This is a genomic window from Pseudomonas sp. NY15364, from assembly GCF_048068235.1.
Lineage (GTDB): Bacteria > Pseudomonadota > Gammaproteobacteria > Pseudomonadales > Pseudomonadaceae > Aquipseudomonas > Aquipseudomonas mendocina_D.
On sequence record NZ_JBLUPX010000009.1, the window covers coordinates 1 to 55,871 of the forward strand.

Below are 55,871 nucleotides of genomic sequence, written 5' to 3' on the forward strand. Positions count from 1 at the left end.
CTGCACTTTGGCGTCGGGACGCATCATGACGGAACTCCACGGGAAAATAGGGAGCCCAGCATCCGGGATACGGAGAGGTCAGTTGAAGATGGGGTCTATGGAGCGCATACGAAGCTATCGCGGCTGAAGCCGCTCCTACGGAATAGGGGGTAGGAGCGGCTTCAGCCGCGATGCTTTTGGCCGCGCTCAATCGCCCCGGATTGCGTCCGGGCTACAGCGCCAACCATCCCTGATTTCTTTCTGTCTGCCGCTCTGCGGCCCAGCCTTTCGCTAGGCCCAACCGCCTATCGCCAGAATTCGAAAATCTCGAAATCTCCTCAATGTCAAGGCAGGCCGCGCTGTCAGCTGGCGGCATCTTTCGTGTCAATGATTCCTGTCAATTTGCTGACAAACAGCTCTAAAACGGGCCTGTGATCATTTGTCGCACCCCTGCAATTCTTTGCCGGCTTCTTGCTGCAAAGTGTTTCAAATCTTTGCGTAAATGTTTCTAAACATGTCGAAAGGGTGCTGTAAGTTCGCTCATAAGTAGGCCGCTAATGAATTGTATGAGGCCGTCATAGCCTGCAACATCCGCGCTTCCCACGGTTTACCGCTTCGCTTGCACGGATGCTCAAGCTCTGAGTTCTCGCTGCCGGCCTTTTACTCGATGGGCCGCACGGCAACTGAAGCCGATTGTGGGGCTCACTCAGTTGAAGGTCGTGACATGAAAGAAGAGAAATACCATCGTTGTGTGCGCTGGCTGGTGATGGCGATTGCCTTCTCGGCGCTCGGTGGATGTGACTGGGCACTGTTCAACTCGAAAGGGCAGATCGGTGTCGAGCAGGGCAACCTCATCCTGATCTCCATCGGACTCATGCTGATCGTGGTGGTACCCGTGATCATCATGACCTTCCTGTTTGGCTGGCGTTATCGCGAGTCGAACGAGAAGGCCACCTACATGCCCGACTGGGCACATTCGTACAAGATCGAACTGGTCGTCTGGGGCGTTCCCCTGATCATCGTCGCCGTTCTGGCGGTCATCATCTGGCAAACCTCGCATTCGCTCGACCCCTATCGCCCGATCGAATCGGACAAGCCGGCGCTGAACATCGAAGTCGTCTCGCTCGACTGGAAATGGCTGTTCATCTACCCGGATCAAGGCGTGGCCGTGGTCAATGAGCTGGTGATTCCGGAGAAGACCCCGGTGACCTTCCACATCACCTCCGACACGGTGATGAACGCGCTGTCGATCCCGCAGCTCGGCGGGATGATCTACGCCATGGGCGGCCAGCGCACCCAGCTCAATCTGATTGCCAACGAACAGGGCGAGTTCTTCGGCCAGTCCGGCAACTTCAGCGGCGAAGGCTTCTCGGCCATGCGCTTCACCACTCATTCGGTCAGCGATGAAGGCTTCGCGCAGTGGGTCGACAAGGTCAAGCAGTCGCCCGAGGTCATGGACTTCGCCGCCTTCAAGCAGGTGGGCGAGCCTGGCGAGATGGTCCATCACCGTTACCCGATCTACCCGATCCGTTACTTCGGCCAGGTCGAGGCGAACCTGTTCAACAAGGTGATCGGGCAGTACGTGACCCTGAAAGATTCCCACAGCACGGCCATGCACGAAGCAGCGGAGGTGCAGGAGTGAATATGTTTGGAAAACTGACTCTGGACGCGATTCCGTACCACGAGCCAATCATCATGATTACCCTGGCCATTGTGGCACTGGGTGGTCTGGGGCTGTTCGCGGCGGTGACCTACTTCAAGAAGTGGGGCTACCTGTGGCGCGAGTGGCTCACCTCGGTGGACCACAAGAAAATCGGCGTGATGTACATCCTCGTTGCACTGGTCATGCTGGTGCGTGGCTTCGCTGACGCCATCATGATGCGCACCCACCTGGCGATGGCCCACGGTGACGGCCAGGGCTACCTGCCGCCAGAGCACTACGACCAGATCTTCACCGCACACGGCATCATCATGCTGATCTTCGTGGCCATGCCCTTGGTCACCGGCCTGATGAACATCGTCGTGCCGCTGCAGATCGGCGCGCGTGACGTGGCCTTCCCCTACCTGAACTCGCTGAGCTTCTGGCTGTTCGTCGGCGGCGCGCTGCTGATCAACCTGTCGCTGGGCCTGGGTGAGTTCGCCAAGACCGGCTGGGTGGCTTATCCGCCACTGTCAGGGATTCAGTACAGTCCCGGCGTGGGGATGGATTACTACATCTGGAGCATGCAGCTATCAGGCTTGGGGACGACGCTGACGGGGGTCAACTTCATCGCCACCATTCTCAAGATGCGTGCACCGGGCATGAGCCTGATGAAGATGCCGATCTTCACCTGGACCATCCTCATCACCTGTGCCCTGATCTGTGGCGCCTTCCCTCCGCTGACTGCTGCTTTGGCGATGCTGTCGCTCGACCGTTATCTGGATTTCCACTTCTTCACCAGTGAGCTGGGTGGCAACCCGATGATGTACGTCAACCTGTTCTGGATCTGGGGTCACCCGGAGGTGTACATCCTGATCCTGCCGGCGTTCGGCGTGTTCTCCGAAGTGGTGGCGACCTTCTCGCGCAAGACCCTGTTCGGCTATGCCTCGATGGTGTGGGCGACTGCGGCCATCGGCGTGCTGTCGTTCGTGGTGTGGTTGCACCACTTCTTCACCATGGGTTCCGGTGCCAACGTCAACGCCTTCTTCGGCATCATGACGTCGATCATCGCCATCCCCACCGGGGTGAAGATCTTCACCTGGCTGTTCACCATCTTCCGTGGTCGTCTGCAACTCAACGCCATGACCTGGATGACTCTGGGCTTTTTGGTGACCTTCTCCATCGGCGGCATGACCGGTGTACTGCTGGCGGTGCCGGCGGCTGACTTCGTGCTGCACAACAGCCTGTTCCTGATCGCTCACTTCCATAACGTGATCATCGGCGGTGCGGTGTTCGGCTACCTGGCCGGCATCATCTACTGGTTCCCGAAAGCCTTCGGCTTCAAGCTGCTCGACCGCTTCGGCCGTTACTCCTTCTGGTGCTGGCTGATCGGTTTCTACTTCGCCTTCATGCCGCTGTACGTGCTGGGCTTCATGGGCATGACCCGTCGCCTCAACCACTTCGACAACCCGGCCTGGGTGCCGTGGGTGCAGGTGGCCGTGGTCGGTGCGGTGCTGATCGGTATCGGCATCGTGTTCACCGTGGTGCAGTTCGTCACCAGCTACATCAAGCGCAAGGAAAACCTCGACGTGAGCGGCGATCCGTGGGATGGCCGCACTCTGGAATGGGCGACGTCCTCGCCGCCACCGTTCTACAACTTCGCGGTCATCCCGACGGCGGACAAGATCGACGCTTTCTATGAGGCGAAGAAGAACAGTGTCGAGCTGATGCCTGCGCCGGAGCACTACGAGCCGATCCACATGCCGAAGAACACCGGCAATGGTCTGGTGGTGGCAGGTTTCATCATCGCCTTCGGTTTCGCCATGATCTGGCACATCTGGTGGCTTGCCATCGTTGGCCTGGTCGGGGCTGTCGCCAGCTTCATCGTGCGTTCCTACGACGAAGACATCGACTACTACGTGCAGCCTGAAGAGATCGCTCGGATCGAGCAGGCGCACCATCAAACCAAAGCCAATGCAGTGGTACAGGCCTAACCATGACCGCTTACGAACCCCACTTCTCACATGACGCTCATGGCCACGATGGCCATGAGCACCACCACGACACCAGTGGCATCAAGCTGTTCGGCTTCTGGGTCTACCTGATGACCGACCTGCTGATCTTCGCCACGGTGTTCGCCACCTTCGCGGTACTCAGCAACTCCTTCGCCGGTGGTCCCACCGCGAAGGAAATGCTGCGTCCGGGTTTGCATCTGGTGCTGGTGGAAACCTTCGCTCTGCTGTTTTCCAGTATCACCTATGGCATGGCCATGCTGGCCACCTACCGTGGCGACAAGGGCGCGGTGCTGCGCTGGCTGGGCATCACCTTCCTGTTCGGCGTGGCCTTCATCAGCATCGAGCTGTACGAGTTCCGCCACCTGATCCATGAAGGTGCCGGGCCGCAGGTCAGCGCCTACTGGTCGGCGTTCTTCACCCTGGTTGGCACCCATGGTCTGCACGTCAGTGCCGGTCTGCTGTGGATGTTGGTGTTGATGGCGCAGATCAGCAGCCGTGGCCTGACTGACACCAACAAGACCCGCGTCGGGCTGCTCAGCCTGTTCTGGCACTTCCTCGACGTGGTGTGGATCTGCGTGTTTACCGTCGTCTATCTGCTGGGGGTGCTGTAAATGGCTCACCAAGACAATCACGCCGCCCACGCCGTGGGCTTCAGGGATTACCTGATCGGATTCATCCTGTCAGTGATCCTCACCGTGATCCCTTTCATGCTGGTCATGCATCCTGACGTGCTGGGCCTGAGCCGTGGCGCGACCCTGATCACTGTGGTGCTCTTCGGCCTGGCGCAGGTGCTCGTCCACCTCGTGTACTTCCTGCACATGAAGACTGACGCGGAAGGCCGCTGGAACGTGATTTCGATGATCTTCACTGTGATGGTCATCGTGTTCGTGGTCGGCCTGTCGGTCTGGATCATGTGGAGCATGCACTATCACATGATGATCAACTGATGCTGGCGCTCCTGAAGCAGTACCTCAACCTCGCCAAGCCGGGCATCGTCTTCGGGAATCTGATTTCCGTGACGGGCGGTTTCTTCCTGGCTTCGCGCGGCGATGCGAACCTGGCGCTGTACTTCGCGACAGCGCTGGGGGTTTCGCTGGTGATCGCCTCAGGCTGCGTGTTCAACAACTACATCGATCGGGACATCGACCAGAAGATGGAGCGCACGCGTAATCGCGTTCTGGCGCAGGGGCTTGTTTCACCTGCGCACGCCATCGTCTATGCCTGCGTGCTCGGGGTAGCGGGGGTGGCTGTGCTGTACGCCGCCACCAACACCCTGGCGGTGATGCTGGTGCTGATGGGCTTCGTGGTCTACGTCGGCCTCTACAGCCTGTGGCTCAAGCGTGGCTCGGTGTACGGCACCCTGGTCGGCAGCCTGTCCGGGGCGGCTCCGCCCGTGGTCGGCTACTGCGCGGTGAGCAACGAGTTCGATGCCGGCGCGGCCATCCTGTTGTTGATCTTCAGCCTGTGGCAGATGCCGCATTCCTATGCCATCGCCATCTTCCGTTTCAATGACTACCAGGCCGCGAACATCCCGGTGCTGCCCGTCATCAAGGGGATTTCGGCTGCCAAGCGGCAGATCGTGCTGTACATCGCCGCCTTTGTGGTCGCGACCCTGATGCTGACGCTCAGCGGCTACGCTGGCTACAGCTACTTCGTGGTCGCCGCGCTGAGCGGTGCCTACTGGTTGTGGATGGGCGTGTCGGGCTACAAGGCCGTCGATGATCGGGTGTGGGCGCGCAAGCTGTTCACCTTCTCCATCATCAGCATCACCATGCTCAGTGTGATGATGTCGGTGGATTTCATCTCCTCGCCCGAACAGGTATTGGTGACCTCCATCAATCACCTGTGCAGCCAGTTCGCCGGTAGTGCGCAGGGCATCTGCGCGGTGGTGGCGGGTATCTGACCTTGGCTCCGTGGGAGGGGCTTTAGCCGCGATTGTCGCCGCTAAAGCGCCTCCCTCGGTGTTTCTGTCGTAGGGTTGATGTCGCTCTTTACATCCACCAGCCGGTGGATCGGTAAGGCGTGATCCACCCTACTGCAGCATCTTCAGCTTGGGCCAAGTCGCCAGCCAATTCTTGCTGCGCAATCGTTCCTGGTAGATCGGCTGTTTCTCGTCCTTGAACCTTCCGACCGGGCGCACGATCAGGCCGAACAGGTCTTCCAGGCCGAGCGGTGCGGCAACTTCAACCTCACCTTGCACATCCAGCCGCACGGCTACTGCCGTCGCAGTCTCCGGCCAATACCGCATCGCTTCGGTGGCCGAGGTGTAATGCGCATCGCCATTGCGTAGATGCATGCGTGCCTGATTCTTCACCGACCACTGCAGCGATTCGTCCCGGTGGCGCAGGATCGTCTCCAGCTCAGCATCGCGAGCAGAGGAGGGCTGACAACGGTCGAACCAGATTACGTCGATATCTTCTGGTAGCGGCGAATCGCAGCGTTGGTGCAAGTGATCCCAGACTGCGCTGCGCACGAAACCGGCGGCCACCCAGCAATCGGGCAAGTCGAGTCCGCGCACCTGCTGCAGGATGCGCAAGCGCCGAGCGTCGTTGGTGATGAGGGCCTGCAGGCGAGCAACGAGGTTCATGCGCACAGCCTATCAGTGGTGCCTGTTGCCGCTCCACAACGTAGGAGCGGCTTCAGCCGCGATTGTCGCCGTACTGAAGCGCTTCAGATACTGCGCTGATTGACCCGCTGTGACAGCGCCTCGGCTGACTCCTTGCGCTCGGAGTAGCGGTCCACCAATTCGGGGTGATCGCGCAGCAGCCAGGTGAAACGCACCAGCTCTTCCATCACGTCCACCAGGCGGTCGTAGTACGGCGACGGCTGCATGCGGTCGTCATCGCCGAATTCGAGAAAGGCCTTGGGTACCGATGACTGGTTGGGGATGGTGAACATGCGCATCCAGCGGCCGAGTACACGCAATTGATTGACCACGTTGAACGACTGCGAGCCACCACAGACCTGCATCACCGCCAGGGTCTTGCCCTGGGTCGGACGCACCGCGCCCACGGCCAGCGGCACCCAGTCGATCTGCGCCTTGAATACTGCCGACATGGCGCCGTGGCGTTCTGGCGAGCACCACACCTGGCCTTCAGACCACTGCATCAGGTCGCGCAGTTCCTGCACCTTGGGATGCTCGACCGGGGCGTCGTCCGGCAGTGGCAGGCCGGACGGATCGAAGATGCGCGTCTCGCAGCCCAGGTGCCGCAGCAGGCGCGCCGCTTCCTGCACCAGCAGGCGGCTGAACGAGCGCGGCCGGGTGGAACCGTACAGCAGCAGAATGTGCGGTGCCGGGGCCGAGTCGCTGCCTTGTGCCGGCAGCAGGCCTAGGTCGAGATTGGGTAGTTCGTCGTTCATGCGCGCGTCCTCACTCCTGGCCGATACGGTTGAGCACCTGCTGCAGCTCGTCGCGGCTCATGTCTGCCAGGGGCAGGGCGAGGAAGGCGCGGCAGCGTCGTTCGATATGCGCCAGGGTGGCGTGAAAGGCGGCGTCGATGCTGGCCTCGTCGCCTTCCACGTGGGACGGATCTTCCAGGCCCCAGTGGGCTTTCAGCGCCGGGCCGAAGTATACCGGGCAGGCTTCGCCGGCCGCCTTGTCGCAGACGGTGATGACGATATCCGGCGGGCAACCTTCGAAGGCGTCGTTGCCTTTGCTGCTCAGGCCCTCGGTGTCGATGCCGGCGTCGCGCAGCGTTAGCAGCGTACGTGGCAGCACCTCGCCGCGCGGGAAGCTGCCGGAGCTCACCGCCTGATGCTCGCTCGGCGCCAGGTGGTTGAACATGGCTTCGGAGAGGATGCTGCGGCAGCTGTTGGCCGTGCACATGAACAGGACTTTCATCGGAAGGCTCCGGGTCAGAGGCTCAGGCGCAGGGCCAGGGCCGAAAGGGTGAGCAGCAGCACCGGCAGGGTGAGCAAGATGCCGACCTTGAAGTAGTAACCCCAGGTCACGCGGATTCCCTTGCGTGCCAGTACGTGCAGCCAGAGCAGGGTGGCCAGGCTGCCGATGGGGGTGATCTTCGGCCCCAGGTCGCAGCCGATCACGTTGGCGTAGATCATCGCCTCACGCACTGCGCCGCTGGCCTGGCTGGCGTCGATGGCCAGCGCGCCGATCAGCACGCTGGGCATGTTGTTCATCAGCGACGACAGCAGCGCGCTGAGCAGGCCGGTGCCCAGCGCCGCGCCCCAGATGCCGTAGCCGGCGAAGGCGTCGAGCAGGCGCGTCAGCTCGGCGGTCAGGCCGGCATTGCTCAGGCCGTACACCACCAGGTACATGCCGAGGGAGAAAATCACCACCTGCCAGGGCGCCTCGCGCAGCACCTTGCCGGTGGCGATGCGCTTGCCACGCGCGGCGACCGCGAACAGCAGTGCGGCGCAGGCTGCCGCCACGGCGCTGATGGGGATGCCCATGGGCTCCAGGGCAAACAGCCCGACCAGCAGTGCCAGCAACACCGCCCAGCCGATCTTGAAGGTGCTGAGGTCACGGATCGCCTGGATCGGCGCCTGCAGCGCCGCCACTTCGTAGCGCGCCGGAATGTCGCGGCGGAAGAACAGCCACAGCACCAGCAGAGTGGCGGCGACGCTGACCAGGTTCACCGGCACCATCACTGCGGCGTAGGCGCCGAAGCCGATGCCGAAGTAGTCGGCCGAGACGATGTTGACCAGGTTCGACACCACCAGCGGCAGGCTCGCGGTGTCGGCGATAAAGCCGGCAGCCATGACGAAGGCCAGGGTCGAAGCCGGCGAGAAACGCAGCGCCAGCAACATGGAGATCACGATGGGGGTGAGGATCAGCGCCGCACCGTCGTTGGCGAACAACGCCGACACCGCCGCGCCAAGCAGGATGCTGAAGGCGAACAGGCGCGCGCCGCTGCCATTCGCCCAGCGCGCCACGTGCAGCGCCGCCCACTCGAAGAAGCCGGCTTCATCGAGCAACAGGCTGATGATGATCACCGCGATAAAGGTTGCCGTGGCGTTCCACACGATATTCCACACGGTAGGGATGTCGGCCAGGCTGACCACGCCGGCTGCCAGGGCCAGCACTGCGCCGAGCGACGCGCTCCAGCCCACGCCGAGGCCTCTGGGTTGCCAGATGACCAGAATCAGGGTGAACAGGAAGATGGCGACGGCGATCAGCATGCGGTGTTCTCAGCAGCAGGTGGCGAGGCGGGCAGGGCGGTCGCCCATGTTGGCGAGACGGCTGGCGTCCTGCTGCAACCACATGCGGTTGGCGGCCAGGGTGGCGGCCAGTACGTCGCGCACCCACTGCGGCAGGTCCGGCGCCAGGCGGTAGTAGACCCATTGGCCCTGGCGGCGGTCTTGCAACAGGCCGCTACTGCGCAGTTGAGCAAGATGGCGGGAGATCTTCGGCTGGCTGTCGCTCAGCGCGCAGACCAGCTCGCACACGCACAGCTCTCCCTGATCGGCGATCAGCAGCACGGCGCGCGCGCGGGTTTCGTCGGCCAGGGATTTGAACAGAGCGGGCGGGAAGAGGTGATCGGGCATTGGGCAGGTCTTTATATGCGGGTTGGCGAATATATGGAAATCCATATGTTCTAGGCAAGTTGGTGGTGATTGAGGGCAGCTTTGCACTACAGTCCCCAGGCCGGTCGCCGGGACGGATTTTCCCGGCCAGAGATCTTGTGGGAGGCGCTTGATGCGTTTACCGCGCATGCGCAACGTGATGGCCTGGACGCTGGTAGTGCTGTTGTTGATCGTGGTGGCCTTGCTCGGCATACGCATCGCCGGGCTGTCGGCGTTGCCCGAACTGGAACCCTGGCACCGCCTGGTGCCGCAGGAGCTTGAGGTCAGCGAGCTGGACGACGGCGACTGGCAGATCTACGTATCTGCCGAGGCGGCCCTGTTCGAGCGTCTGCAGCGTGAGCTGATCGAGCCGGTCACGGCCTCCGGCACGGCGCGCTACAGCCGCTACGCCAGCAACAGCCCGGTATACCCCGGCAATCTTCCGCGTGACTGGAACCGTTCTTTTATCCTGCAGCCGCCAGGTCCGGCACGGGGTGTGGTGGTGTTGCTGCACGGCCTGACCGACTCACCCTACAGCCTGCGCCACATCGCCCAGCATCTGAGCGAGCAAGGTCTGCTCGCCGTGGTGCCGCGCATGCCCGGCCATGGCACGGTTCCGGCGGCGCTTACCGCTGCGCATTGGGAGCAATGGCTGGCTACCACGCGTCTGGCTGTACGCGAAGCGCGGCGCCAGGTGCCGGACGGGCCGCTGTATATGGTTGGCTATTCCAATGGCGGGGCGTTGGCGCTGCGCTACAGCCTGGCGGCGTTGGAAGATGAGCGCCTAGCCATGCCGCAACGCCTGGTGCTGATTTCGCCGATGATCGGCGTCACCAGCTACGCCCGTTACGCCGGGCTGGCGGCCCTACCCGCGGTGCTGCCGGCGTTCGCCAAGTCGGCCTGGATGAACGTGCTGCCGGAGTTCAACCCGTTCAAGTACAACTCCTTCCCAGTGCACGCGGCGCGGCAGACCTACGAGCTGACCCGCGAGGTGCAGAATGCCTTCGACGCCGCCGAGGCCGACGGTCGTTTGTCACGACTGCCACCGGTACTGGCCTTCCAATCCCTGGCCGACAGTACGGTGAGTACACCGGCCGTGGTGCACCAACTGTTCGAGCGTCTGCCCGCTAACGGCAGCGAACTGGTCATCTTCGACATCAATCGCTCGCGGGCGGCTGGCTCGCTGTTGCGAAACGATATGAGCGGGTTGCTGGAGCAACTGCTCCCACCGGTCGAGCGTGATTTTGACCTGACCGTGGTTGGTGTGGCCGCCGTGCAGGGGAGGGAGGTCGAGACCAGGCGCATCGCCGCAGGCAGTCAGCAGATGCAGCGTCAGTCGCTGGGCGTGGATTATCCGAGCCAGCTGTTCTCGCTGTCGCATGTGGCCTTGCCGTTCCCGCCCAGCGACCCGCTGTATGGCAGTGATCCCACTCCGGACGAGAACTACGGCGTAGCCCTCGGCACCTTGGCGCCGCGCGGTGAGCATGGTGTGCTGGTGGTGGGGTTGGACAGCCTGCAGCGGGCGACCTCCAACCCCTTCTACGATTACCTGCTGCAGCGCATCGATGAGGATCTGCGCTGAGCCTTACAGGCGGAAGCGGCCCACCAGCCCATCCAGTTGGCTCGACAGCGCCTGCAGGTCGCTGCTGGCCTGGTTGAGCTGATCAGCGATATGGGTGGTGCCGACGGTCAGCTCGTTGATGTCGACGATATTGCGGTTGATGTCTTCGACCACGCTGGACTGCTCCTCGGTGGCGGTAGCGACCTGGATGTTCTGATCGCTGATCTGGCCGATATGGCTGTTGATCTGCTCCAGCGCTGCCGACGCCTTGCTCGCGTACTCCACCACCAGCGCGCTCTGCCGTTGCCCCTTGGCCATGGCCTCGACGGCCGAGCGTGATTCGTTCTGCAGGCGGTCGATGACCTGCTGGATCTCCTCGGTGGATGCGCCGGAACGGCTGGCCAGGGTGCGCACCTCGTCGGCCACCACGGCGAAGCCACGGCCTTGCTCGCCAGCACGCGCTGCTTCGATGGCAGCGTTGAGGGCGAGCAGGTTGGTCTGTTCGGAAATGCTGCGGATGGTGTTGAGCGTGGTGCTGATGGCGTCGGTCTGGGCTGCCAGGGCCTCGATTACTTTGGCGGCCTGTTCCAGTTCGCCGTTGAGGGCATCGACCTGGCGATGCGCCTGGCTGACCACGGCGCTGCCGTCGCTGGCGTGCTGGGTTGCTTCGCGGGCGACTTCTGCGGCGTTCTCGGCGTTACGGGCAATCTCGTTGACGGTCGAGCCCAGCTCGTTGATGGCGGTGGCCACCTGTACCGTGCGGTCGCTCTGCGCGGTGCAGTTGCTCTGGGTCAGGCGCGCGCGTTCGGCCACGTCACGGGCCATGCCCGAGAGCTGACGCGAGTTGTCGGCGAGTTGGCGCATGGCGCCGTGCACCTTGTCGATGAACTGGTTGAAGCTACGGGCGATCTCGCTCAGCTCGTCCTGGCCGGGCAGGTCGATGCGGGTGTCCAGGGCCAGGTTGTCGGCTGCCTGGCCCAGGCTGTTCTGCAGCACACTGACGCGGCGGCGCAGCTGGATGACGATCAGCCAGGACATGATGATCGACACCAGCAGGCCGATGGCGATGATGGCGATCTGGCGGATCAGTCCATCGTCGTAGCTCTGTGCGCTGTGCAGGTTCTGTTGTTCGGCCTGTTTGAGCAGGGCATCGAGCAGGTCGTTGGCGCCCTGGCGCATCACGCCGTAGGTCTTGGCGTACTGGTCGCGGTAGATCTGTTGCGCCTTGGCCATGTCACCCGCATCGAAGGCGGCGAGCATCGGGTTCAGTTCGTTGCTGACCATGGCTTCGAACTGATCGAGCAGTTGTTGCGCCTGCGCCTTGCGCTCCGGGTTGACCTGCGCTGCCACGGCCTGGCGCATTGCCTCGCGCATGCCCGGCACATCTTCGTTGCGAGCATCCTGCACGCGGGATTTCACACCGCGTTCGTCGCGCAGCGGAGTTTCCTGCAGGAGCATCATGTCGAGCCCGACGCGCATGCGCGGAATGCGTGAGGCCACCTCGGCCATGGCGCGCATCGGTGCGGCAGTATTGATATAGAGAACCTCCGTGTCCCGATGCATGCTGGACATGCTGCTCAGGCTGGTCAGCGCCACCAGTAGCAGGGCGATGCAGGGAATCGCCACCGCGATGATCAGGCGGGATTTCAAAGAGAGGGCGTCGAGACGCATGGGAAAACTCCATTTCGAGATAGGGCGCAGGGCAATGTTCAGCCTATTCGGCTGATGTTGCCGCTCCTGTATCGGCCGCGATGGCCCGCAACATGAGAGCGAAGGCGACCATTTTGGCGAAAAGGAGTAGGCCGGCCATCAGGCCGGCCTTCAACACTCAGGCCTGCAGTAACGCATCCAGCTGGCCGTCACGTTCCAGTGCGGCGAGGTCATCGAAGCCGCCGACGTGGCGTTCGCCGATGAAGATCTGCGGCACGCTACGGCGGTTGCTGCGCTGTAGCATTTTTGCCAGACGTTGCGGCGAACTGCCCACGTCGATCTCCTCGTAGGCCACGCCCTTGCGCGTCAGCAGGCTCTTGGCATTGACGCAGTAGGGGCAATGGTCGGTGGTGTAAAGAGTGACGGCTTGCATGGCGCACCTCCTGTCTTGTCAGATGGCTACGGGTGGAAAGTCGACGGCGGTTTCGGACAGGTTGTTAAGGTAGTTGGTCTGCGCCACCTTGGCCTTCGATGGCGGCATCGACAATCCGCTGTCGCGGGCATTGCCCGGCGCCATCGTCAAACCGCTGCGCGAGCTACCGAGCCTGAGCGGCTGCCTGGACTGGCTGTCCGCCGAGGCGGCAGGAGACGATTGCGGGCGCGAGCTGGTGCTCAACCGCCTGTTCGAGTTGATGGTGATCCAGCTGCTGCGTCATCTGATGAACAGCCGCGAGCTGGCCTCGGGGATGATGGCGGGCCTGGCCGAACCACGCCTGGCCCGTGCGCTCAATCAGCTGCACGAGAAACCGCAGCATGGCTGGTCGGTGGCCGAGCTGGCGGCACTGGCCGGTATTTCGTGCGCCAGTTTCGCCGCGCACTTTCACGATGTGGTCGGTGCTACACCGGCCGATTACCTGGTGGGCTGGCGCGTCAGCCTGGCGCAGAAGCGTCTGCGCGAGGGCCGGCCCATGGCATTGATTGCCGACGAGGTCGGCTATGAAAGCCCCTCGGCCCTGGCCCGCGCATTTCGCCGCAAGGTGGGGGCGAGCCCCAGTGAATGGTTGAAGCAGGGTGCTTGAGGGTTGAATCCTGTCGCAATTGTGGTCGTCGCCGGGCTCGACCGACGTGGCGTGATGGTGCATGGTGGCGCCCCACGTCGTCAGCTCCGAGAGTGCGCTTCATGTTCGAAATTCAAGCCATCGATCCAGCCCATTACCGCCAGCAGACCCGTCGCTGCACTGCGGTTATCGCGGTCATCTTCGTGGCGCTGGCCATGCTTTGCGCCACGCTGAGTACGCAGGTGTTCGGCACGCCCGGTGGTGACAACTTCAAGTGGAATCTGTTGGGTGTGGTGTTGGGGCTCGGCCTGACCATCGTCCTGGTGCGCCAGCAACTCTGGTCACGACCGTTCATGGCGCCTGCCGTCTACGGCTGGCGCCTCAAGCGCAGCCTGATGCGCGTCACCAACGTCATGCATCACGTCAAGGCGGGCGTGGCGCAGGGCGATGACAGCGCGATGAAACTGCTGCGCTTTTACCACCTGGGGGTGACCCAGATGCATCAGCTCGATGGCAATTCCAGCGAGCTGAGCCAGATGGTGCGCGAGATCGACAGCCATCGTGAGGCGATGGAGCAGCAGGGACTGGATATCGAGCAGACGCGGCTCGACCTGGCCTGGCTGGAGCGAGTGAAGGCGTTCAAAGCGGCCTGATCAGTCGTCCAGCGACAACTCCTGCGTCTGACCTTGCCAGATGCCCTGGCGACGGCGCCCGATCACCAGGCAGTCACCCGTGCCGACCGCGCTTACCACCTGCCGCCCACCGGGCGCCCAGAACGCGCTGCCCCCGGCGCAGAGCCAGCCGCCGGACGGCCCCCCGTGGTTGGTCATCAACACCCCGAGGGACAGTTCACGGGCATAGCCTTCGAGCAATTCGCTGTCATGCGGGTAACCGTTTTCGCTGATCAGCACACTGGTCGCATAGACCCCTGCGCCGCGTTCGGCGGTAGTCATGGCAGCGCTGTCGCCCCTACTCCGAGACATATTCCCTGACATTTGCCATCGCGCATGTTCGCCGCTTAAAGGTTTTTGAAAGGTTCGCCTCTTAGCCTCCGCACGCGCCTTTTGCGTGCTTTACAAGAAAAAGAGGAGAAAGCGGTTTGTTGACCTTGATTGGCCTGTTGACCATCTGCAGCCTGGTTGTGCTGCTGCTTATCGGGCGCATGTCGCCTGTTCTGCCATTGATCGTGGTGCCGCTTTTGGGCGCTCTGGCCGCGGGCTTTGGCCCAGAGGCAATTTCCGGTTTCTTCACTGATGGCATCGGCCGCGTGACGGCGATTGCCACCATGTTCGTGTTTGCCATCACCTTTTTTGGCGTGCTGCAGGACACCGGGCTGTTCCGCCCGCTGATCAATGGCATGGTGCGCCTGACCCGCGGCAACGTGATCGCCGTCACCGTGGCCACTGCTGTGATCGGCATGCTGGCGCATCTTGATGGCGCCGGCGCCACCACCTTCCTGCTCACCGTTCCCGCCTTGCTGCCGCTGTACAAGCAGTTGCGCATGAGCCCGTACCTGATGCTGCTGTTGCTGGCGATCGGCGCCGGCATTTTCAACATGCTGCCCTGGGCCGGACCGCTGGGCCGTGCCTCGGCCGTGACCGGCATCGAGGTAACCGAGCTGTGGCGTCCGCTGATCGCCGTGCAGGGTATCGGTGTGGTGCTATTGGTGGCCCTGGCGGCGTTGCTGGGCTGGCGTGAACAGCGCCGTATCGCCGCGGGCAAGAGCGGGGACGAGGGTGTACTGGTGGAAACCAGCACTGACTTGCATGAGCCAAGCGCCGAGGAGCTCGCTCTGGAGCGCCCGCGTCTGCTCTGGGCCAACTCCGCGCTGTTCCTGGCGGTGCTGGTATCGCTGTTCTCTGGCGTGCTGCCGGCCGGCTATATCTTCATGATCGGCCTGTGCCTGGCGCTGTTGATCAACTACCCGGGCGGCAAGGCGCAGATGCAGCGTATCTCGGCGCATGCCCCGGCTGCCCTGAGCATGGGCATGATCATACTGGCGGCTGGCTCGATGCTCGGCATCTTCACCGGCACCGGCATGCTCACCTCCATCGCCCAGGATCTGGCGCGTGTGCTACCGGCACCGCTGGTAGGGCAGATGCACATCGTGCTGGGCCTGTTCGGCCTTCCGATGGAGCTGATGCTGAGCACCGACGCTTACTACTTCGGTCTGCTGCCGGTAACGTTGGAGGTGGTCGGTGCCCAGGGCGTCGAGCCGGCCAGCGTGGTATATGCACTGACCATCGGCAACATCATCGGTACCTTCATCAGTCCGTTCTCGCCGGCGCTGTGGCTGGCACTGGGCCTGGCCGGGCTGGATCTGGGCCGGCACATCCGCTACTCGCTGTGGTGGATGTGGGGCTTCTCGCTGGTGCTGTTCGGCGCGGCCTGGGCACTCGGGTTGTTCTGACGAACCCAGCTTGTATCGCATCTCACGCCCGGGCTTGCCCGGGCGTGTTGCATCTGGGTGCGGGTGTTTAGCTGATTTCCACCTGATAACGGAAGTTCTCCGCCGCCGCGCGTGACAGGCGATATTCCAGCGGCGTGCGGTCGTAGCCCAAGGCGGTGCGTTCGATCACCACGCACGGGCTGGCTTCAGCCACATCGAGCATGGCCGCAAGCTCGGCGTCGACGGCGGAAACCGTCAGGGTTTCCTTCGCTGACGCGATGCGCTGACCACAGTGTTGCTCGTAGAAGGGGTAGAGCAACTGTGGAAAATCGTCCGGCGCGAGCTCCTGCAGGGCGCCGAAGCGTGAGGCGGGCAGCCAGATGCGCTCGTGAAACAACGGACGGCCGTCGACCAGGCGCAGGCGCTGGAGGAACACGCAGCGCTCGCCCTCAGCCAGCTGCAGTGCCTGGCTTGCTGCAGCATCAGCCGGTTCGAGACGGCATTCGAGGATACGGCTTTGCGGCACCTGCGACTGGCCGCTGGCGCTGACCTGGCGGAAGAAGCGAAACAGCGAGCCATCGAAGTTCGGCCGCCGCACGAAGGTGCCACGGCCCTGAGCACGCAGCAGCAGGCCTTCTGCGACCAAGGTTTCCACCGCTTTACGCACCGTGCCGACGGCCACGCCGTACTGGCGGGTCAACTCCGCTTCGGTGGGGATGGCCTCCCCCGGCAACCATTCGCCTGCGGCAATTTTTCCCAGCATTTCGTCCCGTAACCGCTGGTACAGCGGCAGGCGCTCGTCCTGTCCCAGAGCCGTGGTGCTCATAAACCTCAAATCCAAAAGTCGACCGGCCGTCACTTTACCACTGGCCTGCAGATTGACAGCACTCGATCTCTGTAGATACAGTCATCTAGTCATATATATGAATATATGACCTACAAGATGGAGTCGCTCGTACCGGCGGCTCGTACAAGAATCGACAGAGGTATCGCTTCGTGACGCCCATGCCTTATGCCGCTATCACCGGCATCGACACCCACGCGCACATCTTTCGTCAGGACCTGCCCATGGTTCCCGGCCGCCGCTACAGCCCCAGCTATGACGCCACCGTGGAGCAGTACCTGGCCCACCTGGACGCCTGTGGCCTGTCCCAGGGGGTGCTGATCCAGCCCAGCTTTCTCGGCACCGACAACCACTACATGGTCGAGGCGTTGCAACGCTTCCCTGAGCGCCTGCGTGGCGTGGCGGTGGTGGATGCGCAGGTCAGCGATGCCGAGCTGGACGAGTTGGCCGCTGCCGGCGTGGTGGGCGTGCGCCTGAACCTGATCGGCAAGGCGCTGGAGGATTACACCGGCCCGGCCTGGAGTGGTCTGTTCCGCCGTCTGGCGCGCCGAGGCTGGCAGGTGGAGATCCAGCGCGGCTTCGACGACCTGGCGCTGATCGTGCCGGCGATTCTCGAATCCGGCGTCACCGTGGTGATCGATCACTTCGGCCTGCCTGCGCCGAGCGTGCAACTGGATGCTGCGCAGCATGCCGTGTTCTTTGACCTGCTGGGCCAGGCGCCGGTATGGATCAAGCTGTCGGCGGCCTACCGCAGCCAGTCTGACCTGAGCCGTGCCCAGGCCATCGAAGCGCGTCTGCGTGAGGCCTGTGGCGGCGTCGGTCGCTTCCTCTGGGGCAGCGATTGGCCCAACACCCAGTTCGAGTCGCAGACCCGCTACGATCAGCAGTTCGCGCTGCTCGAGGCCCTGCTGCCCAACCCCGAGGAGCGCCGTCGCGTTCTGGTGGACAACCCCGCAACCCTGTTCGGTTTCGCCTCAGCGTAATCACTGCTCACATCAGAACAACAAAAGGAGTCAAACCATCATGATGAGCTTGCTCGTCGTCGCCGCGATCGTCCTCGCCGTCGCGCTGGGGTATACCACCAAGATCAACATCGGCCTGTTCGCCATTGCCTTCGCCTATCTGCTGGGCTGCTTCGGCATGGGCATGAGCCCGGGCGACATCATCAATATGTGGCCGCTGAAGATCTTCTTCGTGATCTTCTCGGTCTGCCTGTTCTACAGCTTCGCCACCGTCAACGGCACCCTGGAAAAACTCGCCGGGCATCTGCTGTATCGCTGCCGTGGCGTGCCGCACATGCTGCCCTATGCCATTTTGCTGACCTCGGGGTTGATCGCTGCCATGGGCGCCGGTTACTACACCGTGCTGGCCTTCATGGCGCCGCTGACCCTGCTGCTGTGCCAGCGCACTGGCATGAGCCTGATTCTCGGCGGCATGGCGGTGAACTACGGCGCGCTGGCCGGGGCGAACTTCGTTTCTAGCCAGAGCGGCATCATCTTCCGTGGCCTGATGACCGGTGCCGGTATGCCCGAGAGCGAGGCCTTCGTGAATGCCCTGGCGATCTTCGCCAGCACGGCGATCATCCCGGTGCTGGTGATTTCCGCCTTCGTCTTCCTCGGTGGTCATGGCCGCAACCTGAAGAATGCCGTGCTCGCCGCCGATCTGCCGGAGGCCTTCAACCGCGAGCAGAAGCTGACCCTGCTGCTGACCGTGCTGATGATGGTGCTGGTGCTCGCTGCACCGCTGGCGCTGCTGGCTTTCCCGGACAATGCCACGATCAAGTTCATCAACAGCAAGGTGGATATCGGCCTGATCGCCAGCGTGTTCTCGGTGATCGCCCTGTTGCTCAAGCTCGGTGACGAGCGCAAGGCTATCGCCTCGGTGCCCTGGGCCACGCTGATCATGATCTGCGGCGTCGGTATGCTGATTACCGTCGCGATCAAGGCCGGCACCATCGATGCCCTGGCGTCCTGGATCGGCGGCAATATCCCGCCGTTGATGATTCCGGTGGCCTTCGGCGTGGTGGCTGCGCTGATGTCGATCTTCGCCAGTACGCTCGGCGTCGTGACGCCTGCACTGTTCCCCATGGTCTTGCCGCTGTCGGCGTCGATGTCGATCGATCCGATGATCCTCTTCATCGCCATCGTCGTAGGTGCCCAGGCTACCTCGATCTCGCCGTTCTCCTCCGGTGGCAGCCTGCTGTTGGGCTCCTGCACGGACGACAAGGTTCGCTCGACCCTGTTCTCGCAACTGCTGCTGCGCGCCGCGCCTATTGGCTTCGTTGCAGCGATGCTGTTCAACCTGGCGCTGACGTTCCTGTTCTGATGAGAAGAGGTTCTTTGCCTAGTTTGGGGAAAGTGCGAGTTGATACTGGACTGGTAATTAAGTGTTAGCTGTCGATGACTTGGCACTATCCATTAGCACGCCGTCTGGTCTGATGGGTTTCGCCCCTTACGGGCGAGTCACTTTCTCTTGCTTGCCCAAGAGAAAGTAACCAAAGAGAAGGGCACCCCACCATCCGGCCCCGGCTGCGCCGGGGTTCCCTCGCTCCATCACCGCTCCAGGGGTACGCCACGAAGGGCCATCCCTGGCCCATCGTGGCTCTCGCGACATCCATGTCGCTCAACCCCTTACGCGGCGATTCCACTCGGCCTCCTGACGGGGCATGGGCGTCGTCTGTACCATCGCAGTTGAAGAGCAAAGGCAAAGCACAGACGCCGTTAATTTCAATTTTGCGAAGACTACGCAAGCTCGCGACCCGGTCCCCTTCAGGAGGCCGAGCAGAGGTGTTGCGTAGGGGAGTGAGCCGCATGGATGCGGCGAAATACCGATGGCGGCCCCGCTTAATGGGCCATGGATGGCCCTTGTAAGCCGGCCCCCGGAGCGGCACCGGAGATAGGAAACGCAGCGAAGCGGAGTAACAGCCGCAGGCTGGCCCGAAGGGTGAGCGTAGCGAATCAAGGTGTGGCGCCCGTAAGGGGCGCAACCCAAACGCTCAGCGCACGCAATAACGGATCGTGCTAAGCCAGTAAGAGATACGCACACAAACTTGCCAGTCCGGTATCAAGCGTATCCTCCCCGCGAGATTGCTAAGAACCTGAAAAAACCGGCATCAAGTGATGCAGGGGCTTTATCCCCGCAAGTCCGTATCGCTATTTCAGCCGATAGCGTCGCAAATCATCCTGGCTCAGCAGGCGCAAGCGACCTGGTGGGGCCTGGTAGATCGCTTCGGTCAGGCTTACGTCGACGCCCATGTCACGAAAGTACTTGGCCGGACTGAACGCCTGGCTGCCATGGGCGGCCTGCGCCAATGCCGAGTCACCGGCGGGGAAGGGTGGGCGGCGCAGGGCAACGTGGCCGTTGACCGTGCGTTTGCTGCCAGCCGCCAGCAAATAGATGCAACTGCCCTGGCACATGCCGCCTGAAGGCACCAGCGCCTCGAAGCCGGTTTCCCGCAGAAGGCGACCCATGCGGATGGCCTCCGGGGCGCTACCGCCGATGCTGTCGAGCAGCACGATCTTGCGTTTGTGCTGGCCTGGGTTGGCGCGCAAGCCCTGCAGCAGTTTCTCGTAGTCGCCGGGAACGATCTCTTCGGAAATTTTCGCTGCCAGCAGGCCGGCATTGGCCTCGACTTCCACCTGCGCCTGAACGTTCAGGGCGGTGCATAAGGTGGTGGCGATCAGGGCGACACGTAAACGCTGAACAATCATCGGGCGGGTTCGTTGGTGGCTCGGGAGGTAGAAGATACCTTGCCCGAGTCACCTCACGCACCTGTTCAGATCGCTGCGTTCTTCTGCTGCACCTGCCACGCCCAGACAAACAAAAGCAGGCCGCCGATGGCCGTGGCAGCGCCGATGTAGCCGGTCACCGTCCAGCCCATGCCGGCGCTGATAGCCAGGCCGCCGAGCCAGGGGCCGAGCGCGTTGGCGACGTTGAAGGCGGCGTGGTTGGACGCGGCAGCGAGTGTCTGCGCGCCCGTGGCAACGTCCATCAAATGGGTCTGCAGCGCCGGGCCGAGGGCGATCATGGTGCCGAGGGCAAAGATCGCCGGCAGGATCGTCCACAGGCTGTGAGCGGCGAAGGGGAAGACCAGCAGCACCAGTGTGCTCCAGGCCAGAATCCAGGCCACGGCGCGCAGGCGCAGGCGGTCGAACAGCCAGCCGCCGGCACTGTTGCCGACGATGCAGCCGGCGCCGAACACGCCCATGGCCAGCGGAATCCAGCCGGGGCCGACCTGGGTGACATGAAGCAGGGTTGGCGCCATGTAGCTGAACACGCAGAACATCCCGGCGAAACCGATCGAGCCGATGCCCAGGGCCAGCCAGATCGGCGCGCGGTTGAAGGCGCGCAGCTCGCCCAAGGGGCTGCTGCGCTGCTCGTTGGGGTCAGCCGGGAGGAAGATCGCGACCATGGCGATGGTGGTGATGGCGATGATGCCGACCAGGGCAAAGGCGTAGCGCCAGCTCATGAACTGGCCGAGCCAGGTGGCCAGCGGGTTGCCGATCAGGATCGCCACAGTCAGGCCGGCCAGCACCCGACTCACCGCCTTGGCGCGCTTGTGCGGCGGAGCCATCGACGCCGCCACCAACATGGCGATACCGAAGTAGGCGCCATGCGGCAGGCCGGCGATAAAGCGGAAAATCAGCAGCGGCTCATAACTGGGTGCCAGGGCGCTGGCGAAGTTGCCGAGGGCGAAGCAGCCCATCAGCAGCAGAAGCAGGATGCGCCGTGGCAGGCGCGCGCCGAGCAGGGCCAGCACCGGTGCGCCGACCACCACGCCGAGGGCGTAGGCGCTGATAACGTGGCCGACTTGCGGCTCGCTGACGCCAAGGTCGGCGGCAACGTTGGGCATCAGACCCATGATGGCGAACTCGCCGGTGCCGATGGCGAAGCCGCCAAGGGCCAGGGCGAGTTGAATGAGAAGGATCGCGCCCGGCGACAGAGTGGTCGCGGCGCCTGATGCAGAGCTGTTCATGAGTGACCTGGAGGAGGGGGAAGCAAGCGCGCAATTATAATCTCCCAGCGCCTTGCTTGGGTATTGGCGGCCGCTCTATATCGGGCTTTGAGACGAATGGTCGGAGGTGTTCAAGGCCTTCACGTAGTCGACGAAGGCACGCAGCGGCGCCGGCACCTGGCGCCTGCTGTGGTAGTACAGGTACGGGCCGTTGAAGTGCTGCCACCAGTCCTGCATGAAGGGTTGCAACTGGCCGCTGGCCAGGGGCGCCGCGATGTATTCCTCGAATGTGTAGAGAATGCCGTGGCCGGCGCAGGCTGCAGCGATCAGCAGGTCCTGCGACGAGCTGACCAGGCGACCCTCGGGGCTGATGCGCAGGGTGCGTCCATCCTGCTCGAACTCCCATACGCCGAGCTTGCCGCTGGCGAAGCGGTAGCCGAGCAGGCGATGCTCGCTCAGTTCACTGGGGTGTTGTGGCGTGCCATGGCGCTGCAGGTAGCTGGGCGCCGCCACTGCCATGAAACACTGCCGGCGTGGCCCGATGGGGATAGCGATCATGTCCTTGGCCAGGCTTTCCTCGTAGCGAATGCCAGCGTCATAACCGGCGCCGATCACGTCGATGAAGGTGTTGTCCATGTTCACTTCCAGCGCGATGCCGGGGTAGCGAGCGAGAAAGCCATCCAGCAGTTGCGGCAGGATGTGCCGCGCGATCACGCCGGGCACATGCAGGCGCAGTGAACCGACGGGGTTCTGCGGATCTTCCTGCAGGTCGTTGAGCGCCGTGTTGATCTCGTCCAGCGCGGGGCGTAGACGTTCAAGTAGACGCGCGCCGATTTCCGTCGGCGTCAGGCCACGCGTGGTGCGGTTGAGCAGGCGCACGTCCAGCTCCTTTTCCAGGCGGCGTACGCAATCGCTCAGCGACGAAGCCGACATGCCGCGGCGTTGCGCGGCGACGCGAAAGCCGCCGGCCTCGACCACGGCAGCGAACAGGGCAACATCGGATAGATTCGGTTGGCGCATGGGCGGCGGCTGGATTATTACGAAGGGTCCGATAATGCGGCGCAGCGGCCACTTTGCCAATCCTGAGTGGAGACTGGGGAGCGCGTGGGAGGGGTTTCAGCCGCGATCTTCGCCGTGGCAGCACTCATTCTCGGATTACGCTTCGCGTCCGCGAAACACCTGGTAACTGTCCGCCTGACCGTATGCGTTGTTCGGTTTTGGCCGGCTTATCGTACGTGCCATCTGCCTGCACCCTATGTCTGTACGTGCGCCGGGTCTGGCGCATTGAGTCAACGGACACGAGGAATCAGCCGATGGACAAGAAGAATGCTGTGGGGCGAGGCCATTCGCGTCGTGATGCCCTGAAACTGTTCGGCATGGTGGGCGGCAGCCTGGCCTTGCATGGGGTGTTGGGCGGTGTACCGACATTCGCCTGGGCCAGTACCTCACCGGGGTGGCAGGCGAGCGACATGCCATCGCAGACCGGCAAGCGCATGCTGGTCACTGGCGGCAGCAGCGGCATGGGCTTCGAGGATGCCCTGGCCCTGAGCCGCGCGGGTGCTCAGGTGATTATCGCTGCGCGCAGTTCGCAACGCGGTGCAGAGAGCATCGAGCGTATTCGTGCGCAGGTGCCGGATGCGCGTCTGCGTTTCGAACAGCTGGATCTGGCCGACCTGGCCTCGGTGCGCAGCCTGGCTCAACGCCTGAATGCCGAGGGTGAGGTGCTGGACGTACTTATCAACAACGCGGCGATCATGGCGCCACCGCAGCGCGGCGTGTCTCGCGATGGTTTCGAGATGCAGTTGGCGACCAATTTCCTCGGCCATTTCGCCCTGACCGGTTTGCTCCTGCCGTCGCTGCAAAAGTCGGCCGACCCGCGCGTGGTCACCCTGGCGAGCATCGCCGTGAACCGTGGCAGCATCAATTTCGATGATCTGCAGTCGCAGAACAACTACAACCCCTATGTCGCCTACGCCCAGTCGAAGCTGGCCTGTCTGATGATGGCCTTCGAGTTGCAACGGCGCAGTTTGGCCAATGACTGGGGCATCCGCAGCGTGGCCGCGCATCCTGGCGTGGCTGTCACCGAACTGGTCGAGCGCGGGCCTGGACTGGAAAGCGAGTTCGCCCGCGAGTGGGCGAAGGACCGCGACGTGTATCACTCGGCGGCGCAAGGTGCGCTGTCATCGCTGTTCGCGGCCACAGCGGCCGAAGCCGAGGGCGGTCGCTATTACGGACCGACCGGCGAAGAGGAAAAACGCGGCCCGCTAGGCCTGGCCAAGGTGCCGGATGCGGCAGCCGATGCGGATGCTGCGGCGCGCCTGTGGTCGGTAGCCGAGCGTCTGACTGGCGTCAGATACGGCTGAGTGATGCCGGCGCGCCGCGCTGGCGCGCCCGTTCGAGGAATTTCCCATGTCATCGTCAACGATGGCGCAGCGCGTGGCTCTGGCCATCAACGCGCAGCGCAACGAATTGTGGCCGGCGCTGGCCGGTTTTGCCCTGTTCTTTTGCCTGTTCTCGGGCTACTTCATGCTGCGACCGATCCGCGAGGCGATGGGCATCGTCTCCGGCGTGGAGAACCTGCAATGGTTGTTCACCGCCACCTTCGTGGTGATGCTGATCGCGGTGCCCTTGTTCGCCTGGCTCAGTTCGCGGGTGCCGCGGATTCATTTCATCGACTGGGTGTACGGTTTCTTCACCCTGAACCTCGCGCTGTTCGCCCTGTTGTTTTTCAGCGCTGATGAAAGTGTATGGCTGGCGCGTAGCTTTTATGTGTGGATCTCGGTCTACAACCTGTTCGTCGTGTCGGTGGCCTGGAGCCTGATGGCGGATGTATTCGACAGCGAACAGGCCAAGCGGTTGTTCGCTTTCATCGCCGCGGGAGCCAGTGTCGGCGGATTGGCTGGGCCCGCGCTCAGTACGCTGTTGATCGGCGCTCTTGGTCAGGCTGGGTTGATTCTGCTGGCCGCTGTATTGCTGGCTGTTGCGCTGACGCTCAAGCAGGTGCTGATGCGCTGGCGAGAGCAGGGTGGCGCGGGACGTGCCGGTGCGGTTCAGGCCGAGAGCCCACGCCGGCCCGTGCCGGGCAATCCGTTCAGCGGGTTGACCCGGGTACTGGCTTCGCCCTATCTGCTGGGCATCGCCGGCTTCGTGATTCTTCTGGCCACGGCCAGCACCTTTCTCTACTTCGAGCAGGCACGTCTGGTGGCCGAGCTGTTCCCGGATCGCGCGGCGCAGGTGCGGGTGTTCGGCGTGATCGACTTCGTGGTGCAGGCTGGCGCATTGATTGCCCAGCTGTTCATCACCGGGCGTATCGCGCGGCGTATGGGCGTGCGAGTGTTGTTGGCCTGTGTGCCGCTAATGGTGTGTGTCGGTTTCATCGGCCTGGCGTTGATGCCGAGCTTCGCCATGCTGGCGGCGCTGATGATCGTCCGGCGTGAATATGCCTTCGTGCGGCCTGGGCGGGAGATGCTCTTCGCGCCGCTGGATGCCGAGAGCAAGTACAAGGCGAAGAACTTCATCGACACCGTGATCTATCGCGCGGGCGACGCCATGAGTGGTTGGCTCAAGAGCCTGCTGGACATGTTGGCCCAGGGCGCCTGGCTGGTGGCGTTGGTGGGGGCTGCCAGTGCGGCGCTGTGGGGACTGCTGAGTTGGTACCTGGGCGGGCAGGCCGATCAGCGCAGTGCCGAGAAAAAGGTGGCTGCAACTACCTAAGGCAAGTGCGAGAGAAACGATGTGGGAGTCGGCGGCCGACTCCCACAACTGCATCAGCCTCGTGCGGGGATGTTCAGGCCGCGCTGCACCGCCGGGCGGGCGAGGAAGGCATCGAGCACGCGGCGCACGTTGGTGAAGCGCTCGAGTTGCACCAGATCACCGGCCTGGTAGAAATCCGCCAGGGTGCGAATCCAGGGGAATACGGCGATGTCGGCGATGCTGTATTCGCCAGCGATCCAGTCACGGCCTTGCAGGTGTTGGTCGAGTACGCCCAGCAGGCGTGCCGATTCAGCGGCGTAACGGTCACGTGGACGCTTGTCTTCAAACTGGCTGCCGGCGAATTTGACGAAGAAACCGAGCTGGCCAAACATCGGCCCCAGGCCGCCCATCTGCCACATCAGCCATTGAATCGTCTCGTAACGTGCAGCGGCATCCTGCGGTAGCAGCTTGCCGGTCTTTTCCGCCAGGTAGATCAGAATCGCGCCGGACTCGAACAGCGGCAGCGGATGGCCATTGGGGCCATCGGGATCGAGGATGGCGGGAATCTTGTTGTTCGGCGCCAGCGAGAGAAACTCGGGGCTGAATTGGTCATCGCTGCCGAAGTCGACCAGGTGCGCCTCATAGGGCAGGCCGATTTCTTCCAGCATGATCGAGACCTTGACACCATTGGGTGTAGGCAGCGAATACAGCTGCAGGTGCTCGGGATGCTGGGCAGGCCATTTGCGGGTGATGTGGAATAGGCTGAGGTCGGTCATGTTGAGTTCCATGTCGAATGGGGCGAAGAAGGAGCGATCAGAACACGAGTAGCCTGAGCGCAGGAAATCGATCCAGCTGCTAGTAGTCATCGACTCGAGCAATCCTGCCCGGTTCCCTGTACGTGAACGAGGCGGTATGGTGCGGTTTTTATCCACCCGGCCTGGAGCCCATCGGCATGAGCCTGCACGGTACTTACGATTCCCAGAACATCTTCGCCCAGATCATTCGTGGCGACCTGCCTTGCTACAAACTCTACGAGGACGATGATGTACTGGCGTTCCTCGATCTGTTCCCGCAATCCAAGGGCCACAGTCTGGTTATTCCCAAACGCGCGGCCGCGCGCAATATCCTGGAAATCGACGACGCCAGCCTGGCCAAGGTCATGGCCGTGGTGAAGAAGGTCACCCAGGCCGTTGTCGATGAGTTGCAGCCGGCTGGTGTGCAAGTCGCGCAGTTCAACGGCGCGCCTGCCGGGCAGACGGTGTTCCATATCCACATGCACGTGATTCCGCGCTTCGAGGGCGAGGGGCTGGGTATTCACGCGGCCAACAAGGCCGATCCGGCCGAGCTGGAAGCGCTGCAGGCACGACTGGTCAAGCGCCTGCAAGGCTGAAACGGCGTTGCCCCGGACGAGTGACTCGGCCGGGGCATCAGGCAACCTGTGGTTTAGCCGTTCTGGTTGCTCAGGCCGCCCCACTCCACGAAACGCACGGCGTGCACTTCGCCCTTGCTGTCACGGTAGACCATGACGCTGGGCACGACACCGCTCTTGCGGCTGTTGTCGGTGCGCTGCAGGACGGTGTCGATGTCCAGCTGCATGCCGTACTGGTATTCCTGCACTTCGACCTTGGGAGTGGCAGGTGCTTTCTCGCTGGCGATGGCCAAGGGGGCCAGAACGGCGAGGAGGGTGGCGTTGAAGGCGGCGAATTTCATCTTGCGTATCTCCGATCTGTGGCGCCTGGAAAGGTTGGCGCCGGGTCAGGAGAGATGAAAACATTGCGCCGATCATTACAGAAATCGATGCTTTTGCTATTGGGCATCGATGTTATCGATACCTTGCCCGCCGGCTCGTCAACCCCAATACTCAGGCAGCACTTATCTGCCCATGGAGGGCTTCATGCGTTCGATCCTCATCGCTCTACCGCTGTTGCTGTTGGCCGGTTGTTCGTCATATCGGGGTGACCCCGAGAACGTCAAACCGGTACCGGAAGATCGCCTGCTGGCGTTTCAGGAGGCGCAGGCGAACGGCGCGCAGATCGTGGTCAACCGCGATTTTGGGATGATGGGGGGCGGCTGCTACGTGGCAATCGAAGTGGATCGCAAGGTCGCAGCGCGCATCGGCGTCGGCGAGGTCGCAGCCTTCCAGGTGCCGCCAGGCACGCGCGTGGTCGGCATCACGCCGGATCGCATGGATGACACCCTGTGCGGCATGGGCCGCTTGCTGCGCGAAGTGGCGGTGCCGGTGAAAGCCGGGGAAACCCAGCACCTGCGCATCGTCAGCCAGAACAAGGGCGGCTTCGATATTCGCCCGGACAAGCCCTGACCGCTTTGCCGCTGTGCGAGCGGTCATATCGAGAGTGACGCCAGGCGGTTAGTATTCCCTGCATCAAAACAGGGAGCATGGACGTGAATGGATTGCCGATAGCCATCGTAGGGGCGGGTACCGCGGGTCTCGCCACGGCGATATTCCTCGCCCGCCAGGGTTATGCGGTGCGCGTGCTGGAGCGGGTCGAGCAACTGCAGCCGGTGGGCGCCGGTATCCTTTTGCAGCCTTCCGGTCTGGCTGTGCTGCAACGCCTGGGACTGCTCGCCGAATGCACCGCGCTAGGGGCTCCGGTCAGCCGCCTGTACGGCACCAGTTGCCAGGGCCGGGTGATCCTCGACACCCGTTATCACGACTGGCAGCCAGGCAGTTTCGGCCTTGGTATTCACCGCGGCGTGTTGATGACGGCGTTGCTCAATTCCGCGCAGCGTGCTGGTGTGCAGGTCGAAACCGGCGTGGCGGTGAGCCGCTTCGAGCAGGCCAGCGGCCATATTCGCTTGCTGCGCCAGGACGAGGGTGGCAGTGAACAACCCCTGGGTGATTTCGCCGCACTGATCCTGGCCGATGGCACACGCTCGACCCTGCGCGCGCAGATGCAGGTGCGGCAGTGGTCGCGACCTTATCCCTGGGGCGCGCTGTGGAGCATGTTGCCGACTGCGGCGTCGGCCGAAACTGGCGAGCTGCGTCAGTGGTATCGCGGCTGCCGGGAAATGTTCGGGCTGATGCCGACTGGCTGCACCCACCATGCGCGTGAGACTTCGTTGACCAGCCTGTTCTGGAGCCTGCCGCTCAGTGAGCATGAAGCTTGGAGCAAGAGCGGCCTGCAGGCCTGGAAAACCCGCGTGCGCAACCTCGCCGGCGAGGCTTCGGAGGCCTATCTTCAGCAGATCGATGACCCCGCGCAACTGACCCTGGCAGCCTATGCGGACGTGCGCATGCAACGCTGGAACGATGGTCGCGTGCTGGCCATCGGTGATTGCGCCCACGCCATGAGCCCGCAGTTGGGGCAGGGCGCCAATATGGCCTTGGTCGATGCCGCTGCACTGGCCGATGCGCTTGGCAATGCCGGTGACCAACATCAGCACGCGCTCGACTGGAACGCCATCTTCACCAGCTACGGTGAGGCTCGTCGTGATCACCTGCGTTACTACCGCCAGGCCAGTCGCTTGCTGACGCCGCTGTTCCAGTCCAACAGCAACGCCCTGGCGGTGTTGCGTGATATCGCCCTGCTGTTGGCTCGGCACAACCGCTTCGGCCGCCAGCATGCCGTCAGCACCCTGGTCGGTGCGCGCGGCGGCTGGCTATGGTCGGGGGCGCAGAAGCGCGAGTTGCATGCCTGGACGGGCGAGCGGGAGGCCTGGGAGTAAGGCTGCTCAGCCGCGCTGCAGCTCGAGCAGCGCCTTCTGGCTCAGGTCCAGCCACTCCTTGTGTAGCACTCGATAATGCCGGGCGGAGCGGCGGGCGTGAGTCTGGATCTGCTGCAGCAGTTCGATGGCCTCGCGCTGACGTCCCAGTCGCTGCAGCAGCAGGGCATAGCGGTAATTGGCTTCGGGGCTGGCGCAGTAGCTGCCGAGGGCGCGGTATTCCTCTTCGGCCTTGAGGTCGTTGCCCTGGCCTTCCAATGCACGGGCATACAGGAGGTGGCCGTCGGTGGAGCGAAAGTCGGGATTATGGGCGATCAGTTGGTCGAGGCTTGCCTGGCAACCGGCGAAGTCGCCCTGGGCGAAACGGGCTCTGGCCAGCCCTAGGAGGATGTCCGGGGCGTCGCTGTGGATACCGCGCAGGGCCGTCTGGTAGTGCGTGGCCGCTTCTTCGGCGTGGCCCATGCGCAGCAGCTCATCGGCCAGGTTGACGCGAGTATCGCGGGTGTCGCGAATATCCAGCTCATCGCGCAGGGCGCGCAGGTGACGCTGCGGGTCGATGCTGTCGTGCAAGCGGTTGAGCGTGCGGCGACCGCGACGACTACCGAGCAGATCCGGCAGCATGATGCCGAGAAAGTAGATCAGGCAGCCGAGGCCGGGCAGGGCGATTATCAGGTACAGCCAGTAGCGTTCCTGGCCACTGCGCACCACGTGGAGGCCACAGGTGACTTGGCAGGCGATGACCAGCAGAGCGAGCAGAGGCATGGGGCGATCCAGTCCTTTGGAGTGCGAGGGGAGGCTTATCAGAGCATGGATAGGCCCCGTTGTCAGGTGACGCATGCACGGCTGTGGCGTGCGTCACGTGGTAGGCTGCGCGGCTGATTCCATGTTCATAAGGATGCGTGCATGCCGTCGTCGCTGGAGATTTTCGCCAACCTTTTTTATTTGGTTTCGGTCGTGCTGGCGGCGCGCAACTCGGTGCACACCTGGGCCGTTGGCCTGGTCGGCTGTGTGCTGTTCGGCTGGCTGTTCTTCAGCGTGCAGCTGTATGCCGATGTCACCTTGCAGATCTTCTTCATCGCCACCAGCCTGCTGGGTTGGTGGAGCTGGCGGCGCGGTCGCCAGGGCGAGGCGCTGCCGATCAGCCGTGCAAGCGCGACCGGACTGGGTCTTGCGCTGCTGCTCGCGGTGGCCGTGGCGGGCGCATACGGCGCCTTGCTGCATCATTTTACCGACGCCTATGCGCCCTTCATCGATTCGCTGGTGCTGACCTTCAGTGTGCTGGCGCAATTGCTGCTGATGCGCCGCAAGCTGGAAACCTGGTACGGCTGGCTGCTGGTGAACACGCTGGCAGTGCCGCTGTTCGCCTCGCGCGAGCTGTATCTGACGGCGTTCATCTACCTGCTGTTCTGGCGCAATGCCTGGTACGGGCTGTATCGCTGGCACCGTGAGCTGAACGCGCAGGCTGCTTGAGATGAGCAAGCGATTCGCCAATGGGCTGGTGGTCGGCAAGTTCGCGCCGTTGCACCTGGGGCATGAATGGTTGATTCGCCAGGCGCAACAGCAATGCGAACAGCTGGTACTGCTCAGTTGGGCGCGCCCGGAACTTGCCGGCTGCGAGCCCGAGCGCCGTGCGAACTGGTTGCAGGTGCGCTTTCCCGAACTGCGCAGCTGGGTGGTGACGCCCGAGTGGGTTGCCCAGCAACGCGCACGCGGCCTGGCGTTGCCGGACCTTCCCCACGAATCCGATCCCGATGCCGTACAGCGCCAGTTCGTCGCCGACTTTTGCCTGGCAGTGCTCGGCCATCCTGTTGATGCTGTGTTCACCAGCGAGGCTTATGGCGATGGTTTTGCCGCGCATTTGAGCCGGTGTTTCGGTCGGCCGGTGCAGCATGTCGAGATCGACCGCGCGCGCATTCGGGTGCCGGTGTCCGGTACGCGTCTGCGCGCCGATATCCACGGCTTGCGCCACTACCTGGCGCCGCAGGTATATGGCGATTTCGTCGATCGCATCGCCTTGCTCGGTGGCGAGTCCACCGGCAAGAGTAGCCTCGCCCTGGCATTGGCCGAGGCCTTGGGTACGCGCCATGCCGCGGAATACGGTCGTGAACTGTGGGAAGAGCAGGGCGGCGTGCTTGCCTATGACGACCGGCTGCGCATCGGCCGTGTCCAGGTCGCCCGTGAGCAGAGCCTGGCCGGGCAGTGCCGGCGCTACCTGGTTTGCGACACCACGCCGCTGACCACGCTGTTCTACTGTCGCGAGCTGTTCGGGCGGGCCGAGACCGAGCTGGAGCAGTTGGCCGAGCGACACTATCACCACCTGTTCCTGTGCGCCGATGACTTCCCCTTCGTTCAGGACGGCACCCGCCAGGACGAGACCTTTCGCCGCCGGCAGAACCAGTGGTACGAGCAGGAGCTGCTGCGACGCGGCTGGGGCTTTACTCGCCTGACCGGCACGCTGCAGCAGCGCGTCGATCAGGTGCGGAGTTATCTGACCCGTCGCCGGGTTTAAGCCGGTGCCGGCTCGAAACTGTCGGCGCGGGCCATCTGCCACATGCGCTGGTAGAACTCGCCGCTGATCTCGCCGCTGAGCAGTTCCCCGGGGGCGAGGAATACATGCTGCTGGGCGAACAACTTGATTTCGGTGGCCGACAGGCGCTGCACCAGATGTTTGGCATCGATCTGCGAAGGGTGGTCGAGGCCGGCGGCGGCGAGCATCTCGGCCAGCGCCTTGAGCGTGTTGCGATGGAAGTTGTAGACGCGCTGGGCCTTGTCCTCGACCACCAGCGCGCGTTGGCGCAGCGGGTCCTGGGTGGCGACGCCGGTCGGGCACTTGTTGGTATGGCAGCTTTGGCTCTGGATGCAGCCGATGGCGAACATGAAGCCGCGCGCTGAGTTGGCCCAGTCGGCGCCGATAGCCAGTACGCGGGCGATGTCGAAGGCACTGACGATCTTGCCGCTGGCGCCAAGCTTGATCTTGTCGCGCAGGTTGCTGCCGACCAGGGTGTTGTGCACGAACAACAGCCCTTCGCGCAGCGGCACGCCAAGGTGATCTGTGAACTCCAGCGGCGCCGCGCCGGTGCCGCCTTCCTTGCCGTCGACAACGATGAAGTCGGGCAGGATGCCAGTCTCCAGCATGGCCTTGACGATACCCATGAACTCCCAGGGGTGACCCAGGCAGAACTTGAACCCCACCGGCTTGCCGCCTGAAAGCTCACGCAACTGCGCGATGAACTGCAGCAGCTCGACCGGAGTGGAAAAGGCGCTGTGGCGCGACGGCGAAACGCAATCCTCGCCCATGGAAATGCCGCGGGTCTTGGCGATCTCTTCGGTGATCTTGTGCTTGGGCAGGATGCCGCCGTGGCCCGGCTTGGCGCCCTGGCTGAGCTTGATCTCGATCATCTTCACCTGCGGGCTGGCGGCCTGAGTGGCGAATCGCTCGGGGTCGAAGCGGCCGTCCGAGGTGCGGCAGCCGAAGTAGCCGCTGCCCAGTTCCCAGACCAGATCGCCGCCGTGCTCGCGGTGGTAGGGGCTGATGCTGCCCTCGCCGGTGTCATGGTAGAACTCGCCGAGTTTCGCTCCTTCGTTGAGGGCGCGAATGGCATTGGCGCTGAGCGAGCCGAAACTCATCGCCGAGATGTTGAACAGGGAGGCCGAGTACGGCTGGCTGCATTGCGGCCCGCCGATCTCCACGCGAAAGCTGCACGGATCGGTCAGCGGCGCCGGGCGCATGGAGTGGCTGATGAACTCGAAACCGTTCTGGTACACATCACTCAAGGTGCCGAAGGGTTTGTCAGCGCCTTCGTTCTTGGCGCGGGAATACACCAGCGAGCGCTGCGCGCGGGAGAAGGGCAGTTGCTCAGCGTCACCTTCGAGCAGGTATTGGCGAATCTCCGGGCGAATGCCTTCGACCAGATAGCGAATGTTGCCCAGGATCGGGTAATTGCGCCGTACCGCATGGTGGGTCTGCAACAGATCGCCGATACCGATCAGGCTGAGCACGCCGCCGAGCAGAGTGAACGGCCATATCCATTCATGAGCGAGGAAGGGCAGGCTGACCAGGGTGAACAGCACGCAGAACGCAAAAAATGCATAGCGGCTGAGCAGAGAAAGGTTCATTCAAGCTCCAGGTACGTAGATCGAGATAAGACTTTAGACCAAACAGCTATATTTGGTCATGTTCTGTCCGCCTAGACACTCTCAAGGGCTAAGGACGAACCCCATCGCCCTGTGGCACACTCAGTGGCCCGGAGCCAACCGTCGCAAGAGCTTGGCCCTAGTCCCCCGATTTTCGGCTGGCGCCATTGTCGCCGGCCTACTGCCTGAGGCCGCCAGCGGCCGAGAAGAGGAATGAGCGTGCATAACGTCGTCATCAGTGGTACCGGCCTCTATACCCCGGCCAACAGCATTTCCAACGACGAGCTGGTGGCATCCTTCAATGCTTATGTGCAGCAGTTCAACGTCGATAATGCCGAGGCCATTGCCCGCGGTGAGGTGGAGGCGCTGAGCGAGTCCAGCAGCGGCTTCATCGAGAAGGCGTCGGGCATCAAGAGCCGCTTCGTCATCGACAAGGCCGGCATTCTCGACCCGCAGCGCATGGTGCCGAGCATTCCCGAGCGTTCCAACGACGAGTGGGGCATCCTCTGCGAAATGGCTGTGGGCGCCGCCAAGGAAGCGCTGCAGCGCGCCGGCAAGACCGTCGCCGATATTGATGGGGTGATCGTCGCCTGCTCGAACCTGCAGCGCGCCTATCCGGCTGTGGCCATCGAAGTGCAGGCCGCGCTGGGTATCCAGGGCTGGGGCTACGACATGAACGTGGCTTGCTCCTCGGCCACCTTCGGCATTCAGGCTGCGACCACCGCGATCCAGACCGGCCAGGCTCGCGCCATCCTCATGGTCAACCCGGAGATCTGCACCGGTCACCTGAATTTCCGCGACCGCGACAGCCACTTCATCTTCGGTGACGCCGCCACCGCAGTGATCATCGAGCGTGCCGACCAGGCCACCTCCAAGCACCAGTTCGACGTAGTCAGCACCAAGCTGCTGACCCAGTTCTCCAACAACATCCGCAACAACTTCGGCTTCCTCAACCGCGCCGCGGAAGAGGGCGTGGGCGCCCGCGACAAGCTGTTCGTGCAGGAAGGCCGCAAGGTGTTCAAGGACGTCTGCCCGATGGTCGCCGAGCTGATCGCCGCACACCTTGCGGAAAACCAGCTCAACGTCAGCGACGTCAAGCGCTTCTGGCTGCACCAGGCCAACCTCAACATGAACCTGCTGATCGCGCGCAAGCTGCTCGGCCGCGACGCCGAGCCGCACGAGGCACCGGTGATCCTCGACACCTACGCCAACACCAGCTCGGCCGGCTCGGTGATCGCCCTGCACAAGAACCAGGACGACCTGCCGGCGGGTAGCCTGGGTGTTCTAAGCTCCTTTGGTGCCGGTTATTCGATCGGCAGTGTAATTTTGCGCAAGCGTTGAGTTCACGTGCAGCGTAGCGCCGGTGCACGGAGCGCTTGGCTCCGTGCTCTGCAGCTCGGTTGGGTTTTCGCCCACAAGATGGGCACCGTGAGGGCGAACTAACCAAGTACCCCCTCGCGGCGTCGGCTCTCGCGAAATTCACCCGGCGTCTGCCCGGTCCAGCCCTTGAAACTGCGGTGGAACGAGCGTGACTCGGTGAAACCGAGGTAGCAGGCGATGTCCTGGATCGCCAGGTCGCTGCGCAGCAGGTAGTGCTCGGCCAGCTCCTGGCGCAGTTCGTCGAGAATTTGCTGGTAGCTGGTGCCGGCCTGCTGCAGGTGACGTTGCAGGGTGCGCACGGTCATGTCGAACTTTTCCGCCACCCGTTCCTTGCGCGGCAGGCCGTCCTTGAGCAGCAGGCGCAGGGCGTTCTTTACCCGGCGCGGCAGCGGCTCGTCGTCATCCAGCCCTGCTATCAGGGTCAGGGCATGTTCTTCCAGGGTGCGCAGCAGGTTGGCGTCGGCCTGGCGCAGCGGCACGCCGAGGTAGTCCAGCGGCACCAGCAGGGCGTTGCAGGGCAGTTCGAACCGCACCGGGCAGCCGAAAAGCTGCTGGTATTCAGTCAGGTCGGTGCCTGCCGGTTGCGTATGCTCGAACCACACTTCACGCGGCGAATGCTCGGAGTCGGCGATCCAGCGGGCGTACAGCAGCCAGGAGGCGAGCACGTTCTCGACCATGTGGCGGCGCACGTCCGGTGCCTGATGACGGCAGCTCCAGATTAGTCGTACGTGATCCTCGGCCGCCTCGATACGGCTGGTGCCCATGTCGCCCACCAGCTTTTCGTAGGGCACGATGCGGCCCATGGCCTCGCCCAGGGTGGCGCAGTTCATAGCGATGTAGCCGAGTACGCTCCACGAGCCGGGCTGGACGAAACGCGCCGAGTGCAGGCCGAACAAAGGATCGCCGGACACCTCGATCAGATGCGCCAGCAGGCGCTCATGTACTTCGCTGGGCATGCGCTTGCCATTGTCGGCCAGGTCCTGCGTGGCAATCCCGGCAGCGGCCAGGGCGCGGTCGATGTCCAGGCCGAGCTGTTCGGCCTGGCGCAGGTACTTGAGCAGGGCGGGAACCGAGGTATAGCCGAGGTTTTCCATGGATTCTTCTTGTTCTGCGATGCCTGTCTTGATTGGCGATAGCGCCTGTCCCGATTCGACAGTGACGGAAATCGGCGGCTGGCTAGTATAGGCAGCCATAAGTGCTGATCGGAATGGGGGATGCGATGCGACGCTGGAACGGATGGGGTGACGAGGCGACCGAGGTGGAATTGCCGGCCCATGGCGAGGCTTTTCTCGCCGAGCTGGTCGGGCCGGGCCAGCGTTTGGCCGATGCCAGCCTGCAGGATGTACTGGCGCGCGTGCCGGCGTCGCGACTGGCGCCGCATCCACTGATCAGCGTTGATGCCGAAGTGCGCGTGCGCCATGCCCGTGGCCAGAGCCTGCCGGACTGGCTGGCGATGCGCTCCGGTGAGTTCGGCCTGTTTCCCGATGGCGTCGCCTGCCCGGAAAGCGCCGAGCAGATCCGCGAGCTGCTGGCCTGGGTGCAACAGCATGACGTCACCCTGATCCCCTATGGCGGCGGCACCTCGGTGGCCGGGCACATCAATCCGCAAGCTGGCCAGCGCCCGGTGCTGACCCTGTCGCTGGAGCGCATGACGCGCCTGCTGGATATCGACGAGGACAGCCTGATCGCCACCTTCGGCCCCGGCGCCAACGGCCCTCAGGTAGAAAGTCAGCTGCGCGCCCGTGGCTATACGCTGGGCCACTTTCCGCAGTCCTGGGAGCTGTCGACCCTCGGTGGCTGGGTCGCCAGCCGTTCCAGCGGCCAGCAGTCGCTGCGCTACGGGCGGATCGAGCAACTGTTCGCCGGCGGCAAGCTGGAAACCTTTGCCGGTACTCTGGAGCTTCCCACATTCCCGGCGTCGGCTGCCGGGCCCGATCTGCGCGAGCTGGTGATGGGCTCGGAAGGGCGCTTCGGGGTGATCTCCGAGGTGCGCGTGCGCATCAGTCGCCTGGCCGAGCAGGAGCGCTTCTACGCGGTGTTCCTGCCCAACTGGCAGCAGGCGCTGAGCGCCATTCGCAGCCTGACCCAGGCGCGCGTGCCGCTGTCTATGCTGCGCCTGTCCAACGCCATCGAAACCCGTACTCAGTTGGCCCTGGCCGGCCACCCGCAGCAGATTGCCTTGCTGGAAAAATACCTGGCCCTGCGCGGCGCCCGCGACGGCAAGTGCATGCTCACCTTCGGCGTCACCGGCAGCCGGGTGCAGAACGCCTCCTCGCTGAAACAGGCGCGGCGCCTGCTGAAAGGTTTTGGCGGCGTGTTCACCGGCACCCTGCTGGGCAAGAAGTGGGAGCAGAACCGCTTCCGATTCCCTTATCTGCGTCATGGTCTGTGGGAGCGCGGCTACCTGGTGGACACCCTGGAAACCGCCACCGACTGGTCGAACGTCGACAACCTGCTGAACAAGGTCGAGGCCAGCCTGCGTGACGAACTGGCCGCCGACGGCGAGCGGGTACACGTCTTCACCCACCTGTCGCACGTCTACGGCGAAGGTTCGAGCATCTACACCACCTACGTATTCCGCCCCGGCAGCGACTACGCCGAGGCCATGGCGCGCTGGCAGCGCTTGAAAGCAGCGGCCAGCCGCACCATCGCCGAGAACCGCGGCACCATCAGCCACCAGCACGGCGTCGGTCGCGACCACGCACCTTATCTGGCAGCAGAGAAGGGCGAGCTGGGCATTGCTACGCTGCGTAGCCTGGCCACGCATTTCGACCCCGACCAGCGCCTGGCGCCTGGCGTGTTGCTGCAGGACTGAGCATGGAACCCTGGAACGCCACCTGGCGCACGCGCGCACTGCCTGAACTGGCCGCGCGCGACTGGGATCTGCTGGTGATCGGCGGCGGCATCTGCGGCGCCGGCATCCTCCGTGAAGCGGCGCGGCGTGGTTGGCGCTGCCTGCTACTGGAGCAACGCGATTTCGCCTGGGGTACCTCCAGCCGCTCGTCGAAGATGGTGCACGGTGGCCTGCGCTACGTTGCCAAGGGCCAACTGGGGCTGACCCGCGACTCGGTGCGCGAGCGCCAGCGCCTGCTCGGCGAGGCGCCGGGGCTGGTGGAGCCGCTCAGCTTCGTCATGCCGCATTACCGCGGCGGTTTTCCCGGGCCGAAGGTCTTTGGCGGCCTGCTCAGCCTGTACGACGCCCTGGCCGGCAAGCGCAATCATCTGTTCTATCCGCTGCAGCAGCTGCGTTACCTGGCGCCAGGCATTCGCGAGGACGGCCTGCTCGGTGGTACACGTTTCTTCGATGCGGTAACCGACGATGCCCGCCTGGTGCAGCGCGTGCTGGGCGAGGCGCGCGCCGAAGGCGGCGAGGCGCTCAATGGCATGCGCGTGGTCGAATTGCTCCGTGAAGCAGGGAAGGTGGTCGGCGTGCTCGCCGAGGATGTGGAAACGGGCACTCAGTACCGCCTACGTAGCCGCGCCGTGGCGCAAGCCACCGGTGCCTGGGCCGATCGCTTGCGCCAGCCTGGCAATGGTCGCATTCGTCCGCTGCGCGGTAGCCATCTGCTGTTGCCGAGCTGGCGTCTGCCGGTGGTGCATGCCTTCAGCTTTATGCACACGGCCGATGGCCGGCCGGTATTTGTCTTCCCCTGGGAGGGCGCGACGGTGATCGGCACCACCGATCTGGATCATGCTGACGAGCTCGATCATGAAGCCGCCATCAGCACCGAGGAGGTCGACTACCTGCTGGCCGCCTGCGCCCAGCAGTTCCCGGCTGCGCAGGTGAGCCGCGCCGAGGTGCTGTCGACCTGGGCGGGCGTGCGTCCGGTGGTGAGCGATGGTGGCAGCGTACTGAAACCCTCCGATGAAAAGCGTGAGCACGCGCTGTGGATCGAGCCGGGCAGCGTGACGCTGGCCGGCGGCAAGCTGACCACCTTCCGCCTGCTGGCGCTCGAGGTGCTGCGTGCCTGCGCGGGTTTCGTTGGCAAGCCAGTGGATGATCAAGGCGGCGCGGTCTTCGCTGCGAATACGCCGACACCGATGCCGACCTTGAGCCCGGCGCAGCAACGCCGTCTGGCTGGGCGTCATGGTCGTCAGCTGGGTGAGGTACTGCGTTTGATCGACGAAATCGGCGCTGATTGCGTCGCCGGTACCGATACCTTGTGGGCCGAACTGGCTTGGGCTGCCGAAGGGGAGCTGGTGCTGCATCTGGACGATCTGCTGCTACGCCGCACGCGCCTGGGCCTGCTGCTGGCCGAAGGTGGCCGTGCCGAGCTGCCGCGCATCCGCGCGCTGTGCCAGCCGCGCCTGGGCTGGAGCGATGCGCGCTGGCAGCAGGAAGAGACGGATTACCTGGCGTTGTGGCGGCGCTGTTACAGCCTGCCGGGAACGGCGGTTGAACAACCCCCTCTCCCGCTTGCGGGAGAGGGCTGGGGAGAGGGAAAGCGTTTATCTGCCGGCCACTCTGCGCCAGACGAACCACCCTCTCCCCCGGCCCCTCTCCCATAAATGGGAGAGGGGAGACATAACAAGAAGGATCACACCTTGAGCGAACCAAGCTACCTGCTGAGCATCGACAACGGCACCCAGAGCGTGCGTGCGTTGCTGTTCGATACCAGCGGCAACCTGCTGGCCAAGGGCAAGGTCGAGCTAGACCCCTATTTCTCCAGCCAGCCAGGCTGGGCCGAGCAGGACCCCGAGTACTACTGGGCCAGTCTCGGCGAGGCCTGCCGACTGCTGTGGCAGCAGGTGACTATCGACCGCAGCCAGATCAAGGGCGTTGCTGTCACCACCCAGCGCGGCAGCATCATTCATGTTGACGAGCAGGGCACACCCCTGCGCCCGGCGATTCTCTGGCTCGATCAGCGCCGTGCCGAGGTGGTCGGGCGGATCAAGGGCCTGTGGGGCTGGCTATTCAAGCTGGTGCGCGCCGAAGAGGCGGTCGATCACTTTCGTGGCCAGGCCGAGGTCAACTGGGTCGCCCAGCACCAGCCGGAGATAGCAGCGCGCACGCACAAGGTGCTGTTGCTTTCGGGGTTTCTCACCCATCGCCTGTGTGGCCGCTTCGTCGATTCCACCAGCAGTTGCGTGGCCTACCTGCCGTTCGACTACAAGCGCCTGCGTTGGGCTGCGCCCGGCGACTGGAAGTGGCAAGCGCTGAAGGTGCGCCGTGAGCAACTGCCCGAACTGTTCAAACCGGGGGAACGACTGGGTCAGATCAGTGCCGAGGCCAGCCGTCACACCGGTATTCCCGAGGGCCTGCCGCTGATTGCCGCTGGGGCTGACAAGGCCTGCGAGGTCTTGGGCTCCGGTGCATTGGAGTCCAGCACGGCGTGCCTCTCGTACGGCACTACCGCGACCATCAACACCACACGCAGTCGCTATCTGGAAACCGTACGCCTGATTCCGCCCTATCCGGCAGCGCTGCCGGATCACTTCAACACCGAGGTGATGATTTATCGCGGTTTCTGGATGGTCAGCTGGTTCAAGCGCGAGTTCGGCCTGCGCGAGATGCAGCGTGCCGATGCGTTGGGCGTACCGCCCGAGGCGCTGTTCGACGAGCTGGTCAACGCCGTGCCGCCGGGTTCCATGGGCCTAATGTTGCAGCCGTACTGGACGCCGGGCATCCGCGAGCCGGGCCTGGAGGCCAAGGGTTCGATCATCGGCTTTGGCGACGTGCATACCCGTGCGCATCTGTATCGGGCGATTCTGGAGGGATTGGCCTACGCCCTGCGCCAGGGCAAGGAGCGTATCGAAAAACGCTCAGGCACCCGCATCGAGCGCCTGCGCGTGTCCGGCGGTGGTTCGCAGAGCGATGCGGCGATGCAGCTGACCGCCGACATCTTCGGCCTGCCGGCCGAGCGTCCGCACTTGTACGAGACCAGCGGCCTGGGCGCGGCGATCAACTGCGCGGTGGGCCTGGGACTGCACGCCGACTACCCGAGCGCCATCGCCGCCATGACCCGCGTCGGCCAGGTATTCCAGCCGAACCCGGAGGCCCAGCGGGTTTACCAGCAGCTCTACGCGCAGGTCTATCAGCGCATGTACCGCCAGCTCAAGCCGCTGTACCAGCGTATTCGCAAGATCACCGGTTATCCGGCGTAGAGCATGCGGTGGGCGTAGGGAGGTAGGGACGTAGGGCGGACTCAGGAGCGAAGCGAACAGTCCGCCGCTCCTCGGTGTTACACAAATCCAGCGGCGTACTGCTTCGCGACGACTGCATGGATGCAGGAGGTAGAGCGACGCAGGAAGCCAAAGCCGAGTACGCCCTACGCTATTTTTACTTGCCGCTTGAGGCTGCCGTCAGGCGACGTCTACCAGCACGATCTCGCTGTCTTCCTGCGCGTCGACGTGGATCACCTCGACATCCGCAACGGCCACGCCGTCACGTGCCTTGGCTGCCACACCGTTGACGCTGAAGGCTCCGGTAGCACCTACCAGATAGGCCTTGCGACCCGGCTGCAGGCGGTATTCGGCGCTTTCTCCTGCCTTGATCGTGGCCGCGACCAGTCGTGCATCGGTGCGGATACGCAATGCATCGACATCTTCCTCGTAACCGCTGGCCAGGGTGACGAACGATCCCGAGCGGTCGCCTTTCGGGAAAGGCTTGGCGCCCCAGGAGGGCGGTAGGCCAGCCTGGTTCGGCTGAATCCAGATCTGGAAGATCTTGGTGGTTTCGTCCTCAAGGTTGTACTCGCTGTGGGCGATACCGGTGCCGGCGCTCATTACCTGCACGTCGCCGGCCTCGGTACGGCCCTTGTTGCCCAGGTTGTCCTCGTGGCTGATGGCACCTTCGCGAACGTAGGTGATGATCTCCATGTCGCGATGTGGGTGCGGCGGAAAGCCTGAATGTGGAGCGATCTCGTCGTCGTTCCACACGCGCAGGCGGCCCCAGTTCATCCGCTCGGCGTCGTAGTATTCGGCGAAGGAAAAGTGGTGACGGGCGTTGAGCCAGCCGTGATGAGCACCACCGAGTTGTTCGAACGGACGTACATCGATCATGGTCAATCCTCCAGTCGTGCGCGAGGTGAGTCCCGCGCAACGTCGATGGCGCTATGATCTATTCTGTGTAGTCGATTTAAAAGCGCAATATTTACGGATTTAATATCTATTGATTTGATTAATTTTCGCGAAGGCCAGGCACTAGGCTTTCGCTGATTCCTACAAGGAGCAGTGCAATGCGCGAACGCAAAGCCTGGTTGATCCTGCATGGCAAGCAGGCGTTGAACGAAGAGGTGAGGACGGCCGTGAGCGGCCTGCGTGAGCGTGGCTGGGATCTGGCCGTGCGCCTGACCTGGGAAGGCGGGGACGCCGAGCGGCTGGTCGAGGAAGGGCTGGCTGCTGGTTACCCGACGCTGATTGCCGGTGGCGGTGATGGCACCCTGCGTGATGTGGTCGAAGCGCTGGTCAAGGCGCAGGGCGATGCGAGCCTGGCTCTGCTGCCGCTGGGCACGGCCAATGATTTCGCCCACGCTGCTGGCATACCGCTGACGCCGGCTGCCGCGCTGGCGCTGCTGGAGGTCGAGCCGGTCGCCGTTGACGTGGGCATGGCCGGTGAACGTGCTTTCCTCAATATGGCCACGGGCGGTTTCGGCTCCAACATCACCGCCAACACGCCGGAGGAACTCAAGAAGGTCCTGGGTGGCGCCGCCTATCTGCTCACCGGGCTCAGCCGTTTTTCCGAAGTGCGCGCGGCCGCCGGTCGGTTTCACGGGCCGGACTTCGAGTGGCAGGGCGAATTCCTGGCATTGGGCATCGGCAACGGACGCCAGGCTGGAGGCGGGCATCTGCTCTGTCCAGAGGCGACCATTGACGACGGCTTGCTGGACGTCTGCATTGTTCCTGCCGCGCAGGATGTGGTGAGCACCCTGGGTACGCTGCTCTCGGGCGGCATGCATGGTGTGCAGAGCGTCGCGGTCAGCGCGCGGCTGCCCTGGCTGGAAGTGGAGGCGCAGGAAGGGCTGGATTTGAACCTCGATGGCGAACCGATGGAAAGCAAGCGTTTGCGCTTCAGCGCACAACCTGGCGCGCTGCGTCTGCATCTACCCCGGCATTCGCCTTTGCTCGCTGGTCAGGCGCCTGGGGCTGAGGCATGATGGCGGCGCGCCAGCAAGGCTTCAGTCTGCCGGCAGTTCGCCGATAACCCGAACGGCAGACTAGACTCAATCTATATACCTCGGAGCGCATGATGGCTGGCATCCTCGATTCAGTAGATCAACGCACGCAACTGGTCGGCGAGAACCGCCTGGAAATTCTCATGTTCCGCCTGGCCGGTCGGCAGTTGTTCGCCATCAACGTGTTCAAGGTGCAGGAAGTCCTGCAGATGCCCAAACTGACGCTGATGCCGCAGCGTCACCGCTTCGTCTGCGGTGTGGTCAACCTGCGTGGTCAGACCCTGCCAGTGATCGATCTATCCCAGGCCATCGGCATGCGTCCGCTGGTGCCGGATGAGCGCAGCACCATCATCGTCACCGAGTACAACCGCTCTGTGCAGGCCTTCCTGGTCGGCAGTGTCGATCGCATCCTCAACCTCAATTGGGAGTCGATCCAGCCTCCGCCCGGTGGCGCCGGTCGCCAGCATTACCTGACCGCGATCACCAAGGTCGACGAGCAGATCGTCGAGGTCATCGACGTGGAAAAGGTGCTGGCCGAGATCGTGCCGATGAGCACCAAGGTCTCCGAAGAGAAACTTGCCGATCCGTTGCTGGAGAAGGCGCGCGGTCGTGAAGTGCTGCTGGTGGACGATTCCAGCGTGGCGCTGAGCCAGTTGCGCGACACCCTGACCCAACTGGGCATGCGCCTGTACATGGCGGGCGATGGTCTGAAAGCCCTGAACCTGCTGAAGAAGTGGGCGGATAGCGGCGAAGTGATGACCGACAAGCTGCTGATGATCTTCACCGATGCCGAAATGCCGGAGATGGACGGCTACCGCCTGACCAGCGAGATTCGCAACGATCCACGTCTCAGGGACCTCTACGTCGTGCTGCACACGTCGCTGTCCGGCAGCTTCAACGAGGCGATGGTGAAGAAGGTCGGTTGCGACAACTTCCTCTCCAAATTCCAGCCGGACAAGCTCGTCGACGTGGTACGTCAACGCCTCGAGTTGGACGAGCCCAGCTAAAGTCGCTGGAGGGCGGGTGCAACCCGCCGCGCGTCGATGGCCGCTGGTGACCGAGCGAGCGTTACTGATCTGCATAATTTCCCGAGTTTTGTTGCTTGTGAGCGTCGCCGTCACCTCGTATAACGGCGTTTTGCCAACAGGAACCTGACCCATGCTGAGTCTCTCGGGGTTATACCGTTACCCGCTCAAGTCCGGCCGCGGCGAGGCCTTGCAGCGCAGCGCGGTCGACGGCCTTGGCCTGCATGGCGATCGGCGCTGGATGCTGGTCGACGCCGACAACGGCCGCTTCATCACCCAACGCCTGCTACCGCAAATGAGTCAGCTGAGTGCTCTGTACGATGCGCGCGGCGGCCTTACCCTGAGTGCGCCGGGGCGTGAGGATTTGTCCGTGGCGTTGCCCGATCCCGAACAGGATCTGCGTGGCGTTATCGTCTGGCGTGACAGCCTGCGCGTACCGGATGCTGGTGACGCAGCGGCCGCTTGGCTCAGTGATTTGCTGGGTAAATCCTGCCGTCTGGTGCAGGTGCCGGAAGGGCGTACCCGCCAGGTCGATACCGCCTATGCCCAGCCGGGTGACCACGTGGCTTTTGCCGATGGGTTTCCGCTGCTGCTGATCGGTCAGGCCTCGCTGGAGGATCTGTCCCAGCGTGTCGGCCAGCCACTCTCGATGCTGCGCTTCCGTCCCAATCTGGTCGTCACCGGCAGCGAGCCCTACGCCGAAGACAGCTGGAAGCGCATCCGCATTGGCGAGGTGGAGTTCGACGTGGCCAAGGGCTGCTCGCGCTGCATTCTCACCACCATCGACCCACAGACTGGAGAGCGTAACGCCCAGCGTGAGCCGCTGGCCACGCTCAAGACTTATCGGGAACGCGATGGCGATGTGTACTTCGGGCAGAACCTTTTGCCACGAGGTGTGGGTGAGCTACAGATCGGTATGCCGGTTGAAATTCTGGAGTAGGGTGCGCCATGCGCGCCGCGTGATCTGCGTACGGTCGCTGGGCTGAGGCTCAAGCGGCACTGAACCGAAGCGCGGTCCGGCCCAGGCGTATGGAGCAGCGAGCCCCGATCAGCAGACACCCAGTCTGATCGGGGCTTTTGTTTTACTGATCTTCAAAGAAGCGCTCGTTCCACGCCACCAGCGGGTGCGGTGCGTTGAGCTTCTGGCCGTAGATCACCGAGTAGGACAGCACGTTCTGCACGTACTGGCGGGTCTCGTCGAACGGGATGTTCTCCACCCAGACGTCATAACTGAGGTGATTGGCGCCGCGCAGCCACTGGCGTACGCGGCCGGGCCCGGCATTGTAGGCGGCCGAGGCGAGTACGCGGTTGCCATTGAACTGACCATATACCTGACTCAGATAGGCAGCGCCCAGCTGGATGTTGGTGTCCGGGTTGAGCGCCTGTTGCGGCGATGCCAGGGGGATGCCGAACTTGCGTGCGGTTTCCTTGGCAGTGCCCGGCATCAGTTGCATCAGGCCCATGGCGCCGGCATGGGAGCGGGCGTCGGCCATGAAGGCACTCTCCTGGCGGGTGATGGCGAACACCCAGCTCGAGTGCAGATCACGGCGCCTGGCTTCACGCACCAGTTCGTCGCGATGGGCCATGGGGAAGCGCACTTCCAGGTCGTCCCAGTACTGGGCCTGGCTGATGGTGCGGATGGCCGGGAAGTACCACTCCATTTCGTAGGCCAGGCGCGCCTGGGCCACCAGTTCATCGCGGCTGAACAGGCGGCTGACGTGATACCACTCGCGGCGACCATCGACGATCTGGCCGCGTGCGTGGAACTCCATGGCGCGCTTGATGCCGGCGGTGTTACGGACTTTCTGTACGACCTTGGGATCGAGCGCCAGCGGCTGGTTGTTCAAGGCGTAAGGCGCTTTGACCTGATCCGCTGCCATGAAACCGTAGAAATCACGCTCCTTGGCCAGGGCCTGGAACAGCACCGCTGGTTGCTGGCTGTTGGGTTGCGCCAGTTGCAGGCTGCGCGCATTCCAGTAGCGCCAGCGGTTGCTGCTGGCCAGATCGGACGGCATCTTCTGCGTCAACTGATAGGCCTCTTCCCAACGGCCATGGCGCAGCAGCAGGCGTGCACGCCACTCGCTGACAGTGTTGTCACGCAACTGTGGATCGTACTTGGTCATCACCTGCAGGCCGCGCAGGTCGAAGCGTTGCGCCAGGCGCAGACCGATCTGGCGGGCAATGGCGACCTGTTCATCCGAGGAGAACTTCATTCGCTGGGCATAGCCGTCGAGCAGGGCCAGAGCGTCTTCGGGGTTCTGCCGGGCCAGGCGGCGCAGGCCGAGGCCGACCACATCGCTCATGGCGTCATCGGCGGGGGCGAAGCGTGCGGTGTTCTTCAGCAGTTGCGGCTTCTGCGCCACTTCGACCATCAGCTTGCCGCGCTCGCCAAGCGTTGGCATGCCCTTGATCAGGAAGTTGGCCAAGCCGTAGTTGCCGCTTTCCACCGCCAGTTTGGTGCGCTGCCAGCGGCGCTGTTCGGTGAGCTGGCCATTGGCGGCCCAGCGTTCGAACAGGGGATCACAGGCGTTGGGCTGGGATTTGCCCACCAGCCAGAGCTTCTCGGCGGTAGCGTTGCCTTCGGCAGTCAGGCCGTGGCTGAGCTGGTACTGGCCATACAGGCAATCCAGTTCAGTGAAGTTGAGCTTGGCATCGTAGTGATCGAGGAAGGGCTTCCAGTCGCCACGCTCGGCCAGCGCGCGCAGCCAGCGCAGTTTCATCCAGCTGGCCTGAGGCAGGTCACCATGTTCGGCAAGAAACTTTTCTATTTCCGCACTGCTCGCTGATCGCAGACGGTTGGTCAGCTCGTCATAGGCCAGATATGGCGTCAGCGGGTAGTCGCGCAGGGCGCTGGCGTACTGGCGATAGGGGCCGCTGTCGCCCTTGGCCAGGGCGCGCTTGGCTTCATCGTAGTACTGGCGTTGCTGCGCCAGGTTGGCGGCTTCGGCACTGGCCAGGCCAGCCGTGGTGGTGAAAATCAGGCAGGAAACTACAGAAAGAAGGCGACCGCGCATGGCATTTCCAGGGGGCAAGCAGATAGTGGGGGCAACAGGTTCCATATCGTTGCATGCCCTTAGCTTAGCGCTTCAGCGGGGCGCGGTGAATGCCGTCGCGCCAGATGGACACATGCAGAAAAAATGCATGGCGCAGTGCTATTGCGAGTGCTTTGCCGAGGTGCCCGCTGCTGGGGTGGAAACGGCCACAGCCAATCTGTAACTCGGGTAGAATGCGCCGCCTGTTTCTGGAGATGCCCATGACCCTGCTCAAGTTTGCCGACGTATCCCTCGCCTATGGCGCCATGCCCCTGCTCGATGGAGTGTCCTGGCAGATCGCGCGGGGTGAGCGGGTGTGCATCATCGGCCGTAATGGCACTGGCAAATCGAGCATGCTGCGCCTGGTCAAGGGCGACCAGATGCCGGATGACGGCGAGATCTGGCGTGCACCGGGGCTGAAGATTGGCGAGCTGCCGCAGGAACTGCCGCGCGCCGACGAGCGCACGGTGTTCGATGTGGTCGCCGAAGGCCTGGCCGGTGTTGGCGAGCTGCTGGCGCGTTATCACCACCTGGCGCAGAACATCCAGGGCGATGACGACCTCGAGCAACTGATGCACGTGCAGCAGGAGCTGGAAGCCAAAGACGGCTGGCGCCTGCAGCAACTGGTCGACAGCACCCTGAGCCGCCTGCAACTGCCGGCGGACAAGACCCTGGCCGAGCTCTCCGGCGGCTGGCGCCGTCGCGTGCTGCTGGCGCAGGCGCTGGTGTCCGAGCCGGATCTGCTGCTGCTCGACGAGCCGACCAACCACCTGGACATCGGCGCCATCGCCTGGTTGGAAGAGGCGCTGAAAGACTTTGGCGGCGCCGTGCTGTTCATCACCCACGACCGTTCCTTCCTGCAGAACCTGGCTACGCGCATCCTCGAGCTGGATCGTGGTGGCCTGATCGACTGGAATGGCGACTACGCCAGCTTCCTGGTACACAAGGAGCAGCAACTGGCTGCCGAGGAAACCGCCAACGCGCTGTTCGACAAGCGCCTGGCCCAGGAGGAAGTGTGGATTCGCCAGGGCATCAAGGCCCGCCGTACCCGTAACGAGGGGCGCGTGCGCGCGCTCAAGGCGATGCGTGCGGAACGTAGCGAGCGCCGCGAACGCCAGGGCAAGGCGAATATCCAGCTCGATACGGCGGACAAGTCCGGCAAGCAGGTGATGGTGGCGGAGAACGTCAGCTTCGCTCACGCCGGCGGTCCCTTCCTGGTCAAGGATTTCTCCATGGTCCTGCAGCGCGGTGACCGTATCGGCCTGCTTGGTGCCAACGGTACCGGTAAGACCACTCTGCTCAAGCTGCTGCTCGGTGATCTGCAGCCGTCCAGCGGTAGCATCGAGGTCGGCACCAAACTGGAAGTGGCGTATTTCGACCAATTACGTCACCAGCTCGAACCGGAAAAGACGGTGATCGACAACGTCGCCGAGGGTCGTGACTTCATCACTATCGATGGCCAGAACCGCCATGTGCTGAGCTACCTGGGCGACTTCCTGTTCAGCCCGCAACGGGCCCGTACCCCCGTCAAGGCGCTATCGGGTGGCGAACGGGCACGACTGTTGCTCGCCAAGTTGTTCAGCAAGCCGGCCAACCTCTTGGTGCTGGACGAACCGACCAACGATCTGGATGTAGAAACCCTGGAACTGCTCGAAGAAGTGCTGCTCAACTTCCCCGGCACTGTGCTGATGGTCAGCCACGACCGTGCCTTCCTCGATAACGTCGTGACCAGCACCCTGGTATTCGAGGGTGAAGGCAAGGTGCGCGAGTACGTCGGTGGCTATCAGGACTGGCTGCGCCAGGGCGGCTCGCCGCGTTTGCTCGGCGTGGGGGAAAGTAAATCCGGCAAGGCCGAGCTGGCCACGGCCATCGTCGAAGCGCCGGCTCCGGCCGCAGTGACTCCCGTTCAGGAGAGCGCAGAGCCTGCGAAGAAGAAACTAAGCTACAAGCTGCAGCGCGAGCTGGAAGCGATTCCCGGGCAGATCGATGCCCTGGAGCAGGAAATGGCCGCGGTACAGGAGCAGGTATCCGATCCTGCCTTCTATCAGCAGCCGGTGCAGATCACCACGGAAGTATTGGCGCGTCTCGAGCGCTTGCAGAAAGAAATGGACGCGTTGCTCGAGCGCTGGGCAGAGCTGGAAGGCTGACGAAGGAACGAACGGGCAATGGCCATCGAGTACCGCATTACTCTCGACGACAATCATCAGTTCAGCTATCGGATCGAGCTGAATCGCGAGTATGACCCCATTCAGGCGCAACAGGCTCCCGCCTGGACGCGCCTTGGGCATCAGCAGTGCAGCAATTGCCCACTGAGTCGCGACCAGTTCAGCCATTGTCCGGCAGCGGTCGATCTGCATCGGGTGATCGAGGATTTTCGTGGCCTGCCGGCATTTAAAAAAGCCAGCGTCTGGGTACGCACGCCGGAGCGTGAGTACACCAAGCATGTCGGCTTGGAAGAGGGCCTGCGTGCGTTGCTCGGCGTGATCATGGCCACCAGCGCCTGCCCAGTGCTGGCGCGCCTGAAGCCGATGGCGCAGCACCATCTGCCGTTTGCCAACAATCAGGAATTCATCCTGCGTGCGGTATCGCTGTACCTGTCGCGGCAGTACTTCAATATGCGCGAGGGGCGTCTGGCCGATTGGGAGCTGAAGGGGCTGGTGCGCCTGTTCCAGCAACTGAAACTGGTCAACCAGGCCTTCTGGCAGCGTATTCACGACACCTGCGAAGGCGACTCCAACCTCAAGGCCTTCCTTACCTTCTTCTCGATGTCATCGAGCATGACGGTGTCGCTGGAAACCCAGCTGCAGAAGATCCGCCCGCTGGTCATGAGCGCGGGCGAGTCGTTCGAGTAGACAACTGCGGCCTTCGTAGGGTGCGCTGCGCGCACCACAGTTGCAAAGGTCTCGATGCCGTCAGTGCTGCATCTGGTGCGCATGGCGCACCCTACACTTAAGCGCCTTTTTCGCCTTTCTTCAGGCGCACTGCGAGCACGTCGCAGGGCGCGCCATGCAGCACGTCATTAGCGGTGGAACCCAGCAGCAACGCCAGTCCGTGGCGGCCATGGCTGCCAACAACGATCAGATCGCAACCCTGTTCTTCGGCCAGGCGGTGAATTTCCTGGCGCGGTTGGCCATAAGCCAGGTGGCGCTGGTCCGCGGTCAGTTCGGGATACTTGCCGGTGAAGCTGTCCAGGCGCTCGCGGGCCTGCTCGAACTGCTGTTGCTGCAGCATCGACAGGTCCATCGGCACGTCACCACCAAAGGCCATGGCCATCGGTTCGACGATATGCACCAGGGACATCTTGGCGCCACTGGCCTGCGCCAGTTTCTGCGCGCGTACCACTACAGGGTCGCATTCCTCGGTCAGGTCGACGGCGACCAGAATGTGCTGGTAGGGCATGGTGAGTTCTCCTCAAGGGGGCAAATGGCTCTGCATCAAGTATGGCCCCATTGTGTGGGGCAGGGCGACTGGTCGTTAAATAAGGCAAAGAAAAGCCCGGTGCGAGCACCGGGCAATGGTTGGGCCAGGCAGGCCGGAAATCTGGGGCATCAATGCTGGGAGGCAGCGTATTGGGCCGCAACACCTTCCAGGCCTTCGATGATGCTGTCGGAATACTTGCTGATCAGGAAAGGTACGGTGTTTTCGTTGTAGTTGCGCAGGGATTTCTCGATGTAACGCCATTTGGTGCCGATGGAGTTCAGCGCTGCACTGATCTCCGGAGTGTTCTGCTGGGCGGTGCTGAGATTGTCCAACTTGCTGGCGAATTCGCCTGCCAGCTCATCGATGGCGCGTTCTTCGCCGCCGCCGAAGAAGCTGGCGCCGACCGAGGCACTGCGTGAAGCATAGTCCAGCGCGATATTCTGCATCAGCAGGCTTTGCTCACGGCTCTTCTGCGTCAGCTGCGGTACGCTGAAACCGCTTTCTTGCTGAATCTTCTGATACAGCTCCTGACTAATGGCCATGATGCGTTGGTTGTTCTCTGCCAGATCGGCGACGGGTTGCAGGTCAGTGAAGCCCTGGCTGCGCATGGCGTCCATCAGTGTCTGGAGCCCGCTGCGGTAACTTTGCCAATTGGTTTGCAGCTGCGCGCGCAGCGCCTTGCTCGCATCCCCGGGCATTTCGCCCATGCCGTCCAGGTGCGATTGGCCTGCCTGCAGGGATTCGCCAATCATCCGCGCGTAGCGTTGATCGCCTTCCATGCCGTTGTACATGTAGAAGTCACCCAGGCTTTTTTGCGTTGCCAGGCGTAACTGGTGCAAGCGCAGCAGATCATCGGCCGGTGCGGCGCTGAGCAGGGGCGGGGAGAGCAGCGTAAAGAGAAAAACGAGCAGGGCGCTCAGGGGGAATGCAAGCGAACGGCGGCTCGACATTGGTGACTCCATGTGGCCCATCGTGGGGCTCGATTTGTTTTTGTATTGCCTTCAGGTGGCGCTGTGCCAGCTGAAAGTGAGACGACTGTACCCGGAGCGTAGCGATTTGGCTAGGCATCCGGGAGTGCCCGTATCAAGCAGTAAAACGCTCGCAATAGTGCGTTATTGACGCTGTTTATCGAAATCGGCTGGAGGCCACGAATGACCAGGCCTGCAGAAATCGTCGGGAAATCGACGAAAAGAGGCCAATTGACAAGCGCAGGGTTTTCCCTGAAGGTGTGCACACCCAAATCAAACGGGCGTATGAATTGAGCGTTTGCCTTGTTAGGCGCGCCATTACAGCCCGAATATCGCGTCGGTGGGTGTGTCGTACCGATTGGGGCTATGCTCGTGCGGCGCTGCCGCAGGCTAGCCTGCCGGTTGGCTCCGATGTGTACTGTTCAGCTTCCATACCGTGGAGATCAGTTGATGATTTACGAAGGTAAAGCCATCACGGTTAAGGCTCTTGAGAGTGGCATCGTCGAATTGAAGTTCGACCTCAAGGGTGAGTCCGTCAACAAATTCAACCGTCTTACCCTCAATGAGCTGCGCGCCTCCGTCGACGCGATCAAGGCTGACGGTTCGATCAAGGGCGTGATTGTCACCAGTGGCAAAGACGTGTTCATCGTCGGCGCCGATATCACCGAATTCGTCGACAACTTCAAACTGCCCGACGAAGAACTGGTGGCTGGCAACCTGGAAGCCAACAAGATCTTCAGTGATTTCGAAGACCTCGCCGTGCCGACCGTCGTCGCCATCAACGGCATCGCCCTGGGTGGCGGTTTCGAGATGTGCCTGGCCGGTGACTACCGTGTCATGAGCGATAGCGCCAAGATCGGCCTGCCAGAAGTCAAACTGGGCATCTACCCAGGCTTCGGCGGCACCGTGCGTCTGCCGCGCGTGATCGGTACCGACAACGCCGTCGAGTGGATTGCATCGGGCAAGGAAAACCGCGCCGAAGACGCCCTGAAAGTGGGCGCCGTCGATGCTGTGGTCAGTGCAGACAAGTTGCAGGCCGCCGCTCTGGATCTGGTCAAGCGCGCCATCTCCGGCGAGCTGGACTACAAGGCCAAGCGCCAGCCCAAGCTGGAAAAGCTCAAGCTCAACGCCATCGAGCAGATGATGTGCTTCGAGACCGCCAAGGGCTTCGTCGCTGGCCAGGCCGGCCCGAACTACCCGGCTCCGGTCGAGGCGATCAAGACCATTCAGAAAGCCGCCAACTTCGGCCGTGACAAGGCGCTGGAAGTTGAAGCTGCCGGCTTCGTCAAACTGGCCAAGACCTCGGTTGCCGAGAGCCTGATCGGCCTGTTCCTGAATGATCAGGAGCTGAAAAAGAAAGCCAAGCACCACGACGAAATCGCCCGCGACGTGAAACTGGCTGCCGTACTCGGCGCCGGCATCATGGGTGGTGGTATCGCCTACCAGTCGGCTTCCAAAGGTACGCCGATCCTGATGAAGGATATCCGTGAAGAGGGTATCCAGATGGGCTTGAACGAGGCTTCCAAGCTGCTCGGCAAGCGCGTCGAGAAGGGCCGCATGACCCCTGCGAAGATGGCTGAGGCCCTCAACGCCATCCGCCCGACCATGTCCTACGGTGATTTCGGTAACGTCGACATCGTCGTCGAAGCCGTGGTCGAGAACCCCAAGGTCAAGCAGATCGTGCTGGCAGAAGTGGAAGGCGTGGTGCGTGAAGACGCCATCCTGGCCTCCAACACCTCGACCATCTCCATCAGCCTGTTGGCCCAGGCGCTCAAGCGTCCGGAAAACTTCGTCGGCATGCACTTCTTCAACCCGGTGCACATGATGCCGCTGGTGGAAGTCATCCGTGGCGAGAAGTCCAGCGAAGTGGCCGTTGCCACCACCGTTGCCTACGCCAAGAAAATGGGCAAGAACCCGATCGTGGTCAACGACTGCCCGGGCTTCCTGGTCAACCGTGTACTGTTCCCGTACTTCGGCGGCTTCTCCAAGCTGCTGGGCTTCGGTGTCGACTTCGTGCGTATCGACAAGGTGATGGAGAAGTTCGGCTGGCCCATGGGCCCGGCATATCTCTCCGACGTGGTCGGTATCGACACCGGTCACCATGGCCGTGACGTGATGGCTGAAGGCTTCCCGGACCGTATGGCCGTGGAAGGCAAGACTGCCGTCGACGTGATGTATGACGCCAATCGCCTGGGTCAGAAGAACGGCAAGGGTTTCTACGCCTACGAGACCGACAAGCGCGGCAAGCCGAAGAAGGTCACTGACCCGGCTGCTTACGAGCTGCTCAAGTCCATCGTGGTCGAAGAGCGTGAAGTCACCGACGAGGACATCATCAATTTCATGATGATTCCGCTGTGCATGGAAACCGTTCGTTGCCTGGAAGACGGCATCGTCGACACCGCAGCCGAGGCCGACATGGGCCTGATCTACGGTATCGGCTTCCCTCCCTTCCGTGGCGGTGCGCTGCGCTACATCGACTCCATCGGTGTTGCTGAATTCGTCGCCCTGGCTGACAAGTATGCCGAGCTGGGCGCCCTGTACCACCCGACCGCAAAACTTCGCGAAATGGCCGCCAAGGGCCAGAAGTTCTTCGGTTAATCGTGCAGCGAACAGAGCGAGAGTAGAAATATGAGCCTGAATCCTAGAGATGCAGTGATCGTCGACTTCGGTCGTACCCCGATGGGTCGTTCCAAGGGCGGCATGCACCGCAATACCCGCGCCGAGACCATGTCCGCGCACCTGATCAGCAAGCTGCTGGAGCGTAATGCCAAGGTCGATCCGGCTGAAGTCGAGGACGTGATCTGGGGCTGCGTCAACCAGACCCTGGAGCAGGGTTGGAACATCGCGCGCATGGCGTCGCTGATGACCCAGATCCCGCACACCAGCGCCGGCCAGACCGTCAGCCGCCTGTGCGGTTCGTCCATGAGCGCACTGCACACTGCCGTGCAGGCGATCCAGACTGGTAACGGCGATGTATTCGTCGTCGGCGGTGTGGAGCACATGGGCCACGTCGGCATGATGCATGGCGTCGACCCGAACCCGCACCTGTCGCTGTACGCCGCCAAAGCGTCCGGCATGATGGGTCTGACCGCTGAAATGCTGGGCAAGATGCATGGCATCAGCCGTGAGCAGCAGGACGCCTTCGGTGAGCGTTCGCACCGTCTGGCGCACAAGGCCACCGTCGAAGGCAAGTTCAAGGATGAAATCATCCCGATGCAAGGCTACGACGAGAATGGTTTCCTGAAGATGTTCGATTTCGACGAAACCATTCGTCCGGAAACCACCCTTGAAAGCCTGGCTGCGCTGAAGCCTGCGTTCAACCCGAAAGGCGGCACCGTGACTGCAGGGACTTCCTCGCAGATCACCGACGGCGCTTCCTGCATGATCGTCATGAGCGCCCAGCGCGCCCAGGACCTGGGCATCCAGCCGATGGCCGTGGTTCGTGCCATGGCCGTTGCCGGTGTCGATCCGGCGATCATGGGCTACGGTCCGGTGCCGTCCACGCAGAAGGCGCTCAAGCGCGCTGGCCTGAGCATGGCTGACATCGACTTCGTCGAACTCAACGAAGCCTTCGCAGCCCAGGCCCTGCCTGTGCTGAAGGATCTGAAGCTGCTCGACAAGATGGAAGAGAAGGTCAACCTGCACGGCGGCGCGATCGCCCTGGGTCACCCCTTCGGTTGTTCCGGTGCCCGTATCTCCGGTACCCTGCTCAACGTCATGAAACAGAACGGCGGCACCTTTGGTGTCTCCACCATGTGTGTGGGCCTTGGCCAAGGCATCACCACCGTCTTCGAGCGCGTTTAAGCGCCAGCGGACAGAAACCGGGGCCTAGTGCCCCGGTTTTGCTTTTTACGGCTTTTTATTTCGGGAACCGCTCATGCAGTTGCAGCCAGGACTCTATCGCCACTACAAAGGCCCGCAGTACCGCGTATTCGGGGTGGCGCGCCATTCCGAGAACGAGGAAGAGGTTGTGGTTTACCAGGCCCTGTACGGCGAGTTCGGCCTGTGGGTGCGGCCGCTGAGCATGTTCTGTGAAGAGATCGAGGTGGACGGCAAGCGCGTTCCACGCTTTGCTTTGGTTCAGGCCGAAGTCAGCCCTATCGGCGCTTCACAAGCCTGACTGTGCAACCCCTGCGCTTGACCTTCGCTTGGTCGCCACTATATATAGCGGGGCCTTAGAACCTGTTCACGATCTGTTGCGCGTCGGCGCTACTGCGTTAAAAACAAGCTCGGACAGTGACTTGTCACTGAACGTCCGGAGGACGGCCCGAAGGGCGAGTGAAACGAGTAATGCAATTTTACCACTCGTAAACTCCGCTTCCTCGCTTGTTTTTGCGGGGCCGCCACCGGTTTGTATCACTCTAGCTCACGAGCTCGTGAGCAGGCTCATATGGCTCCCAGCCTTCTATATTTCGCAATTCAGGAATTTTCTGATCCATGGGCAAATCGCTGGTCATCGTGGAATCCCCGGCCAAGGCCAAGACCATCAACAAGTACCTGGGCAGCCAGTACGTGGTGAAGTCGAGCATCGGCCACATCCGTGACCTGCCTACCAGCGGCTCGGCAAGCGCCACCAAGGAGCCTGCCAAGCGTGGCAAGGCTGCCGCCGGTGAAGCGCCTGCGCTGTCGCCCAAGGAAAAGGCCAAGCGCCAGCTGTTCGCGCGCATGGGTGTCGACCCCGAGCACGGCTGGAAGGCCAAGTACGAGATCCTACCCGGCAAGGAAAAGGTGGTCGAAGAGCTGCGCCGCCTGGCCAAGGATGCTGACACCATCTATCTCGCAACCGACTTGGATCGCGAAGGGGAGGCC

The 55,871-nt window shown here is 63.0% G+C and carries 51 protein-coding genes and 2 pseudogenes (1 of these 53 running past the window's edge); 31 read left to right on the top strand and 22 right to left on the bottom strand.

From position 1 onward, the window contains the following. Positions 1–703: 703 nt before the first annotated feature. The 5 genes from cyoA to cyoE are packed head-to-tail and all read left to right on the top strand — an operon-like array spanning position 704 to position 5,536. Positions 704–1,621 (top strand): ubiquinol oxidase subunit II, encoded by a 918-nt coding sequence (gene cyoA, locus ACNFCJ_RS09805; RefSeq protein WP_416771060.1) that lies wholly within the window; start codon positions 704–706, stop codon positions 1,619–1,621. A 2-nt stretch (positions 1,622–1,623) separates the two neighbouring features. After that, positions 1,624–3,612 (top strand): cytochrome o ubiquinol oxidase subunit I, encoded by a 1,989-nt coding sequence (cyoB, locus tag ACNFCJ_RS09810; RefSeq protein ID WP_416771062.1) that lies wholly within the window; start codon positions 1,624–1,626, stop codon positions 3,610–3,612. A 2-nt stretch (positions 3,613–3,614) separates the two neighbouring features. Beyond that, the gene (gene cyoC, locus ACNFCJ_RS09815) at positions 3,615–4,244 is read left to right on the top strand and encodes a cytochrome o ubiquinol oxidase subunit III (protein ID WP_143504435.1); all 630 of its coding nucleotides are present in this window, start codon (positions 3,615–3,617) and stop codon (positions 4,242–4,244) included. Further along, entirely contained in the window at positions 4,245–4,580 is a 336-nt protein-coding gene (cyoD, locus tag ACNFCJ_RS09820; protein WP_416771064.1) for a cytochrome o ubiquinol oxidase subunit IV, read from the top strand. Further along, the gene (cyoE, locus tag ACNFCJ_RS09825; protein WP_414208661.1) at positions 4,580–5,536 is read left to right on the top strand and encodes a heme o synthase; all 957 of its coding nucleotides are present in this window, start codon (positions 4,580–4,582) and stop codon (positions 5,534–5,536) included. The genes cyoD and cyoE overlap by 1 nt, the downstream gene beginning before the upstream one ends. 129 nt (positions 5,537–5,665) lie before the next feature. Here cyoE and ACNFCJ_RS09830 read toward each other — a convergent pair whose 3' ends face one another. The 5 genes from ACNFCJ_RS09830 to ACNFCJ_RS09850 form a co-directional block, all read right to left on the bottom strand. Then, a complete protein-coding gene (locus ACNFCJ_RS09830) occupies positions 5,666–6,220 on the bottom strand; it encodes a nucleotidyltransferase family protein (protein ID WP_416771065.1) in 555 nt (184 codons plus the stop codon). A gap of 83 nt (positions 6,221–6,303) precedes the next feature. Continuing rightward, a complete protein-coding gene (arsH, locus tag ACNFCJ_RS09835) occupies positions 6,304–6,993 on the bottom strand; it encodes an arsenical resistance protein ArsH (protein ID WP_416771067.1) in 690 nt (229 codons plus the stop codon). 10 nt (positions 6,994–7,003) lie between these two features. Next, entirely contained in the window at positions 7,004–7,474 is a 471-nt protein-coding gene (locus ACNFCJ_RS09840; protein ID WP_416771069.1) for an arsenate reductase ArsC, read from the bottom strand. Between the two features lie 14 nt (positions 7,475–7,488). Next, the gene (locus ACNFCJ_RS09845) at positions 7,489–8,772 is read right to left on the bottom strand and encodes an arsenic transporter (RefSeq protein ID WP_416771071.1); all 1,284 of its coding nucleotides are present in this window, start codon (positions 8,770–8,772) and stop codon (positions 7,489–7,491) included. Positions 8,773–8,781: 9 nt separating this feature from the next. Continuing rightward, positions 8,782–9,138, bottom strand: a complete 357-nt coding sequence (locus ACNFCJ_RS09850) for a metalloregulator ArsR/SmtB family transcription factor (protein WP_416771073.1) — start codon at positions 9,136–9,138, stop codon at positions 8,782–8,784. A 151-nt stretch (positions 9,139–9,289) separates the two neighbouring features. On the opposite strand from ACNFCJ_RS09850, the gene ACNFCJ_RS09855 reads away from it, so the two are divergent. Beyond that, positions 9,290–10,738 (top strand): alpha/beta hydrolase, encoded by a 1,449-nt coding sequence (locus ACNFCJ_RS09855; protein ID WP_416771074.1) that lies wholly within the window; start codon positions 9,290–9,292, stop codon positions 10,736–10,738. Between the two features lie 3 nt (positions 10,739–10,741). Here ACNFCJ_RS09855 and ACNFCJ_RS09860 read toward each other — a convergent pair whose 3' ends face one another. The 3 genes and pseudogenes from ACNFCJ_RS09860 to grxC all read right to left on the bottom strand — a co-directional run bounded on the left by ACNFCJ_RS09860 (position 10,742) and on the right by grxC (position 12,800). Further along, on the bottom strand, positions 10,742–11,581 hold the full coding sequence (locus ACNFCJ_RS09860; protein WP_416771238.1) for a methyl-accepting chemotaxis protein: 840 nt from the start codon (positions 11,579–11,581) through the stop codon (positions 10,742–10,744). Between the two features lie 18 nt (positions 11,582–11,599). Next, positions 11,600–12,388 (bottom strand): annotated as a pseudogene (locus ACNFCJ_RS09865) (MCP four helix bundle domain-containing protein); the annotation flags it as partial. A gap of 157 nt (positions 12,389–12,545) precedes the next feature. Next, complete coding sequence (gene grxC, locus ACNFCJ_RS09870) at positions 12,546–12,800, bottom strand: glutaredoxin 3 (protein ID WP_416771076.1); 255 nt, start codon at positions 12,798–12,800, stop codon at positions 12,546–12,548. A 73-nt stretch (positions 12,801–12,873) separates the two neighbouring features. On the opposite strand from grxC, the pseudogene ACNFCJ_RS09875 reads away from it, so the two are divergent. Together ACNFCJ_RS09875 and ACNFCJ_RS09880 are read left to right on the top strand one after the other, a co-directional pair. Further along, positions 12,874–13,446: pseudogene (locus ACNFCJ_RS09875) on the top strand (helix-turn-helix domain-containing protein); the annotation flags it as partial. A 101-nt stretch (positions 13,447–13,547) separates the two neighbouring features. Further along, a complete protein-coding gene (locus tag ACNFCJ_RS09880; RefSeq protein ID WP_416771078.1) occupies positions 13,548–14,078 on the top strand; it encodes a DUF3087 domain-containing protein in 531 nt (176 codons plus the stop codon). On the opposite strand, the gene ACNFCJ_RS09885 is transcribed toward ACNFCJ_RS09880, so the two are convergent. Beyond that, positions 14,079–14,378, bottom strand: a complete 300-nt coding sequence (locus ACNFCJ_RS09885; RefSeq protein WP_416771080.1) for a hypothetical protein — start codon at positions 14,376–14,378, stop codon at positions 14,079–14,081. 146 nt (positions 14,379–14,524) lie between these two features. Between ACNFCJ_RS09885 and ACNFCJ_RS09890 the strand changes: the two genes are divergently transcribed. Further along, positions 14,525–15,835 carry a CitMHS family transporter gene (locus ACNFCJ_RS09890; RefSeq protein ID WP_179545348.1) on the top strand — a complete coding sequence of 437 codons (1,311 nt, stop codon included), beginning with the start codon at positions 14,525–14,527 and terminating at the stop codon, positions 15,833–15,835. A 67-nt stretch (positions 15,836–15,902) separates the two neighbouring features. Here ACNFCJ_RS09890 and ACNFCJ_RS09895 read toward each other — a convergent pair whose 3' ends face one another. Further along, positions 15,903–16,640: a GntR family transcriptional regulator gene (locus ACNFCJ_RS09895; RefSeq protein ID WP_416771082.1), complete on the bottom strand. Its 738-nt coding sequence runs from the start codon at positions 16,638–16,640 to the stop codon at positions 15,903–15,905. 179 nt (positions 16,641–16,819) lie between these two features. Here ACNFCJ_RS09895 and ACNFCJ_RS09900 point away from each other — a divergent pair, with 179 nt between their 5' ends. Both ACNFCJ_RS09900 and ACNFCJ_RS09905 read left to right on the top strand, forming a co-directional pair. Continuing rightward, a complete protein-coding gene (locus ACNFCJ_RS09900; RefSeq protein ID WP_177429693.1) occupies positions 16,820–17,641 on the top strand; it encodes an amidohydrolase family protein in 822 nt (273 codons plus the stop codon). A 40-nt stretch (positions 17,642–17,681) separates the two neighbouring features. Then, entirely contained in the window at positions 17,682–18,983 is a 1,302-nt protein-coding gene (locus ACNFCJ_RS09905; RefSeq protein ID WP_416771084.1) for an SLC13 family permease, read from the top strand. Positions 18,984–19,810: 827 nt separating this feature from the next. Here ACNFCJ_RS09905 and ACNFCJ_RS09910 read toward each other — a convergent pair. The 3 genes from ACNFCJ_RS09910 to ACNFCJ_RS09920 form a co-directional block, all read right to left on the bottom strand. Continuing rightward, a complete protein-coding gene (locus tag ACNFCJ_RS09910) occupies positions 19,811–20,368 on the bottom strand; it encodes a hypothetical protein (RefSeq protein ID WP_416771085.1) in 558 nt (185 codons plus the stop codon). 65 nt (positions 20,369–20,433) lie between these two features. Further along, positions 20,434–21,633, bottom strand: a complete 1,200-nt coding sequence (locus ACNFCJ_RS09915; RefSeq protein WP_416771086.1) for an MFS transporter — start codon at positions 21,631–21,633, stop codon at positions 20,434–20,436. Positions 21,634–21,708: 75 nt separating this feature from the next. Next, positions 21,709–22,632 (bottom strand): LysR family transcriptional regulator, encoded by a 924-nt coding sequence (locus ACNFCJ_RS09920; protein ID WP_416771088.1) that lies wholly within the window; start codon positions 22,630–22,632, stop codon positions 21,709–21,711. 293 nt (positions 22,633–22,925) lie between these two features. Between ACNFCJ_RS09920 and ACNFCJ_RS09925 the strand changes: the two genes are divergently transcribed. After that, on the top strand, positions 22,926–23,975 hold the full coding sequence (locus ACNFCJ_RS09925) for an SDR family oxidoreductase (protein WP_416771089.1): 1,050 nt from the start codon (positions 22,926–22,928) through the stop codon (positions 23,973–23,975). A gap of 46 nt (positions 23,976–24,021) precedes the next feature. Continuing rightward, positions 24,022–25,326 carry an NTP/NDP exchange transporter gene (locus tag ACNFCJ_RS09930; protein WP_416771090.1) on the top strand — a complete coding sequence of 435 codons (1,305 nt, stop codon included), beginning with the start codon at positions 24,022–24,024 and terminating at the stop codon, positions 25,324–25,326. A gap of 53 nt (positions 25,327–25,379) precedes the next feature. Here the strand turns inward: ACNFCJ_RS09930 and ACNFCJ_RS09935 are convergent, their stop codons facing one another. Further along, a complete protein-coding gene (locus tag ACNFCJ_RS09935) occupies positions 25,380–26,081 on the bottom strand; it encodes a glutathione S-transferase N-terminal domain-containing protein (protein ID WP_416771092.1) in 702 nt (233 codons plus the stop codon). Between the two features lie 176 nt (positions 26,082–26,257). Between ACNFCJ_RS09935 and ACNFCJ_RS09940 the strand changes: the two genes are divergently transcribed. Beyond that, positions 26,258–26,695, top strand: a complete 438-nt coding sequence (locus ACNFCJ_RS09940) for an HIT family protein (RefSeq protein ID WP_179576091.1) — start codon at positions 26,258–26,260, stop codon at positions 26,693–26,695. Positions 26,696–26,748: 53 nt separating this feature from the next. Here ACNFCJ_RS09940 and ACNFCJ_RS09945 read toward each other — a convergent pair whose 3' ends face one another. Continuing rightward, entirely contained in the window at positions 26,749–27,015 is a 267-nt protein-coding gene (locus tag ACNFCJ_RS09945; RefSeq protein WP_343350553.1) for a DUF2790 domain-containing protein, read from the bottom strand. Positions 27,016–27,199: 184 nt separating this feature from the next. Between ACNFCJ_RS09945 and ACNFCJ_RS09950 the strand changes: the two genes are divergently transcribed. Continuing rightward, the gene (locus ACNFCJ_RS09950; RefSeq protein WP_416771094.1) at positions 27,200–27,625 is read left to right on the top strand and encodes a 3-isopropylmalate dehydratase; all 426 of its coding nucleotides are present in this window, start codon (positions 27,200–27,202) and stop codon (positions 27,623–27,625) included. Between the two features lie 77 nt (positions 27,626–27,702). Next, positions 27,703–28,992 carry an FAD-dependent oxidoreductase gene (locus ACNFCJ_RS09955; RefSeq protein WP_416771095.1) on the top strand — a complete coding sequence of 430 codons (1,290 nt, stop codon included), beginning with the start codon at positions 27,703–27,705 and terminating at the stop codon, positions 28,990–28,992. A 6-nt stretch (positions 28,993–28,998) separates the two neighbouring features. Here ACNFCJ_RS09955 and ACNFCJ_RS09960 read toward each other — a convergent pair whose 3' ends face one another. Beyond that, on the bottom strand, positions 28,999–29,751 hold the full coding sequence (locus tag ACNFCJ_RS09960; RefSeq protein ID WP_416771097.1) for a tetratricopeptide repeat protein: 753 nt from the start codon (positions 29,749–29,751) through the stop codon (positions 28,999–29,001). 141 nt (positions 29,752–29,892) lie between these two features. On the opposite strand from ACNFCJ_RS09960, the gene pnuC reads away from it, so the two are divergent. Further along, positions 29,893–30,459 carry a nicotinamide riboside transporter PnuC gene (gene pnuC, locus ACNFCJ_RS09965; protein ID WP_416771099.1) on the top strand — a complete coding sequence of 189 codons (567 nt, stop codon included), beginning with the start codon at positions 29,893–29,895 and terminating at the stop codon, positions 30,457–30,459. 1 nt (position 30,460) lies between these two features. After that, complete coding sequence (locus tag ACNFCJ_RS09970; RefSeq protein WP_416771100.1) at positions 30,461–31,498, top strand: AAA family ATPase; 1,038 nt, start codon at positions 30,461–30,463, stop codon at positions 31,496–31,498. Here the strand turns inward: ACNFCJ_RS09970 and ACNFCJ_RS09975 are convergent. Beyond that, positions 31,495–33,105 carry an FMN-binding glutamate synthase family protein gene (locus ACNFCJ_RS09975; RefSeq protein WP_416771102.1) on the bottom strand — a complete coding sequence of 537 codons (1,611 nt, stop codon included), beginning with the start codon at positions 33,103–33,105 and terminating at the stop codon, positions 31,495–31,497. The genes ACNFCJ_RS09970 and ACNFCJ_RS09975 overlap by 4 nt on opposite strands. 237 nt (positions 33,106–33,342) lie before the next feature. On the opposite strand from ACNFCJ_RS09975, the gene ACNFCJ_RS09980 reads away from it, so the two are divergent. Continuing rightward, a complete protein-coding gene (locus ACNFCJ_RS09980) occupies positions 33,343–34,464 on the top strand; it encodes a beta-ketoacyl-ACP synthase III (protein WP_416771104.1) in 1,122 nt (373 codons plus the stop codon). Between the two features lie 98 nt (positions 34,465–34,562). Here the strand turns inward: ACNFCJ_RS09980 and ACNFCJ_RS09985 are convergent, their stop codons facing one another. Next, complete coding sequence (locus ACNFCJ_RS09985) at positions 34,563–35,597, bottom strand: AraC family transcriptional regulator (protein WP_416771240.1); 1,035 nt, start codon at positions 35,595–35,597, stop codon at positions 34,563–34,565. 125 nt (positions 35,598–35,722) lie between these two features. On the opposite strand from ACNFCJ_RS09985, the gene ACNFCJ_RS09990 reads away from it, so the two are divergent. The 3 genes from ACNFCJ_RS09990 to ACNFCJ_RS10000 are packed head-to-tail and all read left to right on the top strand — an operon-like array spanning position 35,723 to position 40,608. Further along, positions 35,723–37,318, top strand: coding sequence for an FAD-binding oxidoreductase (locus ACNFCJ_RS09990; RefSeq protein ID WP_416771105.1), 1,596 nt, complete (start codon positions 35,723–35,725; stop codon positions 37,316–37,318). A 2-nt stretch (positions 37,319–37,320) separates the two neighbouring features. Continuing rightward, positions 37,321–39,012 (top strand): glycerol-3-phosphate dehydrogenase/oxidase, encoded by a 1,692-nt coding sequence (locus ACNFCJ_RS09995; RefSeq protein ID WP_416771107.1) that lies wholly within the window; start codon positions 37,321–37,323, stop codon positions 39,010–39,012. After that, a complete protein-coding gene (locus ACNFCJ_RS10000) occupies positions 39,013–40,608 on the top strand; it encodes an FGGY-family carbohydrate kinase (protein ID WP_416771109.1) in 1,596 nt (531 codons plus the stop codon). A 198-nt stretch (positions 40,609–40,806) separates the two neighbouring features. On the opposite strand, the gene ACNFCJ_RS10005 is transcribed toward ACNFCJ_RS10000, so the two are convergent. Then, positions 40,807–41,505, bottom strand: coding sequence for a pirin family protein (locus ACNFCJ_RS10005; RefSeq protein ID WP_179576102.1), 699 nt, complete (start codon positions 41,503–41,505; stop codon positions 40,807–40,809). A gap of 176 nt (positions 41,506–41,681) precedes the next feature. On the opposite strand from ACNFCJ_RS10005, the gene yegS reads away from it, so the two are divergent. From yegS to ACNFCJ_RS10020, 3 genes are all read left to right on the top strand, one after another. Beyond that, a complete protein-coding gene (gene yegS / locus ACNFCJ_RS10010; RefSeq protein WP_296230088.1) occupies positions 41,682–42,599 on the top strand; it encodes a lipid kinase YegS in 918 nt (305 codons plus the stop codon). 92 nt (positions 42,600–42,691) lie between these two features. Beyond that, complete coding sequence (locus tag ACNFCJ_RS10015) at positions 42,692–43,624, top strand: chemotaxis protein CheV (protein WP_416771112.1); 933 nt, start codon at positions 42,692–42,694, stop codon at positions 43,622–43,624. A gap of 151 nt (positions 43,625–43,775) precedes the next feature. Continuing rightward, positions 43,776–44,582 carry an MOSC domain-containing protein gene (locus ACNFCJ_RS10020; protein WP_416771114.1) on the top strand — a complete coding sequence of 269 codons (807 nt, stop codon included), beginning with the start codon at positions 43,776–43,778 and terminating at the stop codon, positions 44,580–44,582. 142 nt (positions 44,583–44,724) lie between these two features. Here the strand turns inward: ACNFCJ_RS10020 and ACNFCJ_RS10025 are convergent, their stop codons facing one another. Further along, a complete protein-coding gene (locus ACNFCJ_RS10025) occupies positions 44,725–46,656 on the bottom strand; it encodes a transglycosylase SLT domain-containing protein (RefSeq protein ID WP_416771115.1) in 1,932 nt (643 codons plus the stop codon). 239 nt (positions 46,657–46,895) lie between these two features. Between ACNFCJ_RS10025 and ACNFCJ_RS10030 the strand changes: the two genes are divergently transcribed. Both ACNFCJ_RS10030 and ACNFCJ_RS10035 read left to right on the top strand, forming a co-directional pair. Further along, positions 46,896–48,821, top strand: a complete 1,926-nt coding sequence (locus ACNFCJ_RS10030; RefSeq protein ID WP_416771117.1) for an ATP-binding cassette domain-containing protein — start codon at positions 46,896–46,898, stop codon at positions 48,819–48,821. An 18-nt stretch (positions 48,822–48,839) separates the two neighbouring features. After that, a complete protein-coding gene (locus tag ACNFCJ_RS10035; RefSeq protein WP_125835840.1) occupies positions 48,840–49,526 on the top strand; it encodes a DUF6901 family protein in 687 nt (228 codons plus the stop codon). Between the two features lie 97 nt (positions 49,527–49,623). Here the strand turns inward: ACNFCJ_RS10035 and ACNFCJ_RS10040 are convergent, their stop codons facing one another. Continuing rightward, positions 49,624–50,073: a universal stress protein gene (locus ACNFCJ_RS10040; RefSeq protein WP_017361528.1), complete on the bottom strand. Its 450-nt coding sequence runs from the start codon at positions 50,071–50,073 to the stop codon at positions 49,624–49,626. 149 nt (positions 50,074–50,222) lie between these two features. After that, positions 50,223–51,044: a hypothetical protein gene (locus ACNFCJ_RS10045; RefSeq protein ID WP_279922521.1), complete on the bottom strand. Its 822-nt coding sequence runs from the start codon at positions 51,042–51,044 to the stop codon at positions 50,223–50,225. A gap of 468 nt (positions 51,045–51,512) precedes the next feature. On the opposite strand from ACNFCJ_RS10045, the gene fadB reads away from it, so the two are divergent. The 4 genes from fadB to topA form a co-directional block, all read left to right on the top strand. Then, entirely contained in the window at positions 51,513–53,660 is a 2,148-nt protein-coding gene (gene fadB, locus ACNFCJ_RS10050) for a fatty acid oxidation complex subunit alpha FadB (RefSeq protein WP_099526453.1), read from the top strand. A gap of 30 nt (positions 53,661–53,690) precedes the next feature. Continuing rightward, a complete protein-coding gene (gene fadA, locus ACNFCJ_RS10055) occupies positions 53,691–54,866 on the top strand; it encodes an acetyl-CoA C-acyltransferase FadA (protein WP_099526452.1) in 1,176 nt (391 codons plus the stop codon). A gap of 73 nt (positions 54,867–54,939) precedes the next feature. Continuing rightward, complete coding sequence (locus ACNFCJ_RS10060; RefSeq protein ID WP_416771121.1) at positions 54,940–55,182, top strand: DUF1653 domain-containing protein; 243 nt, start codon at positions 54,940–54,942, stop codon at positions 55,180–55,182. Positions 55,183–55,499: 317 nt separating this feature from the next. Next, positions 55,500–55,871: the 5' portion of a type I DNA topoisomerase gene (gene topA / locus ACNFCJ_RS10065; RefSeq protein WP_416771122.1), read on the top strand. It continues 2,238 nt past the right edge of the window; only the first 372 of its 2,610 coding nucleotides appear in the window; its start codon is at positions 55,500–55,502; its stop codon lies off the right edge, out of view.

Coding starts and splice junctions, on each gene's coding strand:
- ACNFCJ_RS10005 (WP_179576102.1), bottom strand. CDS start 41,505: ATGATCGATGTACGTCCGTTCGAACAACTCGGTGGTGCTCATCACGGC.
- ACNFCJ_RS09850 (WP_416771073.1), bottom strand. CDS start 9,138: ATGCCCGATCACCTCTTCCCGCCCGCTCTGTTCAAATCCCTGGCCGAC.
- ACNFCJ_RS09975 (WP_416771102.1), bottom strand. CDS start 33,105: ATGAACCTTTCTCTGCTCAGCCGCTATGCATTTTTTGCGTTCTGCGTG.
- ACNFCJ_RS09990 (WP_416771105.1), top strand. CDS start 35,723: ATGCGACGCTGGAACGGATGGGGTGACGAGGCGACCGAGGTGGAATTG.
- ACNFCJ_RS10035 (WP_125835840.1), top strand. CDS start 48,840: ATGGCCATCGAGTACCGCATTACTCTCGACGACAATCATCAGTTCAGC.
- ACNFCJ_RS09905 (WP_416771084.1), top strand. CDS start 17,682: ATGATGAGCTTGCTCGTCGTCGCCGCGATCGTCCTCGCCGTCGCGCTG.
- ACNFCJ_RS09970 (WP_416771100.1), top strand. CDS start 30,461: ATGAGCAAGCGATTCGCCAATGGGCTGGTGGTCGGCAAGTTCGCGCCG.
- ACNFCJ_RS09910 (WP_416771085.1), bottom strand. CDS start 20,368: ATGATTGTTCAGCGTTTACGTGTCGCCCTGATCGCCACCACCTTATGC.
- cyoD (WP_416771064.1), top strand. CDS start 4,245: ATGGCTCACCAAGACAATCACGCCGCCCACGCCGTGGGCTTCAGGGAT.
- ACNFCJ_RS09895 (WP_416771082.1), bottom strand. CDS start 16,640: ATGAGCACCACGGCTCTGGGACAGGACGAGCGCCTGCCGCTGTACCAG.
- ACNFCJ_RS10030 (WP_416771117.1), top strand. CDS start 46,896: ATGACCCTGCTCAAGTTTGCCGACGTATCCCTCGCCTATGGCGCCATG.
- ACNFCJ_RS09945 (WP_343350553.1), bottom strand. CDS start 27,015: ATGAAATTCGCCGCCTTCAACGCCACCCTCCTCGCCGTTCTGGCCCCC.
- ACNFCJ_RS10040 (WP_017361528.1), bottom strand. CDS start 50,073: ATGCCCTACCAGCACATTCTGGTCGCCGTCGACCTGACCGAGGAATGC.
- ACNFCJ_RS10020 (WP_416771114.1), top strand. CDS start 43,776: ATGCTGAGTCTCTCGGGGTTATACCGTTACCCGCTCAAGTCCGGCCGC.
- arsH (WP_416771067.1), bottom strand. CDS start 6,993: ATGAACGACGAACTACCCAATCTCGACCTAGGCCTGCTGCCGGCACAA.
- ACNFCJ_RS09935 (WP_416771092.1), bottom strand. CDS start 26,081: ATGACCGACCTCAGCCTATTCCACATCACCCGCAAATGGCCTGCCCAG.
- ACNFCJ_RS09845 (WP_416771071.1), bottom strand. CDS start 8,772: ATGCTGATCGCCGTCGCCATCTTCCTGTTCACCCTGATTCTGGTCATC.
- ACNFCJ_RS09955 (WP_416771095.1), top strand. CDS start 27,703: ATGGACGTGAATGGATTGCCGATAGCCATCGTAGGGGCGGGTACCGCG.
- ACNFCJ_RS09900 (WP_177429693.1), top strand. CDS start 16,820: ATGCCTTATGCCGCTATCACCGGCATCGACACCCACGCGCACATCTTT.
- ACNFCJ_RS09920 (WP_416771088.1), bottom strand. CDS start 22,632: ATGCGCCAACCGAATCTATCCGATGTTGCCCTGTTCGCTGCCGTGGTC.
- ACNFCJ_RS09915 (WP_416771086.1), bottom strand. CDS start 21,633: ATGAACAGCTCTGCATCAGGCGCCGCGACCACTCTGTCGCCGGGCGCG.
- ACNFCJ_RS09995 (WP_416771107.1), top strand. CDS start 37,321: ATGGAACCCTGGAACGCCACCTGGCGCACGCGCGCACTGCCTGAACTG.
- ACNFCJ_RS09940 (WP_179576091.1), top strand. CDS start 26,258: ATGAGCCTGCACGGTACTTACGATTCCCAGAACATCTTCGCCCAGATC.
- ACNFCJ_RS09860 (WP_416771238.1), bottom strand. CDS start 11,581: ATGCGCCAACTCGCCGACAACTCGCGTCAGCTCTCGGGCATGGCCCGT.
- cyoB (WP_416771062.1), top strand. CDS start 1,624: ATGTTTGGAAAACTGACTCTGGACGCGATTCCGTACCACGAGCCAATC.
- pnuC (WP_416771099.1), top strand. CDS start 29,893: ATGCCGTCGTCGCTGGAGATTTTCGCCAACCTTTTTTATTTGGTTTCG.
- cyoA (WP_416771060.1), top strand. CDS start 704: ATGAAAGAAGAGAAATACCATCGTTGTGTGCGCTGGCTGGTGATGGCG.
- fadA (WP_099526452.1), top strand. CDS start 53,691: ATGAGCCTGAATCCTAGAGATGCAGTGATCGTCGACTTCGGTCGTACC.
- ACNFCJ_RS09985 (WP_416771240.1), bottom strand. CDS start 35,597: ATGGAAAACCTCGGCTATACCTCGGTTCCCGCCCTGCTCAAGTACCTG.
- ACNFCJ_RS10000 (WP_416771109.1), top strand. CDS start 39,013: ATGGGAGAGGGGAGACATAACAAGAAGGATCACACCTTGAGCGAACCA.
- ACNFCJ_RS09830 (WP_416771065.1), bottom strand. CDS start 6,220: ATGAACCTCGTTGCTCGCCTGCAGGCCCTCATCACCAACGACGCTCGG.
- ACNFCJ_RS10060 (WP_416771121.1), top strand. CDS start 54,940: ATGCAGTTGCAGCCAGGACTCTATCGCCACTACAAAGGCCCGCAGTAC.
- ACNFCJ_RS09925 (WP_416771089.1), top strand. CDS start 22,926: ATGGACAAGAAGAATGCTGTGGGGCGAGGCCATTCGCGTCGTGATGCC.
- fadB (WP_099526453.1), top strand. CDS start 51,513: ATGATTTACGAAGGTAAAGCCATCACGGTTAAGGCTCTTGAGAGTGGC.
- ACNFCJ_RS09930 (WP_416771090.1), top strand. CDS start 24,022: ATGTCATCGTCAACGATGGCGCAGCGCGTGGCTCTGGCCATCAACGCG.
- ACNFCJ_RS10025 (WP_416771115.1), bottom strand. CDS start 46,656: ATGCGCGGTCGCCTTCTTTCTGTAGTTTCCTGCCTGATTTTCACCACC.
- ACNFCJ_RS09885 (WP_416771080.1), bottom strand. CDS start 14,378: ATGACTACCGCCGAACGCGGCGCAGGGGTCTATGCGACCAGTGTGCTG.
- grxC (WP_416771076.1), bottom strand. CDS start 12,800: ATGCAAGCCGTCACTCTTTACACCACCGACCATTGCCCCTACTGCGTC.
- ACNFCJ_RS10045 (WP_279922521.1), bottom strand. CDS start 51,044: ATGTCGAGCCGCCGTTCGCTTGCATTCCCCCTGAGCGCCCTGCTCGTT.
- cyoC (WP_143504435.1), top strand. CDS start 3,615: ATGACCGCTTACGAACCCCACTTCTCACATGACGCTCATGGCCACGAT.
- cyoE (WP_414208661.1), top strand. CDS start 4,580: ATGCTGGCGCTCCTGAAGCAGTACCTCAACCTCGCCAAGCCGGGCATC.
- ACNFCJ_RS09840 (WP_416771069.1), bottom strand. CDS start 7,474: ATGAAAGTCCTGTTCATGTGCACGGCCAACAGCTGCCGCAGCATCCTC.
- ACNFCJ_RS09950 (WP_416771094.1), top strand. CDS start 27,200: ATGCGTTCGATCCTCATCGCTCTACCGCTGTTGCTGTTGGCCGGTTGT.
- ACNFCJ_RS09960 (WP_416771097.1), bottom strand. CDS start 29,751: ATGCCTCTGCTCGCTCTGCTGGTCATCGCCTGCCAAGTCACCTGTGGC.
- ACNFCJ_RS09880 (WP_416771078.1), top strand. CDS start 13,548: ATGTTCGAAATTCAAGCCATCGATCCAGCCCATTACCGCCAGCAGACC.
- ACNFCJ_RS09855 (WP_416771074.1), top strand. CDS start 9,290: ATGCGTTTACCGCGCATGCGCAACGTGATGGCCTGGACGCTGGTAGTG.
- ACNFCJ_RS10015 (WP_416771112.1), top strand. CDS start 42,692: ATGGCTGGCATCCTCGATTCAGTAGATCAACGCACGCAACTGGTCGGC.
- yegS (WP_296230088.1), top strand. CDS start 41,682: ATGCGCGAACGCAAAGCCTGGTTGATCCTGCATGGCAAGCAGGCGTTG.